53 protein-coding genes (2 of these 53 running past the window's edge) are annotated in these 56,489 nt (G+C 69.8%); 16 read left to right on the top strand and 37 right to left on the bottom strand.

The genetic code is table 11. The features are described from left to right. Both yicI and MO1_RS01295 read right to left on the bottom strand, forming a co-directional pair. On the bottom strand, positions 1-2,261 hold the 5' portion of the coding sequence (yicI, locus tag MO1_RS01300) for an alpha-xylosidase (RefSeq protein ID WP_060914998.1). The gene continues 16 nt to the left of window position 1, outside the view; only the first 2,261 of its 2,277 coding nucleotides appear in the window; it begins with the start codon at positions 2,259-2,261; its stop codon lies beyond the left edge, outside the window. Then, positions 2,258-4,267, bottom strand: a complete 2,010-nt coding sequence (locus tag MO1_RS01295; protein ID WP_060914997.1) for a beta-galactosidase — start codon at positions 4,265-4,267, stop codon at positions 2,258-2,260. The genes yicI and MO1_RS01295 overlap by 4 nt, the downstream gene beginning before the upstream one ends. 223 nt (positions 4,268-4,490) lie before the next feature. On the opposite strand from MO1_RS01295, the gene MO1_RS01290 reads away from it, so the two are divergent. After that, on the top strand, positions 4,491-5,462 hold the full coding sequence (locus tag MO1_RS01290) for a LacI family DNA-binding transcriptional regulator (RefSeq protein ID WP_036310727.1): 972 nt from the start codon (positions 4,491-4,493) through the stop codon (positions 5,460-5,462). Positions 5,463-5,465: 3 nt separating this feature from the next. After that, positions 5,466-6,080 (top strand): YesL family protein, encoded by a 615-nt coding sequence (locus tag MO1_RS01285; RefSeq protein WP_060914996.1) that lies wholly within the window; start codon positions 5,466-5,468, stop codon positions 6,078-6,080. Positions 6,081-6,144: 64 nt separating this feature from the next. Here the strand turns inward: MO1_RS01285 and MO1_RS01280 are convergent, their stop codons facing one another. The 7 genes from MO1_RS01280 to xylA form a co-directional block, all read right to left on the bottom strand. Then, positions 6,145-7,893, bottom strand: coding sequence for an extracellular solute-binding protein (locus tag MO1_RS01280; RefSeq protein WP_060914995.1), 1,749 nt, complete (start codon positions 7,891-7,893; stop codon positions 6,145-6,147). Positions 7,894-7,930: 37 nt separating this feature from the next. Continuing rightward, positions 7,931-8,863, bottom strand: a complete 933-nt coding sequence (locus MO1_RS01275) for a carbohydrate ABC transporter permease (protein ID WP_036310579.1) — start codon at positions 8,861-8,863, stop codon at positions 7,931-7,933. Between the two features lie 18 nt (positions 8,864-8,881). Continuing rightward, entirely contained in the window at positions 8,882-9,865 is a 984-nt protein-coding gene (locus MO1_RS01270; RefSeq protein ID WP_036310582.1) for an ABC transporter permease, read from the bottom strand. 204 nt (positions 9,866-10,069) lie between these two features. Next, entirely contained in the window at positions 10,070-11,167 is a 1,098-nt protein-coding gene (locus tag MO1_RS01265; protein WP_060914994.1) for a Gfo/Idh/MocA family protein, read from the bottom strand. Next, a complete protein-coding gene (locus tag MO1_RS01260) occupies positions 11,146-11,847 on the bottom strand; it encodes a ThuA domain-containing protein (RefSeq protein ID WP_036310588.1) in 702 nt (233 codons plus the stop codon). Before MO1_RS01260 ends, MO1_RS01265 begins: the two co-directional genes overlap by 22 nt. Continuing rightward, positions 11,844-13,232: a xylulokinase gene (locus MO1_RS01255; protein WP_060915137.1), complete on the bottom strand. Its 1,389-nt coding sequence runs from the start codon at positions 13,230-13,232 to the stop codon at positions 11,844-11,846. The genes MO1_RS01260 and MO1_RS01255 overlap by 4 nt, the downstream gene beginning before the upstream one ends. A gap of 13 nt (positions 13,233-13,245) precedes the next feature. Beyond that, positions 13,246-14,433: a xylose isomerase gene (gene xylA / locus MO1_RS01250; protein ID WP_060914993.1), complete on the bottom strand. Its 1,188-nt coding sequence runs from the start codon at positions 14,431-14,433 to the stop codon at positions 13,246-13,248. A gap of 94 nt (positions 14,434-14,527) precedes the next feature. Between xylA and MO1_RS01245 the strand changes: the two genes are divergently transcribed. Continuing rightward, entirely contained in the window at positions 14,528-15,697 is a 1,170-nt protein-coding gene (locus tag MO1_RS01245; protein WP_036310593.1) for an ROK family protein, read from the top strand. Positions 15,698-16,092: 395 nt separating this feature from the next. Here MO1_RS01245 and MO1_RS01240 read toward each other — a convergent pair whose 3' ends face one another. From MO1_RS01240 to MO1_RS01210, 7 genes are all read right to left on the bottom strand, one after another. Next, positions 16,093-16,788 (bottom strand): SDR family oxidoreductase, encoded by a 696-nt coding sequence (locus tag MO1_RS01240; RefSeq protein ID WP_060914992.1) that lies wholly within the window; start codon positions 16,786-16,788, stop codon positions 16,093-16,095. Positions 16,789-16,814: 26 nt separating this feature from the next. Beyond that, positions 16,815-17,390: a TetR/AcrR family transcriptional regulator gene (locus MO1_RS01235; protein ID WP_036310596.1), complete on the bottom strand. Its 576-nt coding sequence runs from the start codon at positions 17,388-17,390 to the stop codon at positions 16,815-16,817. Next, complete coding sequence (locus tag MO1_RS01230; protein ID WP_036310598.1) at positions 17,387-18,178, bottom strand: HpcH/HpaI aldolase/citrate lyase family protein; 792 nt, start codon at positions 18,176-18,178, stop codon at positions 17,387-17,389. Before MO1_RS01230 ends, MO1_RS01235 begins: the two co-directional genes overlap by 4 nt. Beyond that, complete coding sequence (locus MO1_RS01225; protein WP_036310600.1) at positions 18,175-18,666, bottom strand: MaoC family dehydratase; 492 nt, start codon at positions 18,664-18,666, stop codon at positions 18,175-18,177. The genes MO1_RS01230 and MO1_RS01225 overlap by 4 nt, the downstream gene beginning before the upstream one ends. Next, positions 18,663-20,627, bottom strand: coding sequence for an ATP-binding protein (locus tag MO1_RS01220; protein WP_060914991.1), 1,965 nt, complete (start codon positions 20,625-20,627; stop codon positions 18,663-18,665). The genes MO1_RS01225 and MO1_RS01220 overlap by 4 nt, the downstream gene beginning before the upstream one ends. Then, entirely contained in the window at positions 20,627-22,189 is a 1,563-nt protein-coding gene (locus MO1_RS01215) for a carboxyl transferase domain-containing protein (protein WP_060915136.1), read from the bottom strand. Before MO1_RS01215 ends, MO1_RS01220 begins: the two co-directional genes overlap by 1 nt. A 97-nt stretch (positions 22,190-22,286) precedes the next feature. Further along, positions 22,287-22,682: an SRPBCC family protein gene (locus MO1_RS01210; RefSeq protein WP_060914990.1), complete on the bottom strand. Its 396-nt coding sequence runs from the start codon at positions 22,680-22,682 to the stop codon at positions 22,287-22,289. Positions 22,683-22,739: 57 nt separating this feature from the next. Here MO1_RS01210 and MO1_RS01205 point away from each other — a divergent pair, with 57 nt between their 5' ends. Next, a complete protein-coding gene (locus MO1_RS01205) occupies positions 22,740-23,330 on the top strand; it encodes a nitroreductase family protein (RefSeq protein ID WP_036310606.1) in 591 nt (196 codons plus the stop codon). A 3-nt stretch (positions 23,331-23,333) separates the two neighbouring features. Here the strand turns inward: MO1_RS01205 and MO1_RS01200 are convergent, their stop codons facing one another. From MO1_RS01200 to MO1_RS01185, 4 genes are all read right to left on the bottom strand, one after another. Then, positions 23,334-24,440, bottom strand: a complete 1,107-nt coding sequence (locus MO1_RS01200) for a fatty acid desaturase family protein (protein ID WP_036310730.1) — start codon at positions 24,438-24,440, stop codon at positions 23,334-23,336. 153 nt (positions 24,441-24,593) lie between these two features. Further along, the gene (locus MO1_RS01195; protein ID WP_060914989.1) at positions 24,594-25,574 is read right to left on the bottom strand and encodes a cation diffusion facilitator family transporter; all 981 of its coding nucleotides are present in this window, start codon (positions 25,572-25,574) and stop codon (positions 24,594-24,596) included. Continuing rightward, positions 25,571-26,050, bottom strand: coding sequence for a transporter substrate-binding domain-containing protein (locus MO1_RS01190; RefSeq protein ID WP_060914988.1), 480 nt, complete (start codon positions 26,048-26,050; stop codon positions 25,571-25,573). The genes MO1_RS01195 and MO1_RS01190 overlap by 4 nt, the downstream gene beginning before the upstream one ends. A gap of 76 nt (positions 26,051-26,126) precedes the next feature. Further along, positions 26,127-26,666, bottom strand: coding sequence for a YaeQ family protein (locus MO1_RS01185; RefSeq protein ID WP_036310609.1), 540 nt, complete (start codon positions 26,664-26,666; stop codon positions 26,127-26,129). Positions 26,667-26,758: 92 nt separating this feature from the next. Between MO1_RS01185 and MO1_RS01180 the strand changes: the two genes are divergently transcribed. Together MO1_RS01180 and MO1_RS01175 are read left to right on the top strand one after the other, a co-directional pair. After that, positions 26,759-27,130 (top strand): hypothetical protein, encoded by a 372-nt coding sequence (locus tag MO1_RS01180; protein WP_036310610.1) that lies wholly within the window; start codon positions 26,759-26,761, stop codon positions 27,128-27,130. After that, complete coding sequence (locus MO1_RS01175; RefSeq protein WP_060914987.1) at positions 27,130-27,927, top strand: hypothetical protein; 798 nt, start codon at positions 27,130-27,132, stop codon at positions 27,925-27,927. Before MO1_RS01180 ends, MO1_RS01175 begins: the two co-directional genes overlap by 1 nt. A gap of 15 nt (positions 27,928-27,942) precedes the next feature. Here the strand turns inward: MO1_RS01175 and MO1_RS01170 are convergent, their stop codons facing one another. Continuing rightward, entirely contained in the window at positions 27,943-28,245 is a 303-nt protein-coding gene (locus MO1_RS01170) for a DUF1540 domain-containing protein (RefSeq protein ID WP_060914986.1), read from the bottom strand. Positions 28,246-28,555: 310 nt separating this feature from the next. Here MO1_RS01170 and MO1_RS01165 point away from each other — a divergent pair, with 310 nt between their 5' ends. Next, positions 28,556-31,015, top strand: coding sequence for a helix-turn-helix transcriptional regulator (locus MO1_RS01165; RefSeq protein ID WP_036310614.1), 2,460 nt, complete (start codon positions 28,556-28,558; stop codon positions 31,013-31,015). Positions 31,016-31,357: 342 nt separating this feature from the next. Here MO1_RS01165 and MO1_RS01160 read toward each other — a convergent pair whose 3' ends face one another. The 5 genes from MO1_RS01160 to MO1_RS01140 form a co-directional block, all read right to left on the bottom strand. Beyond that, entirely contained in the window at positions 31,358-32,017 is a 660-nt protein-coding gene (locus tag MO1_RS01160) for an LAVTG motif-containing sortase-dependent surface protein (protein ID WP_036310616.1), read from the bottom strand. A 1,253-nt stretch (positions 32,018-33,270) separates the two neighbouring features. After that, complete coding sequence (locus MO1_RS01155) at positions 33,271-34,455, bottom strand: DegT/DnrJ/EryC1/StrS family aminotransferase (protein ID WP_060914985.1); 1,185 nt, start codon at positions 34,453-34,455, stop codon at positions 33,271-33,273. After that, on the bottom strand, positions 34,452-35,519 hold the full coding sequence (locus tag MO1_RS01150; RefSeq protein WP_060914984.1) for a Gfo/Idh/MocA family protein: 1,068 nt from the start codon (positions 35,517-35,519) through the stop codon (positions 34,452-34,454). Before MO1_RS01150 ends, MO1_RS01155 begins: the two co-directional genes overlap by 4 nt. A 531-nt stretch (positions 35,520-36,050) precedes the next feature. Further along, on the bottom strand, positions 36,051-37,295 hold the full coding sequence (locus MO1_RS01145) for a glycosyltransferase (RefSeq protein WP_255209199.1): 1,245 nt from the start codon (positions 37,293-37,295) through the stop codon (positions 36,051-36,053). After that, on the bottom strand, positions 37,295-38,335 hold the full coding sequence (locus MO1_RS01140; RefSeq protein ID WP_036310621.1) for a hypothetical protein: 1,041 nt from the start codon (positions 38,333-38,335) through the stop codon (positions 37,295-37,297). The genes MO1_RS01145 and MO1_RS01140 overlap by 1 nt, the downstream gene beginning before the upstream one ends. Positions 38,336-38,462: 127 nt before the next feature. Here MO1_RS01140 and MO1_RS01135 point away from each other — a divergent pair, with 127 nt between their 5' ends. From MO1_RS01135 to MO1_RS01120, 4 genes are read left to right on the top strand one after another with little or no spacing between them, the layout of a single operon-like run. Next, positions 38,463-39,584: a glycosyltransferase gene (locus MO1_RS01135; RefSeq protein ID WP_036310623.1), complete on the top strand. Its 1,122-nt coding sequence runs from the start codon at positions 38,463-38,465 to the stop codon at positions 39,582-39,584. Next, positions 39,581-40,687: a glycosyltransferase gene (locus MO1_RS01130; RefSeq protein ID WP_060914983.1), complete on the top strand. Its 1,107-nt coding sequence runs from the start codon at positions 39,581-39,583 to the stop codon at positions 40,685-40,687. Before MO1_RS01135 ends, MO1_RS01130 begins: the two co-directional genes overlap by 4 nt. Beyond that, positions 40,684-41,685 carry a glycosyltransferase gene (locus tag MO1_RS01125; RefSeq protein WP_255209198.1) on the top strand — a complete coding sequence of 334 codons (1,002 nt, stop codon included), beginning with the start codon at positions 40,684-40,686 and terminating at the stop codon, positions 41,683-41,685. Before MO1_RS01130 ends, MO1_RS01125 begins: the two co-directional genes overlap by 4 nt. A 50-nt stretch (positions 41,686-41,735) precedes the next feature. Next, entirely contained in the window at positions 41,736-42,494 is a 759-nt protein-coding gene (locus MO1_RS01120) for a glycosyltransferase family 2 protein (protein ID WP_244604274.1), read from the top strand. A gap of 176 nt (positions 42,495-42,670) precedes the next feature. Here MO1_RS01120 and MO1_RS01115 read toward each other — a convergent pair whose 3' ends face one another. Further along, positions 42,671-42,979, bottom strand: a complete 309-nt coding sequence (locus tag MO1_RS01115) for a TraR/DksA family transcriptional regulator (RefSeq protein WP_060914981.1) — start codon at positions 42,977-42,979, stop codon at positions 42,671-42,673. 338 nt (positions 42,980-43,317) lie between these two features. Here MO1_RS01115 and MO1_RS01110 point away from each other — a divergent pair, with 338 nt between their 5' ends. Together MO1_RS01110 and MO1_RS01105 are read left to right on the top strand one after the other, a co-directional pair. Next, positions 43,318-43,815, top strand: a complete 498-nt coding sequence (locus MO1_RS01110) for a hypothetical protein (protein WP_036310629.1) — start codon at positions 43,318-43,320, stop codon at positions 43,813-43,815. Between the two features lie 53 nt (positions 43,816-43,868). Beyond that, positions 43,869-44,999, top strand: a complete 1,131-nt coding sequence (locus tag MO1_RS01105; RefSeq protein WP_082724346.1) for a DUF4232 domain-containing protein — start codon at positions 43,869-43,871, stop codon at positions 44,997-44,999. Positions 45,000-45,068: 69 nt separating this feature from the next. Here MO1_RS01105 and MO1_RS01100 read toward each other — a convergent pair whose 3' ends face one another. The 6 genes from MO1_RS01100 to MO1_RS01075 form a co-directional block, all read right to left on the bottom strand. Continuing rightward, positions 45,069-45,614, bottom strand: coding sequence for a dihydrofolate reductase family protein (locus MO1_RS01100; protein WP_036310630.1), 546 nt, complete (start codon positions 45,612-45,614; stop codon positions 45,069-45,071). Between the two features lie 40 nt (positions 45,615-45,654). Beyond that, positions 45,655-45,990 (bottom strand): hypothetical protein, encoded by a 336-nt coding sequence (locus MO1_RS01095; RefSeq protein ID WP_060914979.1) that lies wholly within the window; start codon positions 45,988-45,990, stop codon positions 45,655-45,657. Between the two features lie 62 nt (positions 45,991-46,052). After that, positions 46,053-46,511 carry a GNAT family N-acetyltransferase gene (locus MO1_RS01090; protein WP_036310632.1) on the bottom strand — a complete coding sequence of 153 codons (459 nt, stop codon included), beginning with the start codon at positions 46,509-46,511 and terminating at the stop codon, positions 46,053-46,055. Between the two features lie 95 nt (positions 46,512-46,606). Beyond that, the gene (locus MO1_RS01085) at positions 46,607-47,401 is read right to left on the bottom strand and encodes a sulfite exporter TauE/SafE family protein (RefSeq protein WP_060914978.1); all 795 of its coding nucleotides are present in this window, start codon (positions 47,399-47,401) and stop codon (positions 46,607-46,609) included. Then, positions 47,398-48,924, bottom strand: a complete 1,527-nt coding sequence (locus MO1_RS01080; protein WP_060914977.1) for a gamma-glutamyltransferase family protein — start codon at positions 48,922-48,924, stop codon at positions 47,398-47,400. The genes MO1_RS01085 and MO1_RS01080 overlap by 4 nt, the downstream gene beginning before the upstream one ends. Continuing rightward, a complete protein-coding gene (locus tag MO1_RS01075) occupies positions 48,921-49,661 on the bottom strand; it encodes a FadR/GntR family transcriptional regulator (RefSeq protein WP_060914976.1) in 741 nt (246 codons plus the stop codon). Before MO1_RS01075 ends, MO1_RS01080 begins: the two co-directional genes overlap by 4 nt. Positions 49,662-49,841: 180 nt before the next feature. On the opposite strand from MO1_RS01075, the gene MO1_RS01070 reads away from it, so the two are divergent. The 3 genes from MO1_RS01070 to MO1_RS01060 all read left to right on the top strand — a co-directional run bounded on the left by MO1_RS01070 (position 49,842) and on the right by MO1_RS01060 (position 52,383). Further along, entirely contained in the window at positions 49,842-50,699 is an 858-nt protein-coding gene (locus MO1_RS01070) for an ABC transporter substrate-binding protein (RefSeq protein WP_060914975.1), read from the top strand. Positions 50,700-50,762: 63 nt separating this feature from the next. Continuing rightward, positions 50,763-51,575: an amino acid ABC transporter permease gene (locus MO1_RS01065; protein ID WP_060914974.1), complete on the top strand. Its 813-nt coding sequence runs from the start codon at positions 50,763-50,765 to the stop codon at positions 51,573-51,575. Between the two features lie 10 nt (positions 51,576-51,585). Next, positions 51,586-52,383: an amino acid ABC transporter ATP-binding protein gene (locus MO1_RS01060; protein WP_060914973.1), complete on the top strand. Its 798-nt coding sequence runs from the start codon at positions 51,586-51,588 to the stop codon at positions 52,381-52,383. Here the strand turns inward: MO1_RS01060 and MO1_RS01055 are convergent. The 4 genes from MO1_RS01055 to MO1_RS01040 all read right to left on the bottom strand — a co-directional run. Continuing rightward, positions 52,359-53,693 (bottom strand): APC family permease, encoded by a 1,335-nt coding sequence (locus tag MO1_RS01055; protein ID WP_060914972.1) that lies wholly within the window; start codon positions 53,691-53,693, stop codon positions 52,359-52,361. The two genes, MO1_RS01060 and MO1_RS01055, sit on opposite strands and share 25 nt — an antisense overlap. Further along, complete coding sequence (locus MO1_RS01050) at positions 53,690-54,796, bottom strand: YihY/virulence factor BrkB family protein (RefSeq protein ID WP_060914971.1); 1,107 nt, start codon at positions 54,794-54,796, stop codon at positions 53,690-53,692. Before MO1_RS01050 ends, MO1_RS01055 begins: the two co-directional genes overlap by 4 nt. A gap of 99 nt (positions 54,797-54,895) precedes the next feature. Next, positions 54,896-56,278, bottom strand: a complete 1,383-nt coding sequence (locus MO1_RS01045) for a cytochrome P450 (protein ID WP_060915133.1) — start codon at positions 56,276-56,278, stop codon at positions 54,896-54,898. Positions 56,279-56,350: 72 nt separating this feature from the next. After that, on the bottom strand, positions 56,351-56,489 hold the end of the coding sequence (locus tag MO1_RS01040; protein WP_255209197.1) for a hypothetical protein. It continues 485 nt past the right edge of the window; only the last 139 of its 624 coding nucleotides appear in the window; its start codon lies off the right edge, out of view; its stop codon occupies positions 56,351-56,353.

The following is a 56,489-nucleotide window of genomic DNA, read 5'->3' as shown; positions in this document are numbered from 1 at the left end:
AGGGAGACCGTCCCCGCTCCCACGACGGACGCCGTCCGGTCGCCGACCTGGAGGCTCCACGGGGCGCGCGCGTCGGTCGACTCGGCGACGATCCGACCGCCGTCGCGGCGGACGCGGAACGCCGTCGCGGGGGCGCCGTCATGGCCCGGGACGACTGTCTCGGCTTCGTACCCGTCAGGCAGTTCGAAGCACCGCAGCGTCACGCCGTCAGCCCAGTCGTAGTCGGGCCGATCCTCGCGCGACCCCCACGGCAGCACCGTTCCTGGCCGCACCCGGAGTGGCACGGAATCGTAGCCGTGACGCTCGGACTGCCACGTCCGCCCGTCCGCGACGTCGCCGGTGATCAGCGACGTCCACCGCCCGTCGGGCAGGTAGTACTCCACGCTGCCGTCCTCGCTGAACACAGGCGCGACGAGCAGAGCGTCGCCGAGCATGTACTGCACATCGGCATCGTGCGTCGTGCGGTCGCCGGGGAACTCGAGGAGGAGCGGGCGCATCATCGGGATGCCGCCGGCGTGCGCCTCCTCCGCGACCCGAGCCAGGTAGGGCATGAGGCGCAGCTTCAGCCGTGTGAACAGGCGCGTCACCTCGACGGCCTCCTCGTCGAACGCCCACGGCACGCGGACGCTCCCCGACCCGTGCAGGCGCGAGTGCGACGACAGCAGACCGAACGCGAGCCAGCGCTTGAAGACACCGGCATCCGGCGTGCCCTCGAACCCACCGATGTCATGGCTCCAGTAGCCGAAGCCGCTCAGCGCGAGCGACAGTCCGCCGCGAAGCGTCTCGGCCATCGAGAGGAGCGTCGAATCGTTGTCGCCGCCCCAGTGCACGGGGAACTGCTGCCCGCCCGCCGTCGCCGACCGGGCGTACAGGACCGCCTCGCCGACGCCGCGCTCCTCTTCGAGCACGCGGAAGACGATCTCGTTGTAGAGCTGCGGGTAGTAGTTGTGCATGCGCTGCGGGTCGGACCCGTCATGCCACGCGACCCCTTCGGTCGGGATGCGCTCGCCGAAGTCGGTCTTGAAGCTGTCGGCGCCCTGGCGCACGAGTCGGCGCAGGTGCTCGGCGTACCACTCGGCCGCCTCGGGGTTCGTGAAGTCGACGATGGCCATGCCGGCCTGCCACATGTCCCACTGCCAGACGCCGCCGTCGGTCGTCTTCAGGAGATACCCGCGCTCGGCCGCCTCCTCGAAGATCGCGGAGCGCTGCGCGATGTAAGGGTTGATCCACAGCGAGATCTTGAGACCCCTCTCCCGCAGGCGGGCGAGTTGCCCGTCGGGGTCGGGGAACATGCGCGGGTCCCAGGTGAAGTCGGTCCACTGGTACTCCCGCATCCAGAAGCAGTCGAAGTGGAAGACCGAGAGCGGCAGCTCACGCTCTGCCATCCCGTCGACGAACTCCGTCACGCTCGCCTCGTCGTACGCAGCGGTGAACGACGTCGTCAGCCACAGCCCGAACGACCAGGCCGGCACGCGCGCGGGGCGGCCGGTCAGCGCCGTGTAGCGACGCAGCACGTCCTTCGGCTCGGGCCCCGCGATGACGTAGTAGTCGAGCGTCTCGCCCGGGACGGAGAACTGCACCCGCGAGTTGATCTCGGATCCGACCTCGAACGAAACCGCGTCGGGGCTGTCGACGAAGACCCCGTAGCCGCGGCTCGTCAGGTAGAACGGGACGGACTTGTAGGCCTGCTCGCTCGACGTACCGCCGTCGGCGTTCCACGTCTCGATCGACTGCCCGTTCTTGGTGAAGGCACCGAAGCGCTCCCCGAAGCCGTAGACGCGCTCGCCCGGCTCGATCGACAGCTGCTGGTGCACCCACGTTTCGTCGGCGCCGGTCATGTGGCCGATCGACCGCGGCAAGGAGGTCGTCAGGATCTTCTCGCCCTGCTCGAAAGCGACCCGCCATGCGCCGTCACGCGAGACGCGGACGCGGAGGTCACCGGCATCCAGCACACCCTCGGCGTCGTCGACCGAGACGACGGGCGTGTAGCCCTCCTCCGCCGTCACCGCGAAGTCGGGGCCGCGATGGCGCCCGCCCGCATGACGCTGCACCCGCACCCGGATGACCCCCGGCGCGGGCGCCGAGAACGTCGTCGTGATCATCGGGCGGTTGAGCGTGTCGCCCCGGTGACGGATGACGGCGGTCGGCGCGAACACGGTGAGGCTGCCGGCCTCGGCGTCGGCGCGGATGTCATCCACGGAGGTCGCGTACAGCCCGGTCACTCCTGGCCTCATGAGCCAATAGCCGTCGGTGAACTTCATGTCACTCGCCTTTCTGTCACGACCCGCGCGTCGCCCCTCGGGACCACCACGCGATCGTCGAGCTCGTCATCCGTCAACAGGTCGATCCAGGCTCCCGGGAGCGGGATCGTCGCATCCGCGGAGCCGCGGTTCAGAAGGAACAGCGCGTCTCCGCGCCGCACGGCCTCGACGCCCGCAGGCGCGTCGGCGATCGCCCCCGAGACACCCGCCGCGGCCAGCACGTCGCCCACGACCGCGTCGAGCAGATCGTCGCCGACCACCGCGCCCACGTACCACGCCGAGCCGTTGCGCGTCACGACGGGGCGCCCCGCGTCATCCCCCGACGCGACCTGCGCGAGGATCTCCGCGCCGTCGGATCGGAGTTTCTCGCCGAGGGTGTGGGCGACGGATGCCGGCCACCGCCCGTCAGCCGATTCGAGGACGACCCCGTCGTCGGGAAGTGCGATCCACTCCTCGCCGCTGACACCGAGAAGGTCACGGAGGAGCGCCGGGGAGCGGCCCGTGAGGATGTGCCCGCGCTCGTCTGCGACCCCGCTGAAGGGTCCGACGACGACCTGCGCGCCGCGCTCGGCGGCTTCCGTCAGGCGCGCTGCGTCCTCCGGCCGGAGGACATAGCCGTGCGGCAGGAGGACGACGTCGTATCCCGAGAGGTCGGCGCCGAAGCGGACGACGTCGACCGGAACGGAGCGTCGCCACAGCGGGCGGTACCAGCGTCGCATCTGCTCGAGGCCGTCGAACCGGCTCGTCGGACGCGCGGGTTCCTCCGAGGCCCACCACGACGGCCAGTCGAACAGCACGGCCGTGCGCGCGGCGATGCGCTCCCCCGCGACGGGCCGCAGTCGCCGCAGATCCGCGCCCTGACGGCAGACGCCCGCGAACACCTCGGTGTCTGCTCCGGCGTGCGGCAGCATCGCGGAGTGGAAGCGCTCCGCTCCCGCGGTCGACTGCCGCCACTGGAAGAAACAGATGCCGTCGGCGCCGCGCGCGATCGCCTGCAGCGAGTCCAGCCGCGCTCGCGCGGGCGTCTTGGGGAGGTTGTGCGGGCGCCACTGGACGGCGCTGATCGCCTGCTCCATCAGTATCCACGGCGCTCCGCCGCCGAGACCGCGCATGAGGTCCTGCACGAAGGCCATGTCGAGAGGGCTCTCGGGATCGGCAGGATCGGGGTACTGGTCGTCGCTCACGACGTCGACTTGGTCCGCCCACGACCAATAGTCGACGTGTGCGAAGGCGCCCATGAAGTTGGTCGTGATCGGCTGCGTCGCCCCCGCCTCGCGGATGGTGTCGCGGAGCTCGCGGTAGCAGTCGCGGAGTTCGTCCGACGTGAACCGGCGGAAGTCGAGCGACTGCGTCGGGTTGATCAGGTAGGGCGCGCGACGAGGCGGCAGGATCTCGGCGACGTCGGAGTACCGCTGCGCCCAGAACGCCGTCCCCCACGCGCGGTTGATCTCCTCGATCGAGCCGTAGCGGCGCAGTAGCCACTCACGGAACGCGCGGGCTGCCTCGTCACCGTGGTCGATCTGCCCGTACTCGTTGCCGACGTGCCACATCCGGACGGCCGGATGCTGCGCGTAGCGCGACGCCAGATCAGCCGTGATCGCGCGCGCTGCCTGTCGGTAGACCCGCGAGGACGGGGAGAACTGGTTGCGCGAGCCCGCGATGAGGCGCACGCCGTCGCGGTCGACGGGCAGCGTGTCAGGATGCCGCACCCCGAGCCACGGCGGCGGCGAGGCCGTCGGGGTCGCGAGGTCGACGGCGATACCCCCCGCGTGCAGCAGATCGAGGACCTCGTCGAGCCAGCCGAACTCTCGCGCACCCGGAGTCGGCTCGAGCTCTGCCCAGCTGAACACCCCGACGGTCACGAGGTTCACACCGGCCCGCTGCATGAGGGCGACATCCTCACGCCAGACCTCGGGCGACCACTGCTCGGGGTTGTAGTCCCCGCCGAACAGGATGCCGCGCTCAGCAGGCAGCTCTGCGAAGGCCGTGACGGCGACGGAGTTCATGCGGGACGGGCCCTTCAGCGATGTGGACGACGGTGTCGAAGCGCTTCAACGAATCCAACCTATACTAGCGATCACAGACGTGTCCATCGGTCGGCAGAGCGGCGCTCCGGGCGTGAATCGAGCCGATACGCTCGGTTTTACACCCGCGTCGAGGTCGACGTCGGGACCCGACCCCAGAGCTCGGGTGGTGGACGGGATCGACGCCGTCGGAGAAGGAGTGTCCATGCCCACGATCGCCGATGTGGCCCAGGCCGCCGGGGTGTCCATCTCGACGGTGTCCTATGTGATGAGCGGCAAGCGGACGATCTCGCAGGAGACCCGTGACCGCGTCGAGCAGGCCATGGTCGATCTCGCGTACAGCCCGCAGGCGAGTGCACGCTCGCTCGCCTCCCGCTCGACGAGCGTGCTCGGACTCCAGGCACCCATCCGCGCCGGAGTCGACGTGCACGTCGTCATGCAGATCGTCGCGGGCGCCTTGAAGGAGGCCCGCGTGCACCACCACGACATCCTGCTCCTCACGAGCGACGACGCCGCGGGCGTCGAACGAGCCGCGCGGGCCGGCATGGTCGACGGCGTGCTCATCCTCGACGTCGAGACGAGCGACCCGCGCGTCGGCACGCTCGCCGAGCTCAGCATCCCGAGCGTCCTGATCGGCCTTCCCGAAGGAGCCGATCAGCTCGTCTGCGTCGACTTCGACTTCGAAGCTGCCGGCCGGCTGGCCGCCCAGCGCCTGGCCGAGCGCGGCCACACGACAGTCGCCCTCCTCGGCGCGCCGCCGCAGGTGCAAGCCCGCCACACCTCGTATTCCGACCGCCTGACCCGCGGGTTCCGCGCGGCGAGCGCCGAGGTGGGTCTCACCGCGACGATCCACTCCTGCCCGGCCGGCCCCGGCGCGACGGAGGTCGTCGACGCGCTCCTCACCGACTCCCCCGAGACGACCGCGCTCTTCGTGCACAACGAGGCAGCTCTGCCGTTCATCGCGGCACGCCTCATGGGTTCGGCGTCGCCGATCGAGATCATCGCCCTCAGCCCCGCGGAACTCGCGCTCCCCGTTCCCGGCGTCTCCGACGTGATCGACCTGCCCGCCGAGGAACTCGGCGCAGCGGGTGCCCGCGCGCTCCTCGCCGCGATCCGCGGCGAGCGGCAGCTCGGGGCCGAACTCCTCGCACCCCGCTTCGCCGGCGAGGCGGGCTGAGCCATGCAGATCGACCCCGAGAACCGCGCCGTCCAGGGCCTGTCGTCGTTCCTCGAATTCGTGGCCCTCAACATCCTGTTCCTCCTCTGCTGCGTCCCGATCGTCACCATCGGGGCAGCGACGAGCGCGCTCCTCGAGGTGACCAGGCGGTACGCCGACGAGGAGGGCGGTCGGCCTGTCAGAGACTTCCTCCCCGCACTGGCGCGCAACTTCCTGCCGGCGACCGGGCTGAGCCTGATCCTCCTCGGGGCGAGCGTCGCCCTCGCGTTCAGCGGCGTGTTCTGGCTCTCCGCGCCCGAGCCGCTCCTCACGGGGCTCGCGGCGCTCGCCTTCGCCGCGTCGGCCTACGCCGTGGCTTCCTTCATCCACGCGATGGGGCTCGTCGCGGCCTACCGCGCGCCGTTCCGCCAGACCCTGAAGAACGCCGTGCTGCTCCCGTCCGCCGAACCGCTTCGCACCCTCGCACTCATCGTCATCCCCGTCACGGTGGTCTGCCTCGTGATCGTCTTCCCGCCGACGATCTTCCTCGTCGCCACCATCGGCTTCTCCGTCGGCGCCTACGGCTGCGCGTTCCTGTTCCGCAGCATCTACCGCCGACGGTCGGGCGCCGCAGCCTGAGACACCACGCGAAAGGGCCCCGCCGGAGTACCGGCGGGGCCCTTCGTCGTTACTGCGGGTTCGCTCAGCCGAACTCCGCCGTGACCGCCTTGCGAGCCCCATCCTGCTCTTCGGCCTTGGACATGTCGACCTCGAGGACCTTGTCGTAACCGAGGCCCTTCGCGGTCTCCTGCAGCGAGCTGAGCAGCGAGTCGAACTGGCTGTCGCTCTCGGCGAAGACCATCTGCCACGACGTCTGCACGATCGACGCCTTGACCTGGTTGCGGAGCGTCTCGATCTCCGACGAGTCGGTCGGCGCGGTGTAGCTGGCGCCGGCGCCCACGAGGAGCTGGTCGTTGTCCCGCAGGTAGTCGATCGTCGTCGGGGCGCCCATCTTCGCGGTCCAGTCGTCGGTCACCGGGTTGCTCGTCTCGGCCTGGTAGCTCGGCCACATCTTGTAGCTGTACGGGAAGCCGGTGTTGGGGTCGGTGTCGACCGGGAGGACGGCACTGATGTTCAGCTGCGAGGCGCCGTCGATGTAGCTGCCCCCACCCCACTCGGCGGGAACCTCGGCGTCGCCCTCGAAGAAGATCTTGTGACCGAGTTCGGTGAGCTCCGGCTCGCCCTCGGCGTTGACCTCCCACGTGAGCTTCTCGGGACCGGCGGCACCCTGCGTCTGGCTGTTGTTGGCCAGCGCGCCCTCCGACGAGAACAGCCAGTCGATGAACGCGGCGATGCGCTCGGGGTCCTCGGCCTTGGCGCCGATCGCGAAGATCTGCTTGCCGCCGTACGCCTCGGCGCCGTACGAGAAGATCTTCATGTCGTCCATCGGGGCCATCATGAAGCCGCGGCCCTCGTTCACGTTGGCGTCGGTGTTGTAGGCGGCCTGGCCCAGCCACGGCCAGAACGAGAACAGCACCTGGCCGTTCTGATACTTGTTCCACAGGGTGTCGTAGTTCTGCGTCGTCGAGTCGGGGTCGAGGATGCCGAGCTCGTTCGCCTCGTGGAAGAAGCGCAGGGCACGGACGTACTGGCCGTCGTCGTCGAGGATGCCCTGATACTCCGACCCGTCGCCCTTCGCGAGGGCGAAGCCGACTTCGTCGAAGCCGTAATAGGTGGTGGGCTGCTTCGCGTTGTTCAGCATGTTGCCGTCCCAGTCCTTGAACAGCGACAGCGCGTAGGTCTTCTGTCCGTTGGGAGCGGTGGGCTCGGCATCCTGCATCTTCTTGAGGACGGGCAGGAGGTCCTCGAGCGTGCTGATCTCGGGGTAGCCAGCCTCTTTGTACAGGTCCCAGCGCAGGTACGGTCCGAAGGTCGGGTCGAGGCCCTCAGAGGGCTCGGTCGGCTTGAGCGACGACACCTGCGAGGGGAACGCGTACGTTCCGTCGGCGCCCTCGTTGATCTTGTCGACGGCAGCGTCGAAACGGCCGACGTTCTTCATCGCGGGGTAGAAGCTCGCCGAATCGAGGAGCAGCCCGCCCTCGGTGAGCTCCTCGAGCCGCTGGCCCTTGTCGGTGATGATGAGGTCTCCGAGGTCACCGGCCGTGACGCGCGTGTTGAAGAGGGTGTCGCCACCACCCGCGACGTTCGGGGCGATGATGTTCAGCTTCATGTTGAACTTGTCCTCGACGAGCTTTCCGAACCAGCCCTCCTGCATCCCCATGTAGTTGGCGAGGCCGTCGAACACGTCGATGGTGATGGGCTTGTCCCACGAGGTGGGGAACGCGGTGATCTCCTCGCGTTTCTCTGTCGTGGCGGGGCCGGTGCAGGCGCTCAGCAGCCCGACCGTCGCCAGGGCGGCGAGGGCCCCGGCGGTCTTCCTTGATAGCTTCATTGCTTTCCTCTCGGTGGTGTGACCGTGATGGTCGGGTTCAGCCCTTGACCGCGCCGAGCATGATGCCCTTGACGAAGAAGCGCTGGAACAGCGGGTAGACGAAGATGATGGGCAGGATGACGATGACCGAGATCGTCATCCGGATCGACGTGGGGGTCTGACTCGTGGCCGCGTCCACGATCGAGCTGATGTTGCCGCCGTTCTGCATGGCCTGGGCCAGGCTGTTGGCCTGGTTGATGAACATGTAGAGCAGGTACTGCAGCGTGTAGAGGCTCTGATCGGTGATGTAGATGAGGGTGTCCTGGAAGCTGTTCCACTGCGCGACGGCCGAGAAGATGGCCACGGTCGCGAGGATCGGCGTCATGTTCGGCAGGTAGATCCGGAAGAAGACCTGCAGGATGTTCGCCCCGTCCATCTCGGCCGCTTCCTGCAGCTCCGACGGCATCGCCTCGACGTAGGTCTTGACGAGGATGATGAAGAACGGCTGCACGACGAACGGCAGGACGTAGACCCAGAAGTTGTTCGTCAGCCCCAGGTTCCGGATCACGATGAAGACCGGGATGAGGCCAGCGCTGAAGTACATCGTGATGATGACGAAGCGGTACCAGAACTTCCGCCCCCACATCCGACTCTGCGTGAACATGAAGCCGAGGAACGCCGAGGCGAGGACGGCGGCGACGGTGCCGAGGACGGTACGTCCGACGGAGACGATCGCCGCCTGGGTCAGTCCGCCGAGCTGGAACACCTGCTCGTAGTTCGCGAAGTGGATGCCGCTGGGCAGCCACCGGACCTCGCCGAGCGCGGCGAGGTCGTTCGAACTGATCGAGTTGATGATCAGGTAGTAGAACGGGTACGCGCAGACGAAGGCGAGCGCGAGGAACACCGAGTAGTTGACGATCGCGAAGACCGCACGGCCAGAGATGTCGGCATCGCGGCGGACGGCGCGGCGGGTGGGAGTCGTGGTGACCATGAGACGAGCGCTCCTGACTCAGACGATGGATTCGCCGCGGACGCGCTTGGCGATGCCGTTGACGGTGAACAGGAGGATGACGGAGATGAGGCTCTTCAACATGCCGATCGCCGTCGCCATCGACAGGTTGTTGCCCGTCATGCCGATGTTGTAGACGTACAGATCGAGCACCTGGATGTGCTCCTTGTTGAAGGCGTTCTGGAAGACGAAGTACTGCTCCATCCCGTTGTTGAGCAGGTTCGCGATCGACAGCAGCAGGAGCACGAGGTAGGTCGGCATGAGCTGCGGGACCGTGATGTACCACATCTTCTGGAAGCGTCCCGCGCCGTCGATCTCCGCCGACTCGTAGAGCGACTGGTCGATGCCGGCGATCGCGGCGAGGTAGATGATCGCTCCCCAGCCGAGCCCCTTCCAGACCGACCAGAGGGTCATCGTCAGCCAGACGTTCTGGTCGGTGTCGAGGAACTTCACCGGTGTGGTGATGAGTCCGGCATCCGACAGGACCCCGTTGACGAGGCCCGAGCTCGAGAAGAGCGAGAAGGCGATCATGTAGACGAGCACCCACGAGATGAAGTTCGGCAGCGTCGTCAGGGTCTGGACGGCGTTGCGGAACCAGGGGGCGCGGATCTCGTTGAGGAAGATCGCGAAGGCCAGCGGCAGGACCGAGGTCGCGATGCCGAGGAAGCTGATCGCGAGCGTGTTGACGACGACCTGGCCGACCTGGGCGACCTGCGTGGGCGAGCTGACCAGCAGCTGGAACCACTGCAAGCCCACGAAGTCGCTGCCGCCGAGGCCGAGGGCGGGGCGGTAGTCGAAGAGCGCATAGATCCACCCGTAGAGGGGGAAGTACGAGAAGAGGAAGACGAGCACCAGGAACGGCACGATGCAGAGGAACATCCGGAACGAGCGCCGGTTCTTCGACACCGGTCGCTCGGTGCGGTGCGGGGCCTTCTCCTCGATCGTCGCGGCTGCCGCCTCGGTGACGATCGCCTGCTGCGTCATCGGACGCACCGCTTCGGGCGCTCGAACATGTGCCGGGTCATCTCACTCCTTCGTGACCGATATGTTGCGCCGAGCAACTATCGAACCGCTTCGAATGAAGATAACCCGCGAACCCGAACGCGTCAAACATCACGTTCCGGACACACGACGACGCCGCCCCGGCCAGTTGCTGGGGCGGCGGCGTCGACGCGGAAGAGAGAGGGGTCAGCCGCCGAAGCGGGCCCACTCCGACGCCGGCGTGAAGGGGACGAGCGGCGGACGCTCGACCGTCGTGCCGATGGTGATCCGGCGCCCCTCCGCCGAGGAACGCAGCAGGCTCTCCATCACATCGAGCACGTGGAGTGCAAGGGCACCGCTGGCCCGACCCTCGCCCCTCGCGGCGTCGATGACGGCAATGCCACGGCCGGAGCCCTCGTAGCCTGCGGATGCCGCGACGGTGCGCCACCCCTCCTGCCCGAGAGACGCGAGGCGCACCTCGCCGTCGAACATGTTCGGATCGGGCACCGCGATCGATCCGCTCTCGCCATGGACCTCGATCGGCGGCGCCAGGGTCGCCACGGCGTCGAAGCTCGTGACGATCGTCGACACGGCACCGCCGGCGTGCTCGAGGAGACCGCTCACGTGGGTGTCCACCTCGACCTCGATCCGCTCCCCCGCGCGCGGCCCGGTCGCGATCGTCCGCGCGGCACGCGCACGGCGGGCCGCGCCCGTCACCGCGACGACGGGCCCCAGCAGGTGGATGAGGCTCGTCACGTAGTACGGGCCCATGTCGAACAGCGGGCCTCCACCGGGCGCGTAGTAGAACCCGGGAGCCGGATGCCACAGCTCGTGACCCGGCGACACCCAGGTCGCGCTCGCGGCGACGGGCCGGCCGATCGCACCGTCGTCGACGAGACGCCGGGCGGTCTGGATGCCGGTGCCGAGCACCGTGTCGGGCGCACCGGTCACCTGCACGCCGGCGGCGGCTGCGGCATCCAGCACCGCTCGTCCTTCAGCCACGTCGAGGGCGAGCGGCTTCTCACCGTGGACCGACTTGCCGGCCGCGATCGCCGCGTGCGCGACCTGCGCGTGGGCGGCGGGGACGGTGAGATTCACGACCGTCTGCACATCGGGATCGGCCAAGAGCTCGTCGACCGACAGCGCCCGCGCGCCGGGGACGGTCGCCGCCACCTCGACCGCACGATCGAACCGCAGATCGGCGACCGCCGCCACCTGGATCGACGGGCTGAGCGCGAACAGGTCGAGGTACTGGGCCGAGATGACCCCGAGCCCGACGATCCCTACGGTGTGCGGGCTGCCCACAGCAGGCCCCTCTCGACGATGGTGCGGACGTTCGGGTCGGCGAGGACCTCGGGCGTGTGACCCGGCGTGGCGACGAACACCCGTCCCGCGCCCCACAGCCGCGTCCAGACCGCGGGACTCACGATGGGGCGGTGCCAGGGGTGATATTCCTGGGTCGGATGCGTCGTGGTCGCGAGCACGTCGATCAGGTCGTCGTGGAGCACCCAGTACTGCTCGGTGTGCAGGACGAAGTCGTCGACGCCCGCCGTGATCTCGTGCCGCCGACCGAGCTCGGTGACTTCGACCGTGTAGTCCAGGTAGTTGTCGCTCTCGTCGCCGGGGCGCTCGTCGGGGTGGCGTCCGGGATGCGTCGCGAACTGCCCGCCGACGAGCTGCAGGTAGTCCGAGCTGCCGCGATACGAATCGGCGATGCCGCCGTGCCAGCCCGCGAGACCGGCGCCCGCCTCGACTGCGGCGCGAAGCCCGCGGAGGGCCTCGTCCGAGATCGACGACATCGTGACGGCCTGCAGGATGAGGTCGACCCCCGACATCCGCCCGGCGTCGGCGTAGACCTCGTTCGACTCCTCGATCGTGACCTCGAAACCGTTCTCTTCGAGGAACGGGACGAACATGTCGGTCGTCGCGATCGGATGGTGGCCATCCCATCCGCCACGGACGATGAGCGCGCGGCGAGGACTCATCGCGCCTCCGCCGCTCGCCGGGCAGCGACCGCGTCGTAGCGCTCGCGGACGTCCGGACGGGGGTCGGATGCCGCCTCCCGGTCCATCGCGACGGCCCACTCCGGCCACGCGCCGCCGAGCACCGCCGCCGCCTGACGCGCCGCGCCCTGCGCGACGTACTCACCCGGTGCGGGAACCGCCACCGGCACGTCGAACACCTGGGCCGCGACGGCCGCGACGGCGGCGTTCCGCGCCGCACCTCCGACGAGAAGCACGCGTTCGGCGGAGACGCCGAGGTCGCGGATCGCGTCGAGCCCCGTCGCGAGACCGGCGAGCATGCCCTCGATCGCCGCGCGCGCGAGGTTCTCGCGCGTCGTGTTGACGAGCGAAAGCCCGTCGATCGAGGCTCGAGCGGTCGGCAGGTTCGGAGTGCGCTCACCCTCGAACCAGGGCACGAGCACCACACCGCCGGCGCCGGGCTCGGCCGCGGCGGCGAGCTCGGTGAGCCCGTCGTGGTCGACGCCGAGCAGGCGCGCGGTCGCGTCGAGCACGCGCGCCGCGTTCAGGGTCGCGACGAGCGGCAGGAACCGTCCCGTCGCGTCGGCGAAGCCCGCGGCCGTACCGGTCGGATCGATCGTGCGGGTGTCGCTGACGGCGAAGACCGTGCCCGACGTGCCGATCGACACGACGACGTCCCCCGCTGTCGCGCCGACGCCGAGGGCCGCGCCCGCGTTGTCGCCGGCGCCGGGCCCGACGCGGCGACCGTCGGCATCCGTCACCCACTCGAGCGGGCCGAGCACCCGCGGCAGCACCGCGTCGTGACCGAGCGCCGCGGCGAGCAGCTCGCGGTCGTACTCGCCGGACTCGGGATTCCAGTACCCCGTGCCGGAGGCGTCGGAGCGGTCGGTGACGAGCTCATCGAGCGCCGGGTTCTGAGGTCCGAAGCCGCGGAGTCGCCACGTCAGCCAGTCGTGCGGCAGCGCCACCGCGGCGACGCGAGCGGCGTTGTCGGGCTCGGCGTCCCGCAGCCAACGGAGCTTGGTGATCGTGAACGACGCGACCGGGACGAGACCCGTGCGCTCCGCGAGCGCGACGGCCCCGAACTCCGCGGTGAGAGCGGATGCCGCCGGCCCCGAGCGCGTGTCGTTCCACAGCAGCGCGTCGCGCACGACCGCGCCCGAGGCGTCGAGCGCGACCATGCCGTGCTGCTGGCCCCCGATCGACCACGCGGCGACGTCGTCGATGCCACCGGCATCCGCGATCGCCGCCTGCAGTGCGCTCCACCACGCGTCGGGATCGACCGAGGTGCCGTCGGGGTGCGACGCACGACCGGAGCGGACGATCGCTCCGGTCGCGACGTCGACGATGACGACCTTGCAGGATTGCGTCGACGAGTCGACGCCCATCACGAGGGTCACGTCAGCGCGCACCCAGCAGGTGCTCGGTCGCCAGCTGCTGCAGGCGGACGAAGCCGGCGCCCTTGCCGCCGAGGTAGACGCTCGGGTCGAAGTCCTCGTAGGCCGAACGGTCGGCGAGGAAGTCGTCGTAGCTCTCGCCCGGGTTCAGGGTCGGGGTCGACAGGTCGTCGACCTTCGCGGCGGCGAGCGCCTCCTGCACCTCTGGGTCGGCGCGGAACGCCTGCGCGCGCTCCTTGAGGAGCAGATAGGTGCGCATGTTCGCGGCGGCCGATTCCCACACGCCGGTCTCGTCCTCGGTGCGGCTCGGCTTGTAGTCGAAGTGACGCGGGCCGTCGTAGGCCGGGACCCCGCCGGGGCCGCCGTTTTCGAGCAGGTCGACGAGCGAGAACGCGTTGTGCAGGTCGCCGTGACCGAAGACGAGGTCCTGGTCGTACTTGATGCCGCGCTGGCCGTTGAGGTCGATGTGGAACAGCTTGCCGTGGTACAGCGCCTGGGCGATGCCGGCCGTGAAGTTCAGGCCCGCCATCTGCTCGTGGCCGACCTCGGGGTTCACACCGAAGAGCTCGGAGCGCTCGAGCGAGTCGATGAACGCGATCGCGTGGCCGAGGGTCGGCAGCAGGATGTCGCCGCGCGGCTCGTTCGGCTTCGGCTCGATCGCGAAGCGGATGTCGTATCCCTTGTCGGTGACGTAGTCGCCGAGCAGGTTGACGGCCTCGCGATAGCGCTCGAGCGCCTGGCGGACGTCCTTGGCGGAGTCGTACTCGGCGCCTTCGCGACCGCCCCACATGACGAAGGTCTTGGCGCCGAGCTCCGCACCGAGGTCGAGCTGACGGAAGACCTTGCGGAGGGCGAAGCGACGCACGTCGCGGTCGTTCGCGGTGAAGCCGCCGTCTTTGAAGACGGGCGCGCTGAAGAGGTTCGTCGTGACCATCGGGATGATCATGCCGGTGGCGTCGAGGGCGCCCTTGAGGCGGTCGATCTCGCGCTGGCGTTCGGCGTCGCTCGATCCGAAGGCGAACAGATCGTCGTCGTGGAAGGTGAGGCCGTAGGCGCCGAGTTCGGCGAGCTTCTCGACCGCGTGGACGACGTCGAGCGGGTGGCGGGTCGGGCCGCCGAACGGGTCGGTGCCGTTGTAGCCGACGGTCCACAGACCGAAGCTGAACTTGTCTGCGGGGGTGGGGGTGACCATGACGCTCCTTCGCGAGCCGGACAATTGTTGTTATCAGCAACGTATACCAGGCGCGCCCCGTCGACAAAACCGAATTCGTGGCTAATGTGGGTCCGTGACCGAGCAGGGGCGAACCGTCGAATCCGTGCGGCGCGCGAACCTGGGCAGCATCCTCGGAATCGTGCACCGCGACGGCCCGCAGTCCCGCGCCGCACTCACCGAATCGACCGGGCTCAACCGCTCGACGGTCGCGGACCTCGTCGGCACGCTCGTCTCCTTCGGCCTCGTCACCGAACGCGCGCCCGACCCGTCGCGCCGCGTCGGCCGACCCTCCCCCGTCGTCGCGGTGGACCCCTCCGTCGTCGCGATCGCCGTCAACCCCGAGGTCGACGCGCTCGAGATCGCCGCCGTCGGACTCGACCGCGACATCCGCGCCGTCGTCGTCCTGCCGCAGGAGCACCTCCTCACCCCCGAGCGGACCGCCGAGCTCGTCGCCGACCAGATCGCTTCGTGGCGCGCCGCCGAACTCGCGGGCGCCCGCGTCCTCGGCGTCGGGCTCGCCGTGCCGGGTCTCGTCCGCATCGAGGACGGCCTGGTCCGCGACGCGCCCCACCTGGGCTGGGTCGACGCGCCCCTGCGAGACCTCGTCGCGGCGGCCACCGGCATCCCCGTCGTCGTCGGCAACGACGCGACCCTCGGCACCATCGCCGAGCACCTCTTCGGCGCAGCGAGCGGTATCGATCACGCGGTGTACCTCAACGGCGGCGCGAGCGGCATCGGTGGCGGCATCATCGTGAACGGGATGCCGGTGGCCGGTGCCGGCGGCTATGCCGGAGAGTTCGGGCAGAACCGCCCCGGCATCGCCACCCTCGCCGACCGACGAGCCCGCGACGGAGTGCTCGAGGACGAGGTCAGCCGCGCCCGGCTGCTGTCGGTCGTGGGGCTGGGCCGCGGCGACGACCGCGAACTCGGCGAGGCGCTCGCGGCGCAGATCGACACCCCGTCGGTCGCGGGCGAGGTCGAGCGGCAGCGCCGCATCCTCGCCACCGCACTGTCGAACGCGGTCAACGTGCTGAACCCGTCGGCCATCGTGCTCGGCGGGTTCCTGTCGGTGCTGGCCGGTCTCGACGTCGCCGCCCTCGAGCACGCCGTGCGCACCCAAGCGATGCCGCCCTGCGGTGAGCACCTGCGGATCCTCCCCGCCGCCCTCGCCGAGCACCGGCTGCTCATCGGCGCGGCCGAGGCGATCTTCGAGAGCGTGCTGTCGAACCCGCAGCCGGTCTGAGCGGTGGGCTCGGCTCGCTCGTGTGCCGGATGCAGCGCGAGAGGCCGTGAGACGCCTCATCCGTCCCCGAACCGGGCGGTGAACCTGCAGTCGGTACATCCGCGAGCCGTTCTCCGGATGAACGCAGCCCGAAGCGCACCCTTCGGCTCTTCAGCAGCATCCCTCCGGAGAACGGGCTGGGCGGGCGCGAGCTCCTCGCTCGCAGAGACGGAGCGCCGAACCGAAGAGGCTGTCAACCATTCGGTCCCGTTCTCCGGATGAACGCACGTCGAGCGAGCGTGAGGGGTGCCGTCGCGGGATCTATCCGGAGAACGGTGCGGCCGGGCGAGTGCTCTGCCGGACCGGGCCTGCAGGCGGCGACGGAGATGCCGGAGACCCTCGCCTCCGGATCACGGTCAGCGCGGGCCGGGCTTGACCGACAGGTCGGTGATGACGGCGTCGCGGGGCAGGTCGAGGGCGGTGAGGACGGCGGTGACGACGGATGCCGGTTGGATCCAGTCATCCGCGTCGTAGGCCTTGCCCTCCTGCGCGTGGACCTGTGCTTGCATGGGAGTCGCCGTGCGGCCGGGGTAGACCGTCGTGACGCGCACGCCGTGCTCGGCCTCCTCGCCGCGGAGCGCGTCGGCGAGCGCCTTGAGCCCGTGCTTCGACGCGGCGTACGCGGCCCACTGCGGGTGGGCGGTCAGTCCCGCGCCGGAGTTGACGAACAGCACCTGTCCCCGCGCGGCGCGCACCCGCGGCAGCAGCAGTCGCGTGAGTTCGGCGGGCGCGACGAGGTTGACGGCGAGCTGGTCCTCCCACGACCGCACCGTGAGGTCGGCGACGTGCCCCAGGTCGACGATGCCCGCCGCGTGCACGATCGCGTCGATCCCGTCGGGGAGATCGGATGCCGCGACCGCCGCCGCGAGCGATTCGGGCTGCGCGAGGTCGGCGACGATCGCCGAGGAACCCGGGCGATCGACCGTCAGGTCGACGGCACGGTCCTCGTCGCGCGCCACCAGGATGAGGCGGTCGCCGCGCTCGGTCAGGCGCTCGGCGAGAAGCTGTCCGATGCCCGATCCGGCTCCGGTGAGGACGATGGTGTGCGGCATCCCCTCATCCTGTCATCGCCGCCGCGTCAGTCGTCGAGCAGTGCCCGCCGCGCCATGCCGGCGAGGATGCCGCCGGCCCGCTCCCCACTCGGTGCGGCCGAGTGGGGGGTCGAGTTCAACAGCCCGAACGCGGCGAGCAGCCGGGTCTCGCGCTCGGCATCGCCGAGATCGGGGCGGAGCTCGGCGAATGGCCGGTCCCACTCCTGGACGTACTCGCGCTGCAGCCGTCGCACCCGCTGATTGACGTCCGCCGGCAGGTTCGCGAGCTCGCGATCCTGCACGCGGATGACGTCCGCGTCGCTCGTGGCGAAGTCGAGGTGGAACGCGATGAGCGCCTCGAACACGGCGCGGGGCTCGCCGCCCGCTGCGGTGAGCACGCGGCCGCCCTCGAGCAGCCGCTCGCTCGCATCGACCAGCAGGTCGCACAGCAGGGCTTCTTTGCTCGCGAAGTGGCGGTACAGGGCGGGACCGCTCATGCCCACGGCGTCGCCGAGGTCGCCCGTCGAGACGGCGGCGAACCCGCGTTCGGCGAACAGGCGCGCAGCCGACGCCATCAGCTCCGCGCGACGGTTCGCCTTCTGCGTCGCACGCCAGGTGGTCATGACGACAGCGTCCGCCGCGCCTGCCGCAGCACCGGCTCGTCGATCATCCGCCCGCGGAACCGGAACACCCCGGGCTGACGCGTCGCCTCGTCGAGCACGGCTTCGGCCCACTCGACCTCCTCGCTCGTCGGCGCATACGCGCGGCGGATCACCTCGACCTGGGACGGATGGATGCAGGCGGTCGCCGCGAACCCCGAGGCGGCGGCATCCGTCGCCTCGGCGAGAAGCCCCGCGGTATCGCCGATGTCGAGGTGCACGGCGTCGATCGCGTCGATCCCGGCAGCAGCGGCCGCGATGAGAACGCGCGACCGGGCGTACCGTGCGACGTCGCGGTAGCGCCCGTCGGTCGTGCGGCTGGAGCGCCCGCCGATCCCGGCGACGAGGTCTTCGGCACCCCACATGAGTCCGTCGATGAGCGGATGCCGCGCCAGCTCGCCGGCGTTCTCGACACCGCGCGGCGTCTCGCAGAGCGCGATCACGCGGTACCCGTCGAGCCGATCGACATCGGCGGGCTCCTCCGCCTTCGCGAGCATCAGACGACGGTACGGCGTCGCCCGCAGCGTCTCGAGGTCGCGGTCGAATTCGGGAGTGGATGCCGGGTTCACGCGCACGATCACCCGATCGAGGTCCACGTCGGCCGCCGCCAGCGCCGCGCGCGCGCCCGCCTTGTCGGCCGGGGCGACGGCGTCCTCCAGGTCGAGGATCACGGCATCGGACGCCGCGAGCGCCTTCGCGTACCTTTCGGGCCGGTCGGCGGGGCAGAACAGCAGAGCGGGCCCGGGGATCACGCGTGCGCCTCCGGCGACATCCGCATGAGCGTCGAGCGTCGAGCGGTCGCGACGACCTGATCGTGCTGGTTGCGCATCGTGTGAACGAACTCGACGACCCCCTGCCCCGGGCGCGATCTCGACGCGCGCTTCGACGCGACGATCGTCTCGGCGTAGAGCGTGTCGCCGTGGCGGACGGGGGCGGGGAAGGTCACCTCCGAGAAGCCCAGATTCGCGACGATCGTCCCCTGCGTGAGCTGCGCGACCGAGAGCCCGACGAGGGTCGACAGGGTGAACATGCTGTTGACCAGCCGATCGCCGAACTCGGTCTGCTCCGACCAGGCGGCATCCAGGTGGAGCGACTGCGTATTCATCGTGAGCGTCGTGAACAGGACGTTGTCGGCCTCGGTGACCGTTCGGCCGGGACTGTGGACGTAGACGGCACCCTCTTCGAGCTCGTCGAAGTACAGCCCCCGCTGCACGATCCGCCGCGGTGCTCCCTCGCTCATGCGTTTTCCTCCTGGGTCGGGGTGACGACGGCCAGCGTCTGCCCGCGGGCCACACTGTCACCGGTCGCGACCCGCAGCGACACGGTGCCGGTGACCTCCGCCCTCACCACATGCTCCATCTTCATGGCCTCGACGACCACCACCGCGTCACCCGCCGCCACCTCGGCGCCCTCGGCGACGGAGGTCATGACGACGACCCCCGGCATGGGCGAGGTGAGCTCCGGGACGGCTGCGGCATTCGAATCGCGGCGGTGGTCCAGCCGCACCCGCTGCACCTCGTGGGCGCGCCCGCCGGATGCCACGAAGACCCGGTCGCCATCCGCGACGGCGACGATCGAGACGCTCCGCTCGCCGATCCGGACCGAGGATCGGTCGCCGACGGCGCGGACGGATGCCGCGACCTCCGCCCCATCGTCGATCACCCGATCACCGACAAGCTCGATCGTGCGTTCCTCTCCCCGGGCCTCGAGCCGGTACCGGCGAGGTGCGGGCGCACCGAGCCGCCAGCCGTCCGCCCGCTGCCACGGGTCCGCGCCACGCGGCACCGCGGCGTCGAGCAGCAGTGCCGCTTCGATGAACACGTCGGCGTCGGCGGATGCCGCGACGAGACCGTCGAGCTCGCGCGCGATGAGTCCTGTGTCGAGATCCCCGGCCACGACCACCGGCAGCTCGAGCAGCGCCCGCAGGAAGGAGACGTTCGTCTCGAAGCCGAGCACCGCCGTCTCGCCGAGCGCTGCGACGAGCCGCCGCCGAGCCTCGTCGCGGGTCGCGCCCGTCGCGATGATCTTCGCGAGCATCGGGTCGTAGTCGACCGAGACGTCGAGACCGTCGGCGAGGGCGCTGTCGACACGGATGCCGGGGCCCGCCGGGTGCACCACCCGGATGACACGGCCACCCGTCGGCAAAAAGCCGGCGGCCGGGTCCTCGGCGTAGACGCGCGCCTCCATGCTGTGGCCCGTGAGCACCACATCGTCCTGCGCGAAGCCGAGCGCCTCTCCCGCCGCGATCCGCAGCTGCGCCGCGACCAGGTCGATGCCGGTGACCTCTTCGGTGACGGGGTGCTCGACCTGCAGCCGGGTGTTCATCTCCATGAAGAAGAACTCGTCGGGGCGATCGGCCGCGACGATGAACTCGACCGTCCCCGCGCCGCGGTAGTCGACGCTCCGCGCCGTCTCGCACGCCGCCTGCCCGATGCGGGCGCGGGTCGCCTCGTCGAGAAGGGGCGAGGGCGCCTCTTCGATCACCTTCTGGTGGCGGCGCTGCAGCGAGCACTCCCGCTCCCCGAGGTGCACGACGTTCCCATGCGCGTCGGCGAGCACCTGCACCTCGATGTGCCGCGGGGTGTCGACGTAGCGCTCGAGGAACAGGGTGTCGTCGCCGAAGCTCGCGCCCGCCTCGCGCCGCGCGGCGGCGAGCGCCGTCGGGAGGCCCTCGGCATCCGTCACGACGTGCATGCCCTTGCCACCACCGCCCGCGGACGGCTTGATCAGGAGCGGATAGCCGACCTCGGGCGCCGCGGCGATGAGCTCGTGGTCGGTCATACCGGCGCGGGCGACGCCCGGCACGGTCGGAACGCCGCGGGCCGCCACGGCGTGCTTCGCGGCGATCTTGTCGCCCATCGTGCGGATCGCGTCGGCGCACGGGCCGATGAAGACGATGCCCGCCTCCTCGCACGCCGCGGCGAACGCGGTGTTCTCAGAGAGGAACCCATACCCGGGGTGGATCGCCTCCGCTCCGGTGGCGCGGGCCGCGGCGATCACCCCGCCGATGTCGAGATAGCTCTGCGCGGCGGCTGCGGGACCGAGCCGCACGGCCTCATCGGCGAGCGCGACGTGGCGGGCACCGGCATCCGCGTCGCTGTAGACGGCGACCGAGCGGATCCCGAGCTCCCGCAGCGTGCGGATGACGCGGCACGCGATTTCGCCGCGGTTGGCCACGAGGACGGTGGAGAACATGCTCATCACATCCGGAAGACGCCGTAGCCCGGCGCGTCGAAGGGGGCCCGCAGGCAAACGTCGAGGGCGAGGCCGAGCGCGTCGCGGGTCTCAGCGGGGGCGAGGATGCCGTCGTCCCAGAGGCGGGCCGTCGAGTAGTACGGGCTCCCCTGCTCCTCGTACTGCGCGCGGATGGGCGCCTGGAACGCGGCTTCGTCGTCGACCGACCACGCGTCGCCCCGCCCCTCGATCTGCTCGCGACGGACGGTGGAGAGGACGGATGCCGCCTGCGGACCGCCCATCACCGACACCCGCGCGCCGGGCCAGAGCCACAGGAACCGCGGCGAGTACGCGCGGCCGCACATCGAGTACGTCCCCGCGCCGAACGAGCCGCCGACGACGACGGTGAGTTTCGGTACCGAGGCGCACGCGACGGCGTTGACCATCTTGGCGCCGTGCTTCGCGATGCCGGCCGACTCGTACTCCCGGCCGACCATGAAGCCGGTGATGTTCTGCAGGAACACGAGCGGGATGCCACGCTGATCGCAGAGCTCGATGAAGTGCGCGCCCTTCAGGGCGGACTCGCCGAACAGCACGCCGTTGTTCGCGAGGATGCCGACGCGATGACCGTGGAGGCGGGCGAAGCCGGTCACGAGAGTCTCGCCGTACTCGCGCTTGAACTCGTGCCAGGTGCCGCCGTCGATGAGGCGGTGGACGATCTCGCGGGCGTCGTAAGGGGTGGTGAGTTCAACCGGCACGACGTCGACGAGCGTCGCCGGATCGGCGGCCGGCGGGGCCACCCGCTCGGGCTGTTCGCGCAGGGGCGCGGGGGCGGGGAAGGTCGCGACGATGTCGCGGACGATCTGCAGCGCGTGCTCGTCGTTCTCGGCGAGATGGTCGGTGACGCCGGAGACCTTCGTGTGCAGGTCGCCGCCGCCCAGGTCCTCGGCCGAGACGACCTCCCCCGTCGCCGCCTTCACGAGGGGCGGGCCGCCGAGGAAGATCGTGCCCTGGTTCCGCACGATGACCGTTTCGTCGCTCATCGCCGGCACGTACGCGCCGCCGGCGGTGGACGACCCGAGGACGGCCGCGATCTGCGGGATGCCGTCCCGCGACATCCGTGCCTGGTTGTAGAAGATGCGCCCGAAGTGGTCGCGGTCGGGGAAGACCTCGTCCTGCATCGGCAGGAACGCCCCGCCCGAGTCGACGAGGTAGACGCAGGGCAGGCGGTTCTCGGCGGCGATCTCCTGGGCACGGAGGTGTTTCTTGACCGTGATCGGGTAGTACGTGCCGCCCTTCACTGTCGCGTCGTTTGCGACGACCATGACGTGCCGGCCGTGGACCAGTCCGACGCCGGCGACGACGCCTCCCGAGGGGCACTCGTCGTCGTACAGGTCGAGACCGGCGAGCGCTCCGACCTCGAGGAAAGGGCTTCCGACGTCGAGCAGGGTGTCGATGCGGTCGCGGGCGAGCAGCTTGCCGCGGGCGGTGTGCCGCGCGCGCGCCCGCTCGGGACCGCCGCGTGCGGCCTCGGCGCGACGCCGCTCGAGGTCGGCGACCAGGTCGGGATACGTGGTGGGGGCTGTCATCGTCGACGGCACCTCCGGAAGAGTGCACGTTGAGTTATCGATTGATAACTCAGTCGAACGATAACACCGCCTCCCCGGCTCGGGAAGGCCCGATCGGTCAGCCTTCCATGACCGCCCGGAGGGAGACGAGGTCGGCGTCGATCGCTGCGGCATCCGCCTCGAACTCCGACTCGGTCACGCCGTCGCGCCGGTACAGCGTGAAGACGACCTCGCTTCCCGCATCGTTACGGAGGACGCGCAGCGGGTTGTGCACGACGGTCCCGTCGGGGAGTGTCACATCGTGGTCGAGCACGCCCGCCTCGACCGGGCCGACGAACGCCACTTCGATGTCGCCCATCGGTGAATCCGCGAGCCAGCGCCCACCCTCGTTCCGGATGCCGCTGCTCAGCCCCGCCGCCCAGGTCGGGAGATTCGCGGCGTCACCGGCGAAGGCGATCACCTCCCGCGGCGGGCGCGCGATCGCGCGAGACAGGTGTCGAGCGGGCCAGGTCATGCCGGGAGGCTATCGCGCGGCGGCGACACCGACCATGGGAGCGGGGAGGATGGAGGCATGACAATGTTCTCCGACCCGGTCCTGCAGGCGATGGCGATGCGACGTTCGCTCGCGAAGGTCGGGCCCGGGGCACCGTCCGACGAGGAGCTCGGCGAGTTGCTGGCGGCCGTCACGCCGGTGGCCGATCACAAGGCGCTGCGCCCGTGGCGCCTCCTGACGCTCCGCGGCGACGACCGCGCGCGTCTGGGCACCGCCCTCGACGCGGCAGCCGGTGTCGAGCGTGAGCCGGGCGACGCCAACGCCAAGCCGTTCCGAGCCGACCTGCTGATCGCGGTCGTGGCGAGCCCGAAGAACCACCCCGCCGTGCCGGTGTGGGAGCAGCACGCGACGGCCGCGGGCGCTGCGCACCTTCTCGAACTCGCCCTCTGGCGGGCGGGCTGGGGCGTCATGTGGCGGACCGGACTCGCGGTGAACTCCCCCGCGGTGCGCCGCCTGCACGGCCTCGCCGATTCGGAGCTGCTGATGGGCTGGCTCTACGTCGGCAGCGTCGACGCCGACCTCCGCGCCAGAATCGACGAAGCGCCGAGGAAGGTGCTCGGTCCCGAGCCCTTCCTCGGCGCTCTTCCTGCCGAGGATTCGTCCGCCTGAGCCTCAGCCCCGGCGGAACTCCCCCGTCATGGGGCAGTCGAATGGGTCGCGGGCGGCGAGGCCCACGCGGTTCAGGTAGTCGATGACGATGGCGTACGAGCGGATGAGGCTGGTCTCCGTGTAGGGGACGTTCAGCGTCGCGCAGTGCTCCCGGACGATCTCGCGCGCCTTCGAGAGGTGCGGACGGGGCATGTTCGGGAAGAGGTGGTGCTCCACTTGGTAGTTGAGCCCGCCCATGAGCCAGGTCGCCCACCATCCACCGCGGATGTTGCGCGAGGTGCGGACCTGCTTGCTGAAGAAGTCGAGCTTCGCATCGGGTGCGATGACCGGCATCCCCTTGTGGTTCGGCGCGAACGAGGCACCCATGTACAGGCCGAAGACGGCGAACTGCACACCCATGAAGGCGAAGGCCATCCCGAGGGGCAGCAGCAGGAAGACGGGCACGATGACGACGGCGAGACGGACGATGATCATCGCGATCTCGAGCCAGCGCTGCTTGACGTCCTTCTCGGTCACCAGGTACTTCAGGCCGAGGAAGTGGAGGTTCACGCCCTCGAGGGTGAGGAGCGGGAAGAAGAGCCAGCCCTGGCGCTTGGTGATCGCCCGGCGGAGGCCGCGGGCAGAGGCCGCATCGGTCTCGATGAATGAGATCGTGTCGATCTCGATGTCGGGGTCTTTGCCGACTCGGTTCGGGTTCGCGTGATGACGCGTGTGCTTACCGGTCCACCAGGCGTAGCTGATGCCGACGACGCCGGCGGCCAGGATGCGCGCCAGACGGTCGTTCGCCGGACCCGAGCTGAGCACCTGACGGTGCGCGGCTTCGTGGGCGAGGAACGCGACCTGCGTGAAGATGAGGCCCAGCGCTCCGGCGATGAGCAGCTGGAACCAGCTGTCGCCGAGGAGAATGAAGCCGGTGACTGCACCGCCGAAAGCGAGCGTAAGTGCGATGCCGACCATCAGATAGAAGACGGGAGTGCGATGAAGCAGCCCTGTCTCGCGAACGATGCGGGAGACGTCCGTGAACGCCTTCGCCATCGGGGGGAACTGCGCTGTTCCGGCGTACGTCTGACGGACGGGACCGAGACGTGACTCGGTGACGGATGAAGTGATGGGTGCACCTACTTGGGATCGTGATCCGCGGCGGCGGAGATGAGCCACCGACGAATGTCGATCACTGAGGGCCACGCTACGGGGAAGCACATCTCCGCTACGGCATGCATCGGCGATACCCACGGGACTGCCAGGCGCCGTCCAGGCTGTGTCCTAGCTCTCGCCGGATCGAGCGGAGGCGGTCTCCGGGAATTTCCTCACCGGCACGATGACGACGTCGTGCATCTTCCAGTCCAGAGCCCGGCACTCGTCTTGCGCTCGCTCGATGTCGTCAAGCCGCGGCATCCTCCGCTTCCGGGGCTTCACGAAGGCTTCAATGTGAAAGAACTGCCCCTGGTCGCGGGTGCGTGTGCGGACCTCATCCACCCAGCGAAGCGACGAGAGATGGTCGTGGATGCGGTCGATGTCAGGATGCGGCTTCGCATCGTCGAACGTGGTGGCGCGGGTGTCCATCAGGTCCGTCACCGCACCCTTCGTGTTCTTGAGACCGTCCCACAGGATGCTGCCCGAGATGAAGATGGCCGCAGCGGCATCCGCCCACCAGAGGCCGAGTCCGATGCCGCCGACGCCCACGATGGACCCGACCGCGGTCATCCAATCGGCCTTGTTCATATCGGCGTCGGCGTAGAGAACCTTGTTGTGGAGCTCCTTCGCCAAGCGCATCTTGACGCGACCGAACCAGATCGGCAGAGGGATCGTCGCGGCCATGGCCGCCATCATGAACCAGCCGAGCCACATGGACTCGCCGAACACCTCGACCGAACCGATCGGCGGACGATCCCCGCGGATCAAGGTCAGCGTCGAGTCGACGAGGAGGAACGCGCCCATCGCCAGGAGGGCCACGCCGGCCACGAGGTGCGCGACGCCGACGGAGCGGAAATAGCCGTAGGGGTAGCGCGGCGTCGCAGCGCGGGCCATCACCCGCACCGCCACGAGAAACGCGAGCGGAGGGGCGAGCGAGAGCATGTCCTCGATCCACGCCGCGCGCATCGCCTGCGAGCTGCCGGTCACGATTCCGACGACGGGGATGGTGACGGCAAGGAACGCGATCGTCGCCCACTCCATGCGGACAGCGCTCCGAAGCGCCGCGCGCCCGTCGCTGTCGAGGCCGTCTCTCAGCGCACTCTTCGTCATCCGTCGACCTCCTCTCTGAGGAACGTCTCGAGTTCCATCAGCAAGCCGTTCTCGCCGGCCCGGGTGAGCATGACGTGCTTCTCCGTCTCCCCGGTCGGGCTGACGACCTCCGTGTAGACGTCGGACACCGCGGCATCGTCCAGCCACGGCGTCGCATCCGTGAGGCCGCCGACGACGACGTCGAGGCTTCCCGCGTGGAGAGCGTCGACGAGCACCTCCTCGGTCCCCGCGCGCCATTCCACCTCAGCGCCGTGCCGCGCCGCGAACCGCTCGATCAGCGTCACCTCCGACCCGGTGGGCTCTGCGCCCGAAATCGACGACCAGGGTGGGTTCTCACTCACCCCCGCCCGCAGGACGCCGCTGTCCTCGACGGTGGCCAGGGTGCCGTCGACGTCGGCGGGACGCACACCGCACCCGGCGAGTCCGAGACCGACGATGAGGGATGCGGCGATCGCCGCGCGCGCTCGGTGAAACATGGGAACCTCCTCGGCGGCCACCATAGAAATGGCCCGAGCAGTCGACCGCCGGGGTTGACAGTCGAGGAGGATGACGTCAGCCGACCCGCTGCTCCTCGATCGGCGACGAGGTGGACCGGCCGTTCACGTCGAGGTAGATCTGACGCTCGGTGACCGAGACCGTGACCGTGTTGCGACGCTCGAGGGCGGATGCTGCATCGTCCAGGAAGTTCCGGTCGAAGCTGTAGACGGGGATGTCGGCCGCCCGGTGGATCGTCTTGCCCGCCCAGGCCTGCGCGAGCCTGATCGGTTCCCGCTGCGTGTACACGGCCACCCGCTCGGCGGCTTTGCTGGCGGCGTGCAGGCGACCGGCATCCGGAGCACCCACCTCGATCCAGGCGGTCAGCCGACCCGTTGCGTCGCGGACCATGACCGCAGGCTCGTCTGTCGCGGAGATGCCCTCGCTGAAGGCGATCCCCTCCTCGTATTCGAGCGCGTACGCCAGCACCCGGAGGAGCACATTCGTCGCCGTCTCGGAGGGATGCCGCGCGAGGCGGAGCGACAGCTCCTCGTAGACGCCGCGATCGACGTCAGCGAGCTGCACCGTGAACGTGTGCATCGTGGATCCGATGGCCATCCGTCGAGCCTAAACGGGGGGATGCTCACGCCCGGCCACGCGGGTGATAATGGTCGCATCCCGTCCAGCATCCATTTCAGGGAGATCTGCTCATGCCGTTTCACAGCAAGGAGATGCTCGAGCAGTGGCTCGAGGAGTTCGCCGGGCTGGGGTACTCGATCAGCGATCGGGTCAAGGTGGTTCCGCAGGACGGTGCGGACGGTCTCGACACCGGGCTCATCGCGCTGAACCTGCTGGACTCGATGACACTGACCTACATCCAGCCGGAGCCGCTGGGGTCGATCCACTGGGGCATCACGTTCGAAGCTCGCGAGCTCGATCTCAAGATGAATGCCGGTCGGACGCTCGAGCTCTCCGGCGAGCTCGCGATGGTGTCGATTCTCTGCACCTTCCTGCAGACGAAGTCCCTCGCCGAGGTCGAGGCCGAAGCGGATTCTGTCACCCCCGAGACACTCGGGCTCTGATGGACGACGCCCGCCACGCCGAGCTACGCGCACTGCAGGCGAGGGCGTACGGTCCGGGCGGACGTCTCGACGACGGCGAACAGCGCCGTCTGCACGACCTCGAGGCGCGGGCACGCGATGAGCGCCGTCGCCCGCCGTTCATCGACCGCGCACCCGAGTCCCTGGTGCAGCCGGCTTCGGCGGAAACCCCGCCACCCGCGCCGACAGTCCCCGCGGCGGTCGCTGCCGACCTGCGCGCAGCTCGCGCCGACGGCGGCCATCAGCCCCGCACGCGACGGCTGCTCGCGGGGCTCGTCTGGGCGGGCTCCCTCGCGATGGTCGCGACGCTCGCCGTCGGTATCACTGCGGCGGTGAGCAACCGCGCCACGGCAGCGGAAGTGACGAGCCCTTCCGGGGTCGAGGTCACCCACGTCACGACACTCAGCGCCGACACCGACCGCGCATGGCCGGAGGTCCTCAGTGCGCCGCCCGAGGACGGACAGATCTTCGCGTCGCTCGCGGGCCTCACACCGATCCTCGGACGCTACGACACCGGCGACGGGGGAATGACGCGCTGCGTACAGCTGCTGCCCGATGAGGCCTGGAGCGCTTCCCCCGAGGACGGGTTCTCGGGGGCTTGGTACACCAGCTGCGCAGCGGAGCCGTTCGCGCCGGCCGCAAGCCTCATCGTCTCGACGACGACGCCCGGCAGCCTTCGTGAGCGATTCCCCATCGGCACGCGTCTGCAGTTCGTGCTCGGCGACGGCGTCGTCGAGGTCTATTCGGCCGACGCGCCCGCCGGTGAGGCCGCAGGCTGATCGATCAGTGCGAGATCAGGCCGACTGGTAGGTGAGGCAGTCGGCCGACTCCGCGCCGGGACCGACGCGGACGGCGGATGCCGTGCACTCCAGGGACGAGTTGAAGACGCACTCGGCGCGCTGACATGCGCCGACGTGGCTGACGACCTTGTCGAGGCCGCCCTTCGTTCCGAGCGGGATGAAGGTGGCGCACTCGGCATCGCCGGGCGTCCCCCCGATGGTGACAGCGGCCGCGTGGCAGTGCGAGTGGTCGTTGTACGAGCAGCCGAGGGCGTTGCACTCGGACACGCGGGGCAGGTCGTCGAGAGTCATGCTCATGAGAGCCTCCTTCAGTGGTCGTGGGTTGAGGCTAACCCCGAACCCCCCGACATTGGACAGCCTTAGTCGGCACATTTCTCCCAGATGAATCCCGCAATCCGAGTTAGGTGAGCCTCGCCTGCACACTCCCGCGGCTCGGTGGATCCGACGGACCTATCACATCTCCGCTATTCTTCGCACCCAGAGAGCCGCGTGTCCGGCCGGAGTGGTAGATTCTGGCCACTCCGCCGCCGGCGTTGAGCCGGACGAACCCGAAGTTCGTCTGGGTACGAGGAAGCTGATCGATCATGTCTTTCTGAAGGGAGAACGGATGGCGCGCGCGCATTTCAGTGGCACGTCGCCGAGCCTCTTCCTGTGGCCCCAACTCGCACTCACGCACGTCGAGGAGACCCTTTTCGACGACGGGAACCCGCTGCGGCTGGTGGTCGTCGGACCTGCGGGCTCCGACAAATCCCCTCTTCTGGCTGAGATCGCCCGACGGGCCCCGACCACAGGGGACACCCTTTTCGTGGACGACGCGCACCTGCTCTCGGACGCGGAGCTGCGCGACCTCGACGCCCGCCTGGATGATCCGGACGCCGGGCTGGTTCTGGCGTGCAGACCGTGGCCGTGGCGTCCCGCCCTCACGAGCCTCATCCGCCGCGTCGAGCATTCGCGGCCCCTGCTCGCGCTGGGGCAGGTTGATGCCGAGGACATCTCGCTCGCGCTGCAGCGCGCACAGCGCTCGATCGATCCCGGCTGCATCGCGGGGATCGTTGAGGTCACCGCGTCCGTGACCTGGCTGGTAAAAGAAGTCCTTGCGGCACACGGCGACGGGTTCTGCCGCGACCCCTCCCACGAACGCGCGATCCGAGCTGTCGGGGAAGTGATCGCGCTCCGGCTCGACACGCTCGATCCGGATACATCGAGGGTCGTCCGTCGGGCGAGCCTTGCGGGCGACGATCTCCCCGCCTCGGTGGATGCCGTGGCGAGCGACGTGGCCGCGGGCCACGCTGAGGGCCTACTGCTGCGCGGCGGGCACACCATCCCGATCGTGGCGGACGCCGTCCGGCGGACGACACGGGTCAGCGAGATGATCGACCTTCTCGACAGCACACCGTGGGTCCCCCTCGACGCGGACGTCGTGTCCGCGCTCGGGCGTCATCATGATCCCCGTCTCGCCCGCGCACTTCAGACGCACGCCGACGAGGCCGTCGCCTACGACGCCGAGCGCGCCATCGAGCTGTACGACGCAGCACTCTCGGCTGGAGCCGACGCGACGGTGATCGCGATCCGCAAGGCGCGCCTCGCCTGGGCCCGGGGTGACATCGACGAAGCCGCCGCACTGGTCGACGGCGTGGCAGCGGATGCCACGGGTGACGAGCGCGATGAGGCGGTTCGAATCCTCGGTTCGTCCTGGAGTGCGCGCGGATTCCTCCGTGCGAGTTCCGCTGCCTACCGCGCGTACGGAAGCGACGGCGACCCTGTGCTCCGCGCGCAAGCCGCCATCGTGGCGTTCGGAACGGGCGACGCAGGCCCGCTGCGTGAGCTGATCCGCACGAACGACATCGACCCGGGGGGTCTGCCCACGACGGTCCGGGTCGCTCATACGACGATGCTGCGGGGACTCGCGGCATCCCTCTCCTCACCGGCGAGCGGCGCGTTCGACGACCTTGTGCGCGCGAGCGAAACCTACGGAGACTCCGGCGAGGCCGGGCCCATCCCCGAGCTGCCCGCGGTCATCGCCGCGATCGTCGCGATTAACATCGGCGAGATCGACACCGCTGCGAACCTCATGAGCGATGCCCTCATGGAGGAGCACGGCGGACCGTGGGCGCGTTCACGATTGCTGCTCTGGTCGGCGTGGATCGCGGTGCACCGACAGAATCCCGAGGAAGCGGCGGCGCGCCTGGCCGACGTCGACGCTTCCATCCTCCCGCTCAGCGCGCGCGAGGTCCTGATCCGGGATGCCGTCATGCTCGCCCACGTGCGGCGCTACGGCACCACGGAGGAGCTCCAGGCTGTGTGGGAACGCGTCCGAGACGACGTGCGCCAGGTCGAGCCCGATCTGTACCTCCTTCACCCGCTGCGTGACTTCATCGAGACCTCCGCGATGTTCGGGGATGGAGATCGCGTGGCCCCCGCCGTTGATGCGTTGCGGGGAATCCTGTCCGGTCTCGGCGACCCGCCGCTCTGGCGGATCCCGCTGCTGTGGTCGAGGTACCAGAGCGCGGGCCTCGCAGGGGACACCCACGGGGTCTCGCACGTCAGCCGCGCGCTGTCCGTCGCCGCCCGCGACTCTCGCGTCGCTGCCGCGATGAACGCTGCAGCGACCGAGTGGTCGCGCACGCGCGTGGACGAAGGCGACATCGACCGAGTCGAGCGGACCGCCTCGCGCTTGGCGGCGCTCGGGTACGCGTGGGAGGGCGCCAGAATGGCGATGATCCTCTCGGAGCGCGTCCGCGATCGGCGCGTTGGCACCCGGCTCGCGGCGATCGCTCGACAGATCCACCCCAACGCCGTCCCGGCGAGCGCCGCGAACGGGAGTTCCTCGCTCGAGGAGGGCGGTCTGCTGAGTGCGCGCGAGCGGGAGGTCGCGGGCCTGGTGCTGAGTGGCATGACCTACGCGGAGATCGGCGAGACCATCTTCATCTCGCCCCGCACCGCGGAGCACCACATCGCCCGGATCCGCCGCCGGCTCGGCGCCACGTCGCGCACGGATCTCATCGCGAAGCTGCAGGCCATCGTCGGGCCTGACGAGGGCCAAGCGCCGGGACCAGGCGTCCGCTGACACGTCCGACGACCGCAGGGTCCGCACAAGAGAGCGGACCCTCTCGGGCCCGATCAGTGGGGACTGAGGCGGGAGAGGGTCCGCGTAGCCATCCGGATGTACCCGAAGACGCCCAGAGTTTGGGGACAGTGCGCGTCTATGCCGCTTGGGGAACGGTCGGAATCCTTGGGGATGGCGCTCTCATGCTAATGGAAAGGCCTCTGCCGCAACAGGGATAGAGCGCGATCTTCACACAGGCACCGTAAATAGTGGCCGTATGCCTTCCCCAGACGGGTCGGATACGCCACTGATCACACGATGCAGAGTGCCGCCGGCGACCTGTGACGGGTCGCCGGCGTTCACTCAGGCTTCGACGCGGCGACGGCGGCGGGATACGAGGAACACGCCTGCGGCGACCGCAGCGGCTCCGCCGACGGCCGCCGCGACGGGCAGCTGCCCACCGGTGTGCGCCAGGATCCCCGATCCCGAACCGCCGGAGATTCCGCCCGAGGCGACGCCCACGGGCGTCGCGCAGTCGTCGGAATACCCGGGGTACGCCAGCGGAACGGCGACCGTGTCGTCGCCGACACGCAGCTGAGCCGTGATGTCGCCGGTCGTCCAGACCGCGGCGTCATCGCGCGGCTCCCAGTCGTCGCCCGAACGCACCCAGCCCGGGAGCGCGGTGACCGCACCGTTCCCTGCAACCTCGACCCCCGGCCACAGCACGGTGCCGGACCCGTTACCCGCAGCATCCACGGCGAGAGGCACCACGATCTGGCGACCGCCCCGCGAGAGCACGAGCTCAGCGGACGAGGAGCGTGCAGCCGTTGATGCGTCCACGCGATCGATCGAGTAGTCGATCGACGGTGCCTGGCGAACGCACAGCGACTGCACGACCGACCCGCCCAACCCCGGTTCCGGAGTGTTCGGGACGTACGTCCCGTCCGCTGCGAATGCCGGCGTAGCTCCGGCACCCGCGACAACGGCGACCACGATCGTGGCGCGCCAAATATTCCCCCACATGTAAGCCTCCCCAAGGGCCTTCGAGTCGCGCCTCGGGTGAGCGCGCGCTCGTCTTTCGTTCGTCACGCTACATCCGAACCCGCGGAGGGGGGCTCCCGTCATCCCCTCATAACCCCCTAATCACACCCCTACATGTCCCCCATTTGGGGGACACAAGATTAGGTTTGTCCCCCTATTGGTGGACGCGCCGCGCGCCGGTAACGTTCGAATATCGCCGCTGGAAGGACTTTGGGGAGTCAGAAGGCACAAGGTGGCTGCAGAGGAAGTGGAAGCGTGCTTGGGGGCCGTGACCATGTCTGCCTGGACTCTTCGTACGGCCTCGTTCACGCAACGAGCCCGTACGAAGGGTTTCAGAAACCTCACGATCAGCGGGGGCTGAGCGTGGTCGGTCGTTGTCAGGCCGGGAGAGGGAAGACAGAACGGCGAGCCGAGGGGTCGGCGCACCGGGGTGGCACCGAAGGGGACGGGTGTCACGCAAGAAAGGTCGCGGATCGGATCCGCACATCGGGGAAAGCGCAGGTTGGGGCCTGCGTTGATTTTGGGGGGAACAACACGTTCATGGGGACAGAACGGAAGACGGGCGCGCGCCGGCACGGTGCCGCCCACGACGCAGAGCCCTGCTGCGTCACGACGGGTGAGCAATCATGACGACGGGCCCGAACCCGATGTCACCCGATTCGCATCACGCCCCGGCGCAGAAGCTGAGCCCCTCAGCCGACGCGTTCCGTCACCAGCGTGAACACCGTCGGAGCTGCGCATCGATCGCGGCCTCCGACGGTGTCACGCCGGACGTCACATCCACTCGACTCGCGCGCCGCGCACGGCGTGTCTTCTCTCTCAGCAACTCGGGTCTTGCGCGCACCTCAACGGCGAGGTCGCGCGAGACCCGGATGAACGTGGCGGCTCATGCTCGAGCCGAAGTGATCGGTGAATCGGTGCCTCGTCGAGGGACCCACGGCCTTCCCGGCCGTCCACTGATGCTCGGCTCGTCACACAGCTAGAACCGTCACCCGCACGCGGGCACGGCCGGACCTCCCCCCGTCCGTCCGTGCCCGCCTGATGGATGCCCCCAGCGCCCTCGGGACGCCGCTCTGACCACCAGGCGCTCAAAGGCTCGTAAGAGCAGTCAGCAGACACCCAGAGGCTCACCTGAGGTCCTCGACAGTTACCAGGCAGTCGCGGTCATCCGAGGGGCTCTCAAGTCCCGGCACGGCGCGCGCGAGCGCCGGTCCTGTCGGCGACCTATGCCGCTCTTACCGCGCGGTCTCGGCCGCGACGCCGGTCGACAGCGGCGTACGAGGGTCCCGGAGGAGCGCGATGACGCGATTCTGCTCGGCCTCGGTCAGCGAGTGGTGCAAGGGAAGGACCAGCGTGGCCTCAGCGAAGCGCTCCGCACCCCAGAGGCCTTCCGTCGGTGTCAGCGCCTCGTAGGACGCGAGTCGGTGGATCGCGGGACTGCCTCGCTCGGCCGTGACCGCAGACTCGGCGAGCGCGACGAGCAGATCGTCTCGATCCACGGGGTACGCCTCCTCCACCGCGACCCAGAACGACTGCGCGTTGCTCGTCCCCCAGTCAGGATCGGCGACGAACCGAAGACCGGTGACATCGGCGAGTTCGGAACGGTAGCGGTCGGCGATCTCGCGCCGATGACGCACGATCTCGGGGAGACGCTCCAGCTGCGCAAGCCCGACAGCGGCCTGCAGGTCGGTCATCCGGAAATTCCAACCGATCTCGCCCTCCCCCTCGGCAGGCGGAAGCACGTTCTCGTTGCGATTCGCCGCGAGCACGCTCGCGGCGTGCTCGCGAAGGCGCTGCGCCCGTGCAGCCCACGCCGCGTGGGTCGTCGTGAGCATGCCGCCCTCACCCGTGGTCAGCACCGCGTGCGGGTGGAACGACCACACGGTCAGCTCAGCGTCAGCCCCGACCGGGCGGCCGTGGTGCGTCGAGCCGGCAGCCGACGCCGCATCCTCGATCACGACGATCCCGAGTGGATCGGTGACGGCGCGGATGCCCCGCAGATCGACGGGAACGCCGGCGTGATCGACCGCGATGACCGCTGTCGTCGCGGGCGTGAGAGAGCTCTCGACCGTCACGCCCGAGACCGTGCCGGTGGACGGGTCGACATCCGCGAAGACGGGGTACGCCCCGACATACCGGATCGCGTTCATCGTCGCGAGGGAGACCAGCGACGGCACGACGACGTCGTCGCCGGGACGGACGCCTGCGACGATGAGCGCGAGGTGAAGCGCGGTGGCGCAGCTCGTTGTGGCGACGGCATAGGGCGCCTGCATCGCGGCCGCGAACTCGTGCTCGAAACGGGCCACCCTCGGCCCCTGCGCGACCCAGCCGCTCGCGATCACCTCGGCGACCGCGTCGGTCTCCTCCTGACCGAGGCACGGGACCATGACGTCGATGCGGGGGCCCGCTGTCGGGGTCATGCCGCCACGTCCGCTCGGTGAGACTCGTGTCCGAGAGGGTGCGGGGCGCCGAACGCGGCCAGGCTGCCCGCTGCAGCATCCAGAATCGACAGGACGCGCAGCCCCGCGGCGCCGCTCGTTCGCGGGTCCCGGTTCTCGCGGATGGCCCCCGCAAACTCGGCGACGACAGAGCCGAGGGCCTCCCGCTCCTCGAAAGCCGATGCTCGGGTATCTCCGACCCGGTAGGAGATGTTGGCCGCGCGCCGATCCTTCGCGGTCGCACGCGAGATCGACGAGATGTCGACGCCGCGGTCGTAAATGCTGAGCCGCTGCTGCGGGTTCAGGTCGTCCCATACGAGCGTGTGCCGCGTACCGCCGATCACCATGCGGCGCGTCCTGGTCGGGCTCAACCAGTTGACGTGCAGGTGAGCCATCACACCATCGGTGAGGGGCATCGCCAGGTGGCCGATCGATGACTTGCCGGAACTCAGCGGGTCGGATCCGTGCGCCGAGACCGACGTCGCGTGCAGGCCTCCCGGAAGGACGAAGTCCATGATCGACAGGTCATGCGGAGCGAGGTCCCAGAAGACGTCGACGTCGGGCTGGATGAGGCCGAAGTTGATCCGCAGGCTGTCGACGAAGAGGACGTCGCCGATCTCGCCCGATGCGATCACTTCGCGCATCTTGAGCACAGCCGGCGTGTAGCAGGACGTGTGGTCGGCCATGAGGACCAGCCCACGCTCGGCGGCGCGCTGCACCATCTCGGCCCCGTGCTCCGGGGTGTCGGCCAACGGCTTCTCGGCCATGACGTGTTTGCCGGCGTCGAGGGCGGCCATCGCGATCGCGTGGTGGGTGCGCGCGGGCGTGGCGATCGCGACCGCATCGATCAGCGGATCAGCCAGGATCGACTGCACATCAGCCGTGACCGGGGCACCGCCGACGGCGTCGGCAACTCGACGGGCGCGGTCGATGTCGACATCGCAGATCGCAGCGAGATTCCACTCGCGACTCGCGCGCAGATTGCGTGCGAGGTTGGGTCCCCAGTACCCGGCACCGATCACGGCGACATTAAGTCGTCTGTTCACTTCTTCCCCAGATTCCCCATGTGGGTGGAGCCCCCCGAAAGCGTCCCCCGACGGCTCGCGCCGCCCCCCGGACGGCATCGAGCACCCCGCTCACTACCGGTGTTTCCGAGGCGGCTCTTCGGGTCGCCGCCTCCCCCACGAAGACGCGCGAAGACCCCGGGGGAACCACACGACTTCCCGTGAGGTTCGGAACGGCCCGCAGATCGGATGGGGGCGATCTTCGAGAGACGACCGACGGGCTCGGCGAATGCCGTGACAATGCGCGATGAAGCGCCTCTCTGCGCGCACGCCGATGCGCGTGCGACGGATGTCCCCGGTGTCCCCATGCTCTTCCCCAGACGCACGCATCCCGAGCAAGAGATGCGGGCCATAGACCGGTGCCGACGACGATCCCACTCGTCGCCGTTGTGCTCGCCTCCCCAGGCGGGCACGGCCGGTGTCCCCGCCGCAATGAAACCAGACCTGGGCCGAAGACACAACACGATCCCTCAGACGGGATGGCGGCGCCCTCCGATAATCGGGGAGTTCGGGTCAGCCCCAGCCACCGAGATAGGCGGCGACGTCAGGCTCCCCGGCGAGCGGCATCACACCCTCGACGCGGTCCGCGACGCGGGGGAACAGGTCGTTCCTCCCCCATCTGCGCTCCCTCGCTGCCGCACGGCAGGAGTGGATGCGGATGAGCGGTGAACCGTCGTCGTCGAGGACGACGAGGAGGCCGAGGCTGTCGCGGGCCACTCGCTCGACGGCGTCGCGGAGACCTGTCCCGACTCGGACCGGGCGGACGATTTCGATGTGGATGCGCACCCAGTCGAGGCGCGGGTCGGAGCGGATCTCTTCGACCAGTTCTGACCCGGGCACGTCAGCAAGGACCGAGTCGACGCTCACGAAAGCAGCCGCCTCGGACGCGCCGGCCGGCGGTGTGACTGCGATGTCCACGCGCGACGTCGGCCGCCCGTGCGGTCGGGATCCCGGCACCGGGATGAGGTCGGCCAGCAGAACGGCCTCGGCGTTCCGGGCGATGAGGTCGTGGTCGTCGCGCGCCCCGGCATCCGGTCCGTCGTGCCAGGCCACGGCAGACGGCACATAGGCGAGCACGGCGCCCTGCAGCCACGCGCGGTAGGTCCACTCCCAGTCCTCACCGCCATAGGCGCGGAAGTCCTCGTCGAAGCCGCCCGACGCCTCGAACATCGTGCGCGAGCACGCGACGACCGCGCCGATCACGTGCCGGTAGCTGCGGTCGTCGACGGCCAGCAGGTCACCGGAGCGGCGGTACGCGTCGGCCAACCAGGTCGGCTCGGCCAGCCGCCGGCCCTCGAGCACGGTGCGCACGTCGGCAACCGGCGACACACCGTCCAGGTCTGCGTGTCGCCGCCGGCCGGCTGCCACCACATCGGGGGCGAGCCCCGGCATCCGACTCAGCTCTCTGATGAAGGCGGGCTCGGGGACGGTGTCGGCATCGAGGAACACGAGCACGTCGCCGGTCGCGTGGAGAGCGCCGAGGTTCCGCACCGCGGCGAGGCGGAATCCCTCGTCGGCCTGGCGGACGAGCCGCACCCCCGCAGGCACCTCCGGCGCCTCGGCCGACCCGTCGTCGGCGACGATCACCTCGAGCCGGTCCTGCGGATGGTCCTGCCCGGCGAGCGCCGCGAGGCACCGAGCGAGCTGGGCGGGCTGTTCGTAGTGCGCAACGATGACGGAGACGGCGGGCGGGGTGTCGGGCACGATCCCGTCCAGCAGATCCCACCGGTTGCCCGGGAGGGCGATGCCGTTGGCCATCAGGCGGCCGCCCACCACGCCAGATACGACGCGGCCACGTCGTCGAGCGTCGGCGCCAGCGATGCGTCCGAGGCGAGGCGGGTGGATGCCGGGTCGAGCCAGGCGTCGACGAGATGGTCCGCCAGGTCGCCTGCGGCGTAGCGGACGATCGTCCCGGGGCGGAGTTCGTCCATCTCGGCGGCGTACCGGGAGTCGACCACGAGCGGGCAACGCCCGGCTTCGACCCAGTCGAGCATCGAGCGAGACGCCGAGACGTGCTCGTGGGCCGCGAGAGGGATGCCGGGACCCACCAGCTCCCTCGCGAACGCGTCGTCGGCGAGGAATCCGGTCACCTCGAACGAGACACCGAGGGCTGCGGCATCCTCCCGCAGCTGCGTCACGTCCCCGTCGTGCCCCCTCGAGGGCGCGCCGATCGCGCGGACGGCTACTTCACCGACGTCCTCGCCGCGCTCCCGGAGCGAGTCTGCCGCTCGGGCGGCCGCGAGAACAGCGGGCCGGTGTCCTTTACCGGGATAGACGAAACCGGCGATGAGGACGCGAAGGTCACTGTCGACCTCGAGCGGCGGAGGCACCGACGGGATGCCGCTGCGCGCCCCCAGCGCGATGGCGTCAGCGCGTGCCGAGCGCGGCAGGAACTCGTCCATCAGGAGCTGCTCGTGGTGGCTGTTGACCACGACTCGCGCTGCCGCGGAGACCATCCGGGAGTACGCGGCGCGGCGGCGCTCGAACATGGTGCCGTCGGAGGTCTGCGGAACATCGTGAAGCGTCAGGGTGAGCCGGCACCGGGCAGCCCAGCGCTCGACGACCTCGGCGGCATCCTCCGGTCCGGTGCCGAACAGGCGGTCGGTCGCGTGCAGGTGGACGGGCGTTCCGGGCGCCTCATCGGCCAGAGCCCGATCAGCCGCGGGGACGTCAGCCACCCGGACGATCCGCGCGTCCGGGTTCACAGCTGTCACCGCGACCGCCACGTCGCCTGCGTACTGCGTCACCCCGTGGCCGTCCGGGCCGAGCACGAGCAGAAGGGGAGGCGGAGAGATCACCTCGCATAGTTATCCGCCCGCAGGGGGAAGGTCAAGCCCCCCTCTCCGAACGGATCTTCCCGCGTACGGTCGGGGCGTTGGGCGCACCCATTCTTCTGGACGGCGCGACGCCGTCGAAAGGAGAACAGTGGCGACGACCACGCGAATCGGCACCCCGGAGGGTGCGGAATCCACCGGAACAGTCACGATCGTGTCGATCCCTGCGGCCCATCCGTACGTTCAGCGGGTAGCCTCCGATCCGCGCATCGCCGTACTTCCGGACCCGATCGCGCCCGGAGCGGATCCAGCCGTGTGGTGGCCGCCGGCAGCACTAGACCCGGCGTGGATCCGCGCCTACGCCGACGAGGCCTCGCTCCTGCACATCCACTTCGGAACCGAATCATTTCCGCCCGGGCACCTCACCGCCTGTCTCGAGTCCGCACATGCCGCCGGCTGGCCCGTCGTCTTCACGCTGCACGACCTCGAGCATCCGCAGCTCGGCGACAGCTCCGCTTACCTCGCGCAGCTCGACGAACTGATGGCCGGTGCCGACGCGGTCATCACCCTGACTGCGGGGGCGGCACGCATCGCCCACGAACGATGGGGTCGTTCCGCGACCGTCATCCCGCATCCGTCGGTCTTGCCGCGCTCCGCAGCGGTCGAGCCCGCTCTCGGGACCGGGCGCGTCGTCGGCGTGCACCTCAAGGACCTCCGCCCGAGCGTCGACGGCCCCGGCACCGTCCGCACCCTCGACGCCGCGCTCACGGCGCTGCGCGACGCCGGGCACGACGTCCGCGGCGAGGTGCGCCTGCACCGTCGGGTGCGCGACACGGATGCCGCCGCCGCCGTCCGCGAGCTGTGCGCGGCATCCACGACTGTCGACCTCATCGAGCACGAGCGCCTCGCCGACGACGACCTGTTCGCCGCGCTGGCGCGTCTGGACGCGTGCGTGCTGCCCTACCGGCACGGCACGCACTCCGGATGGCTCGAGCTGTGCTGGGATCTCGGCGTTCCGGTCGCCGCTCCCCGCGTGGGCTTCTTCGCCGAACAGCACGCCGACGGCACGGTCGCCTCGTTCACCGCCGGCGCGGGCGACGAACTCGCCGTGGCACTCGCCAGCCTCTGGGTCGCGCCGTCGGCCCGGCCAGCGAGCCCCGCCCGAGACGCCCTGGTCGACGAGCGCCGGGCGCTCCGCGCGGTGACGGATGCCGCGATCGCCGAGCGTCACGCCGAGCTGTACCTCCGTCTGCTCGAAAGCCGCGCGGAGTGAGCGCCCGCCCGCTCCGCATCGTCGTCATCGCACCGTTGCGGTTTCCCCTCCGCCGACCGCACGCCGGCGGGCTCGAGTCCGCCGTGTGGAGCGAGGTCGACGCGCTCCGCGACCGGGGACACGACGTCACGTTCATCGCGCCGGAAGGGTCGGACTTTCTGCCTGACGCGTGCGTCTTCCGACTGCCCCCCGTGGTGTGGCGCGGGGACGAGGAGCCGACGGACAAGACCTGGCCCGCGAGCTACCGCCGCGAGATCGTCCCCGCCCTCGGCCGAGCGCTCGACGAGATCGCGGCGCACCCCGAGCGGTACGACGTGATCTCGAATCACTGCCTCGACCCGCTCCCCCTGCGGCGCGCGCCCCACCTGGGCGTGGCGATGGTCACGACGCTCCACACCCCTGTCGACGGCGCCGCTGTCAGCGCGCACGCTGCGGCGGGTGGCGTCGGGTCGGACTTCCTCTCGGTGAGCACGCACACGAATATGCAGTGGGATGCCGCGGGCGTCCCTTCGGAGCTTCTCCCCAACGGCGTCGACCCGAAGGCGTGGACGCTCGGTCCGGGCGGCGACGACCTCGTCTGGTTCGGACGGATCGTGCCCGAAAAGGCGCCGCACGTCGCCGTCGAGGTGGCCCACCGACTCGGCCGCCGCCTGGTGATCGCCGGTCGGATCGGCGATGAGTCTTACGCTCGCGACGTTCTCTTCCCGTCCTTCGGCGACGGCGTGGAGTATGCCGGCGAACTCGCGCCTGGCCCCCTCGCCGCGCTCGTCGGCCGCAGCGGGCTCGCCCTGGCCACACCGGCATGGGCGGAACCGTTCGGCCTCGTCGGCCCCGAAGCGCTCATGTGCGGGACGCCCGTCGTCGGCTTCGCGGTCGGCGGAGTTCCCGAAATCGCCGCCGCGACGATGGGCATGCAGCTCGTCGCACCGGGTGACGTCGCCGCAATGACCGCCCGGGCAGCGTCGATGCTGCCGAGCGGGAAGGATGCCGAGTTCCGAGCCGTCGTCCGCGAGACAGCTGAGCGTCGGTTCTCTCTCGACCTCCGCATCGACGCACTAGAGGCGAGCTTCGCCCGCCTGCTGGCGACGGAGAGCGCGGCGTGACCGGCCGCATCCCGCGCCTCGGTTGGTACATCCACCATCACGGGCGCGGACACCTCACACGGATGCTGGCGATCGCGCCCCACCTCGACGCGGAGGTCGACTGCCTCAGCAGCCTCCCCGCGCCGAAGGGGCTGCCCGCAGGATGGACGTGGACCGTGCTCGACCGCGACGACGACGGCGGCGAGCCGATCGACCCGACGGCGGGCGGGCTGCTGCACTGGGCCCCGATCGGCCACGTCGGGCACCGGACCCGACTCGCGGTCATCGCCGCCGCCGCCAACGCAGGGCGGTGGGAGGGCATGGTCGTCGACACCTCCGTCGAAGTGACGCTGTTCGCGCGTCTGCTCGGCCTCCGCACGGTCGTCATGACTCAGCCGGGTCATCGAGTCGACCGGCCGCACCTGCTCGGATTCGCCGCGGCGGACACCGTGCTCGCACCGTGGGCCCGCGGCATCCTGTCACCCCCGCATCTCGAGGCGCTCGGCGACAAGGTCGTGCACACCGGCGGGATCAGCCGATTCGCTAGCCGTGCCGGGGATGTCCCGCGCACCGACGACGTGCTGCTGTTGGCCGGGGCGGGCGGGTCGAGCGTCGGAGCGGCTGCCATCGAGGACGCCGAGCGGGCGACGGGGCGTCGCTGGCACGTCCTCGGCGGCGACAGCGGTGTCTGGTCGGACGACCCCTGGGAGGCGCTGGTCTCGGCGGGCGTCGTCGTGTCGTGGGCGGGGCAGAATGCGGTCGCCGACCTCGCCGCGGCGCAGGCGCCCGCGATCGTCGTACCGCAGGAGCGTCCGTTCGAGGAGCAGCTCGAGACGGCACGCGCGTTGCGGCGGGCGGGTCTCGCGCAGGTCTCGGAGGAGTGGCCGACGATCGAGCAGTGGCCCGCACTCGTCGAGCAGGCGTCGAGGAGCCAGCCGGAGTGGGAACGTTGGGAGGTCGTCGGCGCACCGCAGCGAGCGGCTACCGCCATCGCCGACACGATGCGCGGGCTCCGATGAACCTTGCCGTGGTGACCCTGTGCTCGGCGGCCCGCGTGGACCATCTGCGTGTGCAGCTGCAAGCCCTCGCCGCGACCCCAGACGTGCACCGCATCGTGGTCTGGATCGGCGACGACGCACCCCCCGAGCTCGACGCCGAGACGGTCTTCCGGGTGGAGCCGGGGTCGGATGGGCTGCGGCTGGCCGCCGGCCGCAATGCGGGGGCGGCCGCTGCGTCGAACGCGGACCTGCTCGTGTTCCTCGATGCGGACTGCGTGCCCGGCCCCGATCTGCTCCGGCGGTATCGGGATGCCGCCGTTCGCCACCCGGGCGCCGTGCTGTGCGGACCGGTGACGTACCTCGCCGAGGGGGTCGCGGCATCCGACCCGGCCGGACTCGCTGCTCTCACAGCACCTCATGCCGCGCGGCCGATGCCCCCAGAGGATGCGGAGCGGATCGCCGCCGCCGAGGAGTACCCGCTGTTCTGGTCGCTCTCGTTCGCACTGACGCCCGAGACGTGGCGGCGGATCGGCGGGTTCGATGAGTCGTACGAGGGATACGGTGGCGAGGACACCGATTTCGCCTTCCGCATGCGTGCCCGGGAGGTTCCACTCGTGTGGACGGGCGGCGCCCACGCGTATCACCAGTACCACCCGACCACGTCGCCGCCGTGGCAGCACGTCGACGACATCCTCCGCAACGGCGCTCTGTTCCACGAGCGCTGGGGTCAGTGGCCGATGACCGGCTGGCTCGACGCCTTCGAGCGCGCCGGTGCCGTCGTTCAGGATGCCGACGGCTGGCGCCGCGCGCCGGCGGAGCGCGGCGCCTAGACCTCGCGGCTCACCGCCACGCGGACCAGACCGCCTGCACGCGATCGAACTCCTTCCGCGGGTCGCCCGTGCGCGGCGCAGCATCGGAGGGAGCCCGCACGGCGAACGCGGAACGGCGCGCCCATCGACGAAGGGACGCGACGAAAGTCGGTGACGGGGTCATCGTGGTCGCCCCGTCACGCCGCTGCGCGCGAGCAGTCGATGCAGGTCGCCGCGTGGGGCACCGCCTCGAGGCGTGCCGGGGCGATCCAGCCGCTGCACCGCGCGCAGCGTCCGTAGGTTCCCGCATCGATGCGGTTGAGCGCCTTGGTGATCTCGTCCACGGCGCGGCGGTTGGCGGCGAGTGTCTGATACGCCATCGGGTCGATCGACGGCAGCGCGTGCGGCGCCAGCTCCTCGATGATGGCGAGTCGCTCGGTCAGGCTCTCCTCCAGGAGCGCGCGGAAGGGTCCCGTGTCGATGTCGACGGGTGATTCGGTGGTCATGTCACTCTCCATGCAAAAAAGAAACGCGCCGCAGATGCGACGCGTTGGCTTCGAAGGGGGCACGGCTCACGTGAGTGAGGTCCCCCATCGAATGCCCTGGCGCGTCGAGATCCGCTTCGCTGCCCCCGGCGGCGAAAAGGTGACTCGCGACTCCGCAACGAGGGTCCGACGAACGCTGCGCCGCCCTCGAGGGGCAGCGTTCAGTGCGCCGAGTCGCTGGTGGATAGCCATGGCCTCACCATAGCCGCGAAAAGAAAAAGGGCAAATCAGAGGAAAAAACGGGGAGCTTGCCTATTCCTGCAGAGCGGCTATGGTGTGAGTTTCACGAGGGAGGGGCCGTGCACAGTTTCGAGGAGCAGACGGTTGTGGCTGCGGAGGTGGTCGGCGACCGCATCCCTGCGCTTGCACCGCTGCGATCGCGCGATGCCGACCCTGCGGCCAGAGTGCTCGTGGTCGGCGTGGACGGTCGCGGAATCGCCACCGCTCGCGGCGTGAAGGACATCCTGCACAAGGCTGAGGCGCACGTCGTGGACCACCACCGCGATCAGCGCCATGTCGTCATCGTCGTGCAGGTCGACGATGAGCTCAGCGACCACGCGCAGCGCGGTGCGCACCGGTGGGCAGGCGGCATCCAAACTGCCCGGCAGCGGGCACGCGGCGCCGAGGTGTCGGTCGTCCTCCTCCTCATCGACCCGGCAACCCGCCCGACGACTGTGCAGCAGCGGATCGACGAACTGAAGTGCCGGCCCGCCGGGGTCAACTGCGCCGTCGTCCTCACCGGCGAGGAGATCCGCCACGAACCCATCGCGGTCGTCTCCGCGCGCGACTACATCTGAGCGGATGGGTAAGGTCGTCACGTCCGCGCCAAGGCGGGCGCCCGGGGGGGACGATGAGGCGTGGTCTGATCGGCGGAGGGGTGCTGGTCGCCCTGTGGTTCGTCTGCGGTTGGGCGCCATTCCTGCTGTACGCCGCCGGCGGTAGCCTGGCGAGTCTCGGCCAGATGGTCCCTTCGCCCATGGCCCGCGGTGCCTTCGCGAGCCCCGCCCCGTGGACGTTCATCGTTCAGATCCTCGTCGCGATCGCGCTCGTGGCAGTGTTCGCCGTGCTCGCCTCGCGGTTCTCGTCGGGTCGCGCCACGTTCGCCGCGGGTTGGCTCGCCGCGATCCTCGCGTCTTTCGCCATCGGCGCGGTGCTCGATCTGGGGAGCTTCTTCACCGGCCTGGGCACCTTCGGCATCCGCGGCTCCCTCGGAATGATGGGCACCACCCCCGTGACGACGTGGTGGGCGGTGGCGCTGGGGTGGATCCCCGCACTCGCGTGGGCTCGCCTGCCGATCGCACCTCCGGCGGAGACGGCCCCTCGGGTTCGCGCCGCAGGACGCGTTCCCACCCTGGCCTGGTCTGCGATCGCCGCCGTCGCATTGATCTGTCTGCCACTCGCCGCGCAGGCCGGGTCCGACGCGACTCAGACGCAGCTCCGCGAGGATGAGGCGACCGCAGCGCAGCAAGCAGACCCGGACGGCGCGGCGGCTCCGGACCCGTCGGCGACGGGTGAGCCCGTGCCCGCAATGGCGCCCGCGGAAGGCCCGACGCCAGCCGACGCGTGCACCTCGGCGAACACGACGATCCTGGCTCCGGCGGAGGACGCTGCCACCGGTCACCGAGGCCAGCTTCTGTCGCTGGTGAACACCTCCGATGAGCCGTGTGTCGTCAACGGGTACCCGGATGTCGCCTACGGAGACCAGAACGGCCACCTTCTGCAGGTGGACGTCCAGCACGGAAGCTCATTCATGGGCGATGACCCCGGCGCGGCGGCCATCACCCTTCAGCCGGGCTCGTCGGCGAGGGCCGTGATCGGCTGGGACGCCAATTCGGTGCGCGGACACCTCGCCGCCCGGAGCCTCTGGCTCGCGGTGTCCACCGGGCAGGAGCGTCTGACGTGGGAGGTCTCACTCGACATCATCCCCGGCGCGACCGTGCACGTCACAGCCTGGCGTGACATCGCCCCGCCCGAAGGATGACCGAGGCATACCGCGTTCACCCGGCGCGGCGCGGGTGATGGTTGAGGACGCCGACGTCGGCACGCTCCGTCAGCGATTCGGCACGTAGGTCTCGGCCACGATTCCCGAGTTGAAGGTCAACCGATCGACGAGCTGCAGGTCGAGCGGTTCCGCCACCCCCTCGAAGAGGCGGGGCCCGTTCCCGACGACGCGCGGATGGATGACGAATGTGTACTCGTCGATCAGCCCCCACCCAGCAAGCGCCGTCGCAAGGGTCACGCCACCCGTGTAGAGCCCCTCGCCGGGCATGGACTTCAGCCGCTCGACTTCGGTGCGCAGGTCGCCTGAGACGAGCTCCGCGTTCCAGTCGACCGCCTTGAGCGTCGACGACACCACGTACTTCTTCGCCTCGTCGATCGTCCGCGCGAACGGTTGCGTCCACGCCGGCATCGCCTCGGATACCGGCGGTCGCCAGGCATCCTCCATCATCCGGTACACGGTCCGGCCGAGGATGAGCGCGTCAGCGCGGGCGATCTGCTGCGCGGCGTGCTCGTGTGTCTGCGCGTCGGGGATGCCGGCGCGGTGGTCGACGCACCCGTCGAGCGTCACGTTGATGGAGTAGCGGAGCGGTCGCACAGGGCGAGACTACGCCGCGGCGATCGCCAGCGGGGGCGCTTCAGAACGACTCCTCGCACCAGGGGTCGTCCTCCTCGTACGGGTACTCGCTGACGGACGCCGGAGGGTGGACGAGGCGATCGTTCCGACTCAGAAGATCCATCAGCGCCGACTCATCCTCGATGGCGGTCGCCGGACCCGGATGAGGCATCGTGTAGAGCTGACTGGTGGGACCGATGAGCATCGACGACGTCGCCGGGCCCTCGGATGTCCAGATGGGCACAGTGATGAGGTCGGCGCCCTTGTGCTCTGCAAGGGTCTTCGCGTACCGCATCACCGCGTCGGCGATCGCGTCAGTGGTGACGACGTATCCGTCGCCGTAATGGAGTTCGAGCATCGGTCGATGGTGCATCCCCGCTGCCCTGGACAGATGGGGGTCGCGCCCTCGGCATCCGTCTCCTACACTGCGGCGTCTGCCGGGCGCTCCATCGGGATGTGCGGGATGCGGTCCTCGACGAACGGCGGGCCCGACTGGATGAAGCCGAAGCGGCCGTACCAGTCCGCGAGGTGTTCTTGCGCGTCGAGGACGAAGGGCCGCGCCGCATCGCGCTCGAGAGCGTCGTCGATCGCCCGACTCATGAGGTCGGCGCCGACCCCGCGGCCGCGCGCCGCCGCACTCGTGACGACGCGGCCGATGCGCCAGCGCTCGCCCTCGTCGAGCAGGCGGAGCGTCCCGAGGACCGCGCCGTCCTCCTCCGCCCACGCGAGGAGCGCGCCGGGTTCGATGTCCCGCCCGTCGAGCTCGGGATACGCGGCCTCCTGCTCGACCACGAACACACTCACGCGCAGCCAGAGAATCCGGTACAGGGTCGTCGCCGGGATCTCGGCGAGAGGGGACAGACGGATGCCGATGGTCACCGTGTCACGCTACGCGAGCCGATGACCACGGCCGCTCCCCGTCACGGTGCCGCGAAGCTGCCGCCCACCGGCCGCGGAACGGGACGGGACGGGTCTCAGCGTCGCGCGGCGCGGATGTTCTTGACGACCAGCTGCGCCGTGATCGCGGCGAGCAGGATCGAGAACGCGACGTTCGACGCGAACGCCGAGATCGACGTGGCAGTGAGCAGGCCTAGCGGTGAGGCGATGCACGCCGCTATGCCTATGCACAGGCCGCCGCGCAGATCGACGTTCTTCCGGCGCAGGTTGCCGATCGTGCCCGACAGCGAGCCGGGGACCATCATGAAGAGCGACGTGCCCTTGGCGATCAGGTCGCTGGCGCTGAAGAAGAACATGAGCGCCGGCACGACGACAATGCCGCCGCCCACGCCGAGGATGCCCGAGAGGATGCCGACGATCACGCCCGTGCCCACGAGCGCGATCACCGTGACCACGGACAGCTCGATCGTGTCGCCACGCTGGGGGACACTCAGCCACAGGCTGATGCCCGAGAAGACCAGGAACACGAGGAACGCCCAGAACAGCGTTCGGCGCGGCAGCCGCGCGAGCAGCCACGATCCGATCTGCGCGCCAGCGACGACTCCGACGGCGAGCGCGGCACCGGCGATCCAGTCGACGTGCCCGGCCAGCCCATAGCTCACCGTTCCGACGACGGCGGTGGGGAAGATCGCCGCGACGGATGTGCCGGCTGCCCGCCGTTGGTCGTAGCCGAGCATGAGCAGCGCCGGGACGACGATCACCCCGCCGCCGACGCCAAACAGGCCGGAAAGGTATCCGGCGACGAGGCCCAGGACGATCAGCGCGTACAACGGTGCCCGAACGACGGATGCCTGCGGTTCCGCCGTACTCATCGTGCCGCCTCGATGATCACCGCGGAACCGTCAGAGCGGGGGTCGCTGGCGGCGTCCCACCCGGTCTCGGTGGCGACGATGAGGTTCGAGTGGCCGAGCGCTTCGTCGCGGGGCGGGACGACCCGGGGACGAAGGTCACCGGCGGACAGCGCCTCGCGCACCTCGCGGGGAACGTCGGCTTCGATGATCACGGAGTTCTCGGCGTCGCCGTCGTCCTGGATGCCGACGACCCACCGAGGGGCACTCGTCGCCTCGATCGCCGACGCACCGTGCCGCAGTCGCAGCAGCAGGTGGCTGTGGATCTGCGCCTGGGCTTGACCGCCCATCGTGGCCGCCGCGTAGAGCAGTTCCCCGTCGCGCTCGACGAGGACGGGCATGAGGGTGTGGGGCGGGCGCCGGCCCGGCCCGAACGCGGCGGGGTGGTCCGCATCGAGCGAGAACGATGTGCCGCGGTTCTGGAACAGGATGCCGGTCTCGGGCTCGAGGACGCACGCACCGAATGCCCAGTACACCGACTGCACGAGTGAGACGGCCCAGCCGTCGTCGCTGACGGCGACGAGACCGACGGTGTCGCCGGTGGCGGGCGGGGCGGAAGCGCCGGACGCCTCAGGTGCCGCGATGTCGATGAGATCGTGGCCGTCGTGCGGCCCGACATCAGGATCGTTCAACCACGCCGAGCGGACGGCGTTGCTCTGGCGGAACGCCGCTGCGAGGGCGGCGGCATCCTTCCCCAGCGGGTCGGCGTGACCGGCCGTCTCGACGGCGAGGACGTTGCGCAGCAGCGCGAACCCCTGCGAGTTCGGGCCGGCCGTGAAGAGGTCGAGGCCGAACACGCGACGGGTGAGGGGCTCGGTGACGACGGGACGGTAATCGCGGGTGTCGTCGAGGTCGATCAGGGAGCCGAGGCCGCGGAGTCCTGCCACCCACCTGTCGGCGAGGTCGCCGCGGTAGAAGGCATCGATGCCGTGCCGCTGCAGTTCGGCGAGGGTGCGAGCGAGCGCCGGTTGGCGCAACGGCACCCCCACACCCAGAGCCTCCCCGCCGGGCAGGAACAGTGCGGCGCATCCCGGGTCGGCGGCCAGGGCATCCCGCTCGATCACGATGGCGGCCGCGGTCGACCGGGAGACGGGCGACTCTTCAGCCAGCAGTCGTGCATCCTCGAGTAGGTCGGCGAGCTCGAGGCGCCCGCCGAGACCGTGCAGCGCACCCCAGCCCGCGACGCCACCGGGAACCGTGACGGTGTCGACGCCGCGGTCGGGCAAGGCGTCGCCGTGACGCTCACGGAGCGCCTCGAGCGATTGCGCACGCGGCGCGCGACCGGTCGCATTGACGAAGCGGATGCGGCCGCTCGGGTCGCGCACGAGTGCCACGAGGTCACCGCCGAGCGCGACGTTGTTCTGATAGACGACGCACAGGGCGGCAGCGGCGGCGATCGCGGCATCGATGGCATTGCCGCCCCTGCGGAGCGCGCGCTCTCCCGCGGAGGTCGCGGCGTAGTGGGAGGTCGCGACTGCGCCACTCATGAGGTCTGCTCCGTCGCGGCATCCGCCTGCGCCTGCGCACGCAGGATCTGGCTGAACACCGTCTGCACGTGCGCGCGCGCCTCGGCCTCCGCCCGCTCGCTGTCGCGTTCGGCGATGGCCTCGAAGATCGCGCGGTGCGCCGCGTTCGAGGTCTCGCGCCGCTCGGGAGTCTGCAGCGTCCGCCGGCGGCTGGGGGCGATCTCGGTGGCGATCAGATCGGTCAGCTGCGACAGGAGGGGGTTGTGCGTGTACTGGGCGATCGCCTGGTGGAAGGCACGGTCGAGCTCGGAGTAGCGCTCGAGGTCGAACTCGCTCTCCATGTCGGCGATGTAGGCGCGCAACTGCTCGACGTCCCGTGCCGTCACGCGCGACGCGGCGAGCGCGGCGATGGGCGGCTCGATCATGGCGCGCAGCTCCATGATGCGCTGCAGCTCACCGGTGCCCTCGGCGGCGAGGACGGCGGAGATCCCCGCCCCCGCGCTGCCGACGCCCTCGGAGGGGTCGACGACGACGGTCCCGCGCCCGGGGCGGCGGTCGATCATTCCGCGCGCCTCGAGTTCATGCAGGGCCTGACGGATCGACACCCGCGACGCTCCGAGGAGTTCGGCGAGTTCGCGCTCGTTCGGCAACTTCTCGCCGGTCTTCAGTTCGCCGTTCAGGATGAGCCGCTCGAGGTTCACCGACAGCATGTCGGGCACGGACAGCGACTTCCCGCGACGAAGCGTGGACCAATCCATGGGCGCACCTCTCCTCTGACGGGACCTTCGGGAGCGTCCCTGGAGCACAGGTTGACAGATGGTAGGACCAACTGTCAAACTCCCCGAAACCGCCTGCTCCATTGGTTCACTGCTCCGCCGATCCACGAGATCGTCCACCCGACACAGCTCGATCTTCACGCCCCGCAGCAAGGAGTTCCCATGTCCGCATCCACCTCTCTCCCGCGTCGACTCGCGTTCGTCGCCGCGACCGTCGCCGTCCTCTCGACGCTCGCCGGCTGCGCCAGCGCGAGCGGCGGCTCAGGTGAAGCCAGCTCCGGAGGGGACGCGAAACTGCTGACCCCGGGCACGCTCACCATCTGCGCCAACCTCGCCACACCGCCGAACATCTTCACCGAGGCCGACGGGACGCCCGTCGGCGCCGAAGTCGACATCGCGAAGGCCATGGCGAAGCAGATCGACCTGAAGACCGAGATCAAGGAGTACGCCTTCTCGGGTCTCATCCCCGCCCTCCAGGCCAGCCAGTGCGACGTCATCATGTCGGCGCTCTACATCAAGCCCGAACGCGAGGAGATCGCGGACTTCGTCCCCTACCTGCGGTCCGGCTCGGGCGTCGCCACCTCGAAGAGCAACCCGAGGAAGATCACGGGACTCGACGACTCGCTGTGCGGCACGAAGGTCGTCGCCATCACCGGCGCGACCGGTGCGAGCCTCGTCGACGAGCAGTCCGCCACCTGCGCCAAGGACGGCAAGCCCGCCATCAACGTGACGCTCACGGACCGCCCGGCCGACGCTCTGCAGCAGGTCATCGCCGGTCAGATCGACGCTTTCGTCGACAGCGCCGAGATCGTCAACTACTACGAGAAGCAGTCCAAAGGTCAGTTCGTGGCGGTCGGCGACCAGGTCGGCGTCATCGACATCGGCGCCGCGACCTTGAAGGAAGATGCCGCACTCCACAAGGAGCTGCAGTCCGCGTTCGACGCGATCGTCGCGGATGGCACCTACGGCAAGATCCTCGACACCTGGGGTCTGCAGAAGCAGGACATCACCCAGTCCTGACCACCTGACTGGGGTCGTCGATTTCCCCCGATCGGCGACCCCCTCATCCCACCGGGAGCTTTCATGACGTTCGACTGGACCTACTTCTGGGCGAGTCTGTTGACGCCCTCCCCGCAGTTCCTCAACGGGCTCGCTCTGACGATCGTCATCTCGATCGTGGCCATGGTCGGCGCGCTCGTGATCGGTCTGCTCATCGCCCTCATGGGACGGAGCCGGTTCCTTCCGTTCCAGGTCTTCGCGAGCCTCTACGTCTGGGTCATCCGCGGAACTCCGCTGCTCGTCCAGCTCGTCATCATCTACACGGGCTTCGCCGCGATCGGGCTCTTCCGATTCGAGGATGTCGACCTCGTGGGTGTTCTCATCAAGGGAGCGGTGCAGGCCGCGATCGTCGGACTCATGCTCAACGAGAGCGCCTACATCTCGGAGATCGTCCGCTCCGGTCTCGAATCCGTCGACCGGGGGCAGAACGAGGCGGCCCTGTCGCTCGGGATGACGCCGCTGAAGTCGATGCGCGCCATCATCGTGCCGCAGGCGGTGCGCATCATGGTCCCGCCGCTCGGCAACTCGTTCAACGGTCTGATGAAGAGCACGTCGATCCTCTCGGTCATCGGTGTCTCGGAGATGTTCCAGGTCGGCAGCACGATGAGCGCCGCCACGTTCAAGGTGTTCGAGGTCTACATCGTGGTCGCCATCTACTACCTGCTGCTGACGACGGTGTGGACCCTCATCCAGACGGCGATCGAGAACTGGCTCAACGCCCGAGCGGGCCTGCCTCGCGCCGAATCTCTTCTGAAGCGCCTCTTCGGCGTGCGGACGCGTCGACGCCCCGCGGCGCCGACGCCCGCGCTCGCCCTCCAGCCCACCGATGTTCGCTGAGGAAACCACGATGGATGTCTTCACCGCTCCCCTGGCCACCGGCGACCCGCGGATCGTCGACGCGCGCGGCGTCAGCAAGTTCTTCGGCGACCGGCAGATTCTGCACGACGTCGACCTCGAGGTCATGCGGGGCGAGGTGGTCACGCTCGTCGGTCCGTCCGGCGCCGGCAAGACGACGATGCTCCGCACCCTCAACCGCCTCGAGGAGATCGACGGCGGCGAGATCCGCATCAACGGCGAGCTCCTCGGTCAGCGTGAGGACGCTCGGGGCACGCGCAAGCAGCTCGGCGCCCGCGACCTCGCCCGCCAGCGCGCGAACATCGGGTTCGTCTTCCAGCACTTCAACCTGTTCCCGCACATGACGGTCTTGGAGAACATCGCGTACTCCCCCGTCGAGGTGAACGGCGAGAAGAAGAAGGATGCCGCCGCCTACGCCCGCGAGCTGCTCGATCGCGTGGGTCTGGCCGACAAGGCCGACGCCCGCACGCGGTCGCTCTCGGGCGGTCAGCAGCAGCGCGTGGCCATCGCGCGGGCGCTCGCCATGCGTCCCGCACTGATGCTGTTCGACGAGCCGACATCGGCTCTCGACCCCGAGATGGTCGGCGAGGTGCTCGCCGTCATGCGGAACCTGGCCGACGCCGGCATGACGATGATCATCGTCAGCCACGAGATGGGGTTCACCCGCGAAGTGGCCGACCGCGTCGTCGTGATGGATGCCGGTCGGATCATCGAGTCCGGCTCGCCCGAGCAGGTTTTCACGAACCCGACGAGCGAGCGGACGCGTCAGTTCCTCTCGAAGGTGCTCTGATGCGCCTTCGTCGCGCTTCGTGACCGCAGCCAGCGAGTCGCGAAGAAGAGCACTGCGCCGACGGCGAGCAGCACGGCACCGAAGATCCACACGGTGCTGGACTGCTGCGTGAGCAGCAGGATGCAGGAGCCGATCCCGAGCACGGGAATGGCCGTCCACACCCGGAAGTGATCGTGCTCGACGCGGTCGCGGCGGAGGACGAGCACCGACACGTTGGCGCTGAGGAAGACGAACAGCAACAGCAGGACGACCGTCTCGGCGAGGAGGCTCAGGTCACCGATGAGGGTGAGCCCCATCGCGACGAGGGTCGTGACGACGATCGCCACCCACGGCGTACGCCGCTTCGGGAGCACGCGACCGAGGACGTCCGGAAGGAGGCCCTGCTCGGACATGCCGTACGCGAGTCGGCTCGCCATGATCATGGTGAGCAGGGCGCCATTGGCCACCGCGATGAGCGCGATGAGGCTGAAGACCCAAGCGGGCACCCCCACACCTGCGGCCGCGACGACGTCGAGCAACGGCCCGCTGGAATCGACGAGGTCGGCGGGCGGCAGCGCGATCGCGCTCGCGAGACCGACCAGCACGTAGACCACACCCGCCGTGATGAGCGAAGCGAAGAGGGCGCGCGGGTAGGACTTGCTGGGGTTCTTGACCTCTTCGATGACGTTCGCCGACGTCTCGAATCCGACGAACGAGTAGTACGCGATGATCGCTCCGCCGAGCACGGCCGTCGGGAGGGCGGCATCCGTCGGCAGTTCGAACACCCGACCAGGGTCTCCTCCGCCGCCCGTGAGGAGCATCGCGACGACGACGATCACGATCACGAGGCCGCTCAACTCGATGAGGGTCATGACGAGGTTCGCGCCCATCGACTCGCGGATGCCGCGCGCGTTCAGCGCGCCGACGACGGCGAGGAACACGATCGCGACGAACGGTGCCGGCAAGTCGACGAACGTCGTGAAGTAGTCACCCGCGAACGCGATGGCGAGACCGGCGGCGCTGACGACTCCCGCCGCCAGCATGCAGAACCCGACGAGGAACGAGACGAGGGGACTGCGGAACGCGCGCTCAGCGAAGACGGCCGCACCGCCCGCCCGCGGATACTTCGTGACGAGCTCGGCGTAGGAGCCGGCGGTGAGGAGCGCGAGCAGCAGCGCCACCAGCAGCGGAGCCCACAGCATCCCGCCGACTTCGGCGGCGAGCACGCCCATGAGGGCGTAGATCCCGGCGCCGAGGACATCGCCCAAGATGAATGCGAACAGAAGAGGGCCTGTGATGCCCCGCTTCAGGCGGGTGTCTGTGTCGGTCATCGCTTGTCGTCCTCTGCTGCGTCGTCTCCGTGGGCGAGGCGGATGCGGCGCCCCTCGTCGACGTCCTTCCGCTCCTTCTCGGCCTTCTTGTCGGACTTCCGGGTGTCACGCGCAGGCAACTGGATGTCCTCTTCGGCAGCGATGCCGCCCTGCAGCTGCCGACCGCGCTCGAGCTCGGCGTCGAACTCCGCGCCGAACAGCAGCACGTTGTTCGCGATCCAGAGCCACAGGAGGAACACGATGACGCCGGCGAGCGAGCCGTAGGTGCGGTCGTAATTCGAGAAGTTGGCGACGTAGAACGCGAATCCTGCGGTCGCGATGATCACGACGACGATCGCGATGAGCGCGCCGATGCTGATCCAGCGGAACTTCGGCTGCTTCGCGTTGGGCGTCGCGTAATAGAGGACCGCGACGAGGAAGACGACGATCAGGAGCATCACGGGCCACTTGGCGATGTTCCAGATGAGGAGCACTCCCTCCCCGAGGCCGATCGCCTCGCCGAGGGAGCGGGCGACATCGCCCGAGAGGACGAGTCCGAGCGCCACGAGCGCGAGCGAGACGACGGCGATCAGAGTGACGAGCAGCTGCATGGGCCGCAGCTTCCAGAACGGACGCCCTTCCTCGATCTCGTAGATCCGGTTCATCGCGCGGGAGAACGCCCCGACGTATCCGGATGCCGACCACAGCGCCACGAGAACGCCGAGGACCAACGCGAGTCCGGCGCCCGGCGACGATGCGACCTGCTGGATCGGGCCCTCGAGCGCGCTCGCGGTGTCGGACGGCGCGACGTCACGGACGATCCCGAGCACGGCATCCGCCGCGGACTGGCCCTGCCCGACGACGCCGAGCAGGGAGAAGATCGCGATGAGCGCCGGAAAGAGCGCGAGGACCGCGTAGTAGGTGAGGCCGGCCGCGGCATCCGTGCACTGGTCGGCGCTGAACTCGCGGATCGTCTTGCCGAGGACGTACCTCCACGACCGCTTCGTGACGTCGGTCACGGAGTCGGGCTTACTGGCCGACTCGGGGTCGGGCGCGTCCGTACGCGTCGTGTCGGCGCCTCTCGTGTCGGTGCCAGTCGTGTGGGTGGTGCGGTGTGCGGCCATGGTGGTCCTCCCGGTCGGGGGACACCCTGTGTGCCGAGCCGCCTCATGCGGAGGGGCTTGCACCTCGCGGCGCGCTATGGCACTCGCGTGCGATGGGCATCAGGCGCGGTGGAAGGGGCAGCGGGCGTCGCCCGAACCCGCGGCGCGGACCCGGCCGCCAGAGCGCGGCTTGGTCGGCATGCGTCGCTCGTCCACCTCCAGGCCCGCGGGCAGGATCGTCACGCGGGGATCGCTCATCGCGCTGATGGAGGCCGCGAGTCCCGCTATCGCGAGCTTCTCGCCCGGGCAGCGGTGGCTCGTCGCGACGTCTGCGCCGCCGTGGGGGACGAACGCGGCGATCGCCTCGTAGTCGTCGACGCCGACGAAGCGCTCGGGGTCGAACGACCCCGCGTCCTCCCACGACCGGTCGTCCGTGTCGGTGCCGAGGATGTCCAGCACGATGCGTCCACCCGCGCGGACGGTGCGCCCATCGACTTCGATGTCCTCGGTCGCGAACGCGGGAAGCATCGGCACGAACGGCGACGTGCGTCGGATCTCCTGCGCGAACGCCGTCGCGAGCGGCCCGTCGACGAGCGACGCACGCTCGGCGACCTCGGCGGCGATGCGCTTGCGCCATTCGGGATGCTCCTCCAGTCGCTTCGCGGCGAAGGCGGTGAAGCGAGCGACGGCGATCATCGGGCGGAAGCTGTTCTGCAGTTCGATCCCGGCGAGCCGCGCCGTCAGCAGCCGGCCTTCGCGATCGCGGTGCCACGCCCAGGCGTTCAACGCCGTGCCCGGGTGCGCGTCGAGTCGTCCGGAGCGGACGGCCTGGATGAGTCGTTCGGCGTGCCGATCGGACCAGCGCCGGTTCAGCGCGGCGAGCAGGTACTCCGGCGAGTAGGGCACACCGAATCCGTCGACGATCTGGGCCTGGCGCTCGGCCCACCGGGTCTTCGCGTCGCCGGTTCCGGGGAGCCCGGCCCAGCGCATGATCGCGCGCCCCAGCGCGCCGACGGCCGCGTCGTAGGCCGATCGCTCGCCCCCGGCGATCCAGGCGTCGACCTCGTGCCGCCACTCCCGCTCGAGGTGAGGACGCAGCCGGCCGACCTGCTCGTCCTCGTAGAGCGCAGAGACGAACGAGGCCTTCCGGTGGCGGTGCTCGTCACCGTCGAGACTGTGCACGGAGTCGTGCCCGAAGAGGGTCTCCTGGATGAAGGGCGGCATCGCACCGTGGCGCGCGACACGGTCGTTGTCGTAGAACGCCGCGACCCCCTCGGCGCCGCGCACCAGCAGCGCGTCGGAGAACAGCAGGCGCATCGGCGCCGACCGGGCACCGCGCGGCACGCGCTGCCAGATCCGGTCGCCGAAACGGTACCCGCGGGTCAGGAGCGACGCGGAGTCATCGCGCCACGCCGGCCGCGAGACGACGCCGAGCGTCGGATCCGCGGAACGCTGCGCGCGGGTCGAGGGAACATCCGTCGAGGGCTGATCAGTTGTCGACATACTCTGACCGTCGCAGCGACCGCGATACCCAGCCAGGGGCATGCGTCGATCGATGCCGTGTGGTACCCGGCGTCAGTCGCAGTCGCGGGAGCCGGCGTAGTACCAGATGCCGGCGTCGACGGGCGACGGGACGGTCCGTTCCACGCCGAGGGCCGAGACGGTCGCTTCCGGCGAGCGGGGCATCGATCCGGTGCACGGCGAGAACGCGTCG

Origin of the sequence: Microbacterium oleivorans NBRC 103075 (assembly GCF_001552475.1) — a bacterium.
GTDB lineage: Bacteria > Actinomycetota > Actinomycetes > Actinomycetales > Microbacteriaceae > Microbacterium > Microbacterium oleivorans.
Note: the sequence above shows the minus strand (reverse complement) of the source record. Positions and strands in the feature narration are given on the sequence as shown.

Bases quoted from the DNA above. Each gene is read 5' to 3' on its own strand.
- MO1_RS01295 (WP_060914997.1), bottom strand. From the start codon at position 4,267: ATGAACTCCGTCGCCGTCACGGCCTTCGCAGAGCTGCCTGCTGAGCGC.
- MO1_RS01290 (WP_036310727.1), top strand. From the start codon at position 4,491: ATGCCCACGATCGCCGATGTGGCCCAGGCCGCCGGGGTGTCCATCTCG.
- MO1_RS01285 (WP_060914996.1), top strand. From the start codon at position 5,466: ATGCAGATCGACCCCGAGAACCGCGCCGTCCAGGGCCTGTCGTCGTTC.
- MO1_RS01280 (WP_060914995.1), bottom strand. From the start codon at position 7,893: ATGAAGCTATCAAGGAAGACCGCCGGGGCCCTCGCCGCCCTGGCGACG.
- MO1_RS01275 (WP_036310579.1), bottom strand. From the start codon at position 8,863: ATGGTCACCACGACTCCCACCCGCCGCGCCGTCCGCCGCGATGCCGAC.
- MO1_RS01270 (WP_036310582.1), bottom strand. From the start codon at position 9,865: ATGACGCAGCAGGCGATCGTCACCGAGGCGGCAGCCGCGACGATCGAG.
- MO1_RS01260 (WP_036310588.1), bottom strand. From the start codon at position 11,847: ATGAGTCCTCGCCGCGCGCTCATCGTCCGTGGCGGATGGGATGGCCAC.
- MO1_RS01255 (WP_060915137.1), bottom strand. From the start codon at position 13,232: ATGGGCGTCGACTCGTCGACGCAATCCTGCAAGGTCGTCATCGTCGAC.
- xylA (WP_060914993.1), bottom strand. From the start codon at position 14,433: ATGGTCACCCCCACCCCCGCAGACAAGTTCAGCTTCGGTCTGTGGACC.
- MO1_RS01240 (WP_060914992.1), bottom strand. From the start codon at position 16,788: ATGCCGCACACCATCGTCCTCACCGGAGCCGGATCGGGCATCGGACAG.
- MO1_RS01235 (WP_036310596.1), bottom strand. From the start codon at position 17,390: ATGACCACCTGGCGTGCGACGCAGAAGGCGAACCGTCGCGCGGAGCTG.
- MO1_RS01225 (WP_036310600.1), bottom strand. From the start codon at position 18,666: ATGAGCGAGGGAGCACCGCGGCGGATCGTGCAGCGGGGGCTGTACTTC.
- MO1_RS01220 (WP_060914991.1), bottom strand. From the start codon at position 20,627: ATGAGCATGTTCTCCACCGTCCTCGTGGCCAACCGCGGCGAAATCGCG.
- MO1_RS01215 (WP_060915136.1), bottom strand. From the start codon at position 22,189: ATGACAGCCCCCACCACGTATCCCGACCTGGTCGCCGACCTCGAGCGG.
- MO1_RS01210 (WP_060914990.1), bottom strand. From the start codon at position 22,682: ATGACCTGGCCCGCTCGACACCTGTCTCGCGCGATCGCGCGCCCGCCG.
- MO1_RS01205 (WP_036310606.1), top strand. From the start codon at position 22,740: ATGACAATGTTCTCCGACCCGGTCCTGCAGGCGATGGCGATGCGACGT.
- MO1_RS01195 (WP_060914989.1), bottom strand. From the start codon at position 25,574: ATGACGAAGAGTGCGCTGAGAGACGGCCTCGACAGCGACGGGCGCGCG.
- MO1_RS01190 (WP_060914988.1), bottom strand. From the start codon at position 26,050: ATGTTTCACCGAGCGCGCGCGGCGATCGCCGCATCCCTCATCGTCGGT.
- MO1_RS01185 (WP_036310609.1), bottom strand. From the start codon at position 26,666: ATGGCCATCGGATCCACGATGCACACGTTCACGGTGCAGCTCGCTGAC.
- MO1_RS01180 (WP_036310610.1), top strand. From the start codon at position 26,759: ATGCCGTTTCACAGCAAGGAGATGCTCGAGCAGTGGCTCGAGGAGTTC.
- MO1_RS01175 (WP_060914987.1), top strand. From the start codon at position 27,130: ATGGACGACGCCCGCCACGCCGAGCTACGCGCACTGCAGGCGAGGGCG.
- MO1_RS01170 (WP_060914986.1), bottom strand. From the start codon at position 28,245: ATGAGCATGACTCTCGACGACCTGCCCCGCGTGTCCGAGTGCAACGCC.
- MO1_RS01165 (WP_036310614.1), top strand. From the start codon at position 28,556: ATGGCGCGCGCGCATTTCAGTGGCACGTCGCCGAGCCTCTTCCTGTGG.
- MO1_RS01160 (WP_036310616.1), bottom strand. From the start codon at position 32,017: ATGTGGGGGAATATTTGGCGCGCCACGATCGTGGTCGCCGTTGTCGCG.
- MO1_RS01155 (WP_060914985.1), bottom strand. From the start codon at position 34,455: ATGACCCCGACAGCGGGCCCCCGCATCGACGTCATGGTCCCGTGCCTC.
- MO1_RS01145 (WP_255209199.1), bottom strand. From the start codon at position 37,295: ATGGCCAACGGCATCGCCCTCCCGGGCAACCGGTGGGATCTGCTGGAC.
- MO1_RS01115 (WP_060914981.1), bottom strand. From the start codon at position 42,979: ATGACCACCGAATCACCCGTCGACATCGACACGGGACCCTTCCGCGCG.
- MO1_RS01105 (WP_082724346.1), top strand. From the start codon at position 43,869: ATGAGGCGTGGTCTGATCGGCGGAGGGGTGCTGGTCGCCCTGTGGTTC.
- MO1_RS01095 (WP_060914979.1), bottom strand. From the start codon at position 45,990: ATGCTCGAACTCCATTACGGCGACGGATACGTCGTCACCACTGACGCG.
- MO1_RS01085 (WP_060914978.1), bottom strand. From the start codon at position 47,401: ATGAGTACGGCGGAACCGCAGGCATCCGTCGTTCGGGCACCGTTGTAC.
- MO1_RS01080 (WP_060914977.1), bottom strand. From the start codon at position 48,924: ATGAGTGGCGCAGTCGCGACCTCCCACTACGCCGCGACCTCCGCGGGA.
- MO1_RS01075 (WP_060914976.1), bottom strand. From the start codon at position 49,661: ATGGATTGGTCCACGCTTCGTCGCGGGAAGTCGCTGTCCGTGCCCGAC.
- MO1_RS01070 (WP_060914975.1), top strand. From the start codon at position 49,842: ATGTCCGCATCCACCTCTCTCCCGCGTCGACTCGCGTTCGTCGCCGCG.
- MO1_RS01065 (WP_060914974.1), top strand. From the start codon at position 50,763: ATGACGTTCGACTGGACCTACTTCTGGGCGAGTCTGTTGACGCCCTCC.
- MO1_RS01060 (WP_060914973.1), top strand. From the start codon at position 51,586: ATGGATGTCTTCACCGCTCCCCTGGCCACCGGCGACCCGCGGATCGTC.
- MO1_RS01055 (WP_060914972.1), bottom strand. From the start codon at position 53,693: ATGACCGACACAGACACCCGCCTGAAGCGGGGCATCACAGGCCCTCTT.
- MO1_RS01050 (WP_060914971.1), bottom strand. From the start codon at position 54,796: ATGGCCGCACACCGCACCACCCACACGACTGGCACCGACACGAGAGGC.
- MO1_RS01045 (WP_060915133.1), bottom strand. From the start codon at position 56,278: ATGTCGACAACTGATCAGCCCTCGACGGATGTTCCCTCGACCCGCGCG.